We start from the raw sequence: 41,326 nt of genomic DNA on the forward strand, positions 1-41,326 counted from the left end.
GTGCGAGACCGCTCTTCAGGCTCGCACCGGTCGCCACGGCGTCTGGAATTACCGCTGACGACCAACGGCAAACTTACGCGCTAACTGCACTTATTTAATTATTCCTAGGCGCGGCTAAAATTTCGGCAGTCGTGGCGAGTTCGGTGAATTGGGGTAATATTTGGGCTTGGACCGCGGCGGATTTAGCGACAGTCGCATCGGTCACGACCGTGGTATCGAAGCCGTTGATTTCGGCGTCGGCCACCGTTTTGGCGACGCCATTATTCGTCGTAAAGCCCGTCATAATTAATTTTTCAACGCCCAGTTCATGTAGCTTAGTCATGAAGGTCGGTTGCGAAAAAGCGCTTGGACTCGTCTTAGCCACATAGTGCACGTGTTTCAATCCCGCAGTCATGAGTAACGACTTGGCGAAGCGCTGATTCACAAACGCCGGGAAGACTTTCGGATGGACCGTCACGATAAAGATGGGCCAATTCCGATGTTCAAAGTTCGCCACTAATTGTTGGTTGTGTTGCACGACCGTCGTGAAGTAGTCGGCATCGGCATGATAGACATGCCGATTCAAAAATTGAGCACCGGCTTGCACATCAATAATGACTAAGGCCGCTTTTTCTAGTTTCATAATTTTCCTAGCCTTTCGTTAATGGCGAGGCCGCTAAAATTTTGCGCACGTCGTCGGTTGATTTAGTATCCATCATTGCGTTCCGTAAATCGGTCGCACCTAGTTCCGGGCGGGCATAAATCTTGAAGAATCGCTTGAGTGATTGGAACCGCGGCACATCATAGCGGGTCGCAAAATCGTCAAATAAATCTAATTGATCATTTAATAAACCTAACAATTCCGATAACGGATGGGTTTGCGGCTGTTTTTCAAAAGCAAACGGACTGGCAAAGACACCGCGGCCAATCATGATGCCATCCAAACCGGGATGTTTTTTGGCCAACGCTACGCCGGCTTGGTAATCCAAAATATCACCGTTGATTTGTAGTAACGTGTCCGGCGCAATCGCATCGCGCATTTTGATTAAGTCGTCAATGACTTCAAAGTGCGCGGGGACTTTGCTCATTTCTTGTTTCGTGCGGAGATGTACCGTCAAAACGGCGACCTGTTGGCGTAACAAGGTCGGAATCCATTCCTTGAATTCATCAACTTTGCTATAACCGAGCCGCGTTTTAGCACTGACCGCTAAGCCCGATGTTTTGGCGGCGGCAATCACATCCACCGCCCACTGGGGGTTGCGAATCAAATCACTGCCACCGTGATTTTTGATGACCGTCCCATCTGGACAACCCATATTAATGTCAACGGCGGCAAAACCCATGTCGCGAACCGCCGCCGCGCCGCTAGCAAAGTCCGCGGCTTCATTGCCCCACAGTTGGACGACCGGTCGTTTCGCTTCCGCCGGTGCCACGTATAGGCGGCCATGCACTGGAAATTTCGTATGCGGATTCGTAATGCCTTTTGCATAGACGAATTCACTGAAAAAAACATCCGGGGCCGCCGCTTTAGCAATGACTTGCCGAAAAATCGTGTTACTAACGGCTTCCATCGGTGCCATGGTAAAAAACGGCCGCTGTTCGGCCCGGGCCGTCGCTGCAATCTGCGACCAAAAAGTTGATTCTGTCACGTCTGTTACGCTCCCTTAACTGTTATAAATGGTATTCATTTTAGCATGATTAGCCAACTTTTTCAGCGGTGATGGTCGCCAATTAAGACGACACTCCTTAGCCTCATCATCAAAAAGAGGTCATAACTAATGACCTAGTTATAACCTCTGCTAATTACTTAAGTGTTATCAATGGTACTATTTTGCTAATTTACTAGTCGGCGCAGCAGCGCCCAACTGTTGCCAAGGGGTCGCGTAGGCGCTCCCCTGCGCCCACTGTTCAACTTGTTGTTGGTCGAGTTGTGTCCAATCAGCAGTGTCCAACTGGGCCCGCAATTGCATGGGGTCTGTCACCGCGACTGGGGTAGCTGCCAACCATGTCAATAAGGCTGGCACCGCCGTTAAATCTTGATTTAGTAAATCATAGGTAGCCATTGTCGTTTTGACCACTAAATTCAACGTATACTGGGTACTAATTGGGGTGATGGCCCCTAAGTCGCCAACCACGGTTTGATAAATGCCGACGGTCACTCCCGTAACGTCCGCCACTGGCACAGTTAATAGCGGTGCCCCAAATTCGTCTGCCAACGCTAATGCCGTTTGCGTGAACGTCACTTTCCCCATTGGATACGCAACAGTGGTTAACTTTTTAGCGAGCAACTGTTTAGGAATCAGTTGATTCGCGTAAACGTGTTTGTCTAATTCGAACGCCATAAAGGTCGGCTGATTCGTTAGATGCGCCGCAATATTGGCCATTGTGACTGATTTTGATACTGACATTTTTGAAAGCCTCCTCCAAATATTAGTAACATAATAATTATATCACGATAAACGGAAGCGCATACAAATCTGATTAGCGTTAGTAGCAATGACACAAATTGCCATTAAGACGTGCATCTGAAACACAAAATAGACGTAAAGCCGGCCTGCACTTTACGTCTATTTTTATACACCAGTCATTTTAGCAATGATAACTGATTCAATTTCCGGAAAACCATCGCGTGGCTTGTTCTTATCTAAGCTAAATCTTCACCATTTGAGGCAATCACTTTTTGATACCAAGCAAAGGAATCCTTGCGACTCCGTTTCAACGTGCCGTTACCCTCATCATCTTGGTCAACGTAGATGAAACCATAGCGTTTGGACATTTCAGAAGTTGATGCACTAATCAGATCAATTGGTCCCCACATCGTATAACCCATCAAATCAACGCCATCTTTGACGGCTTCTTTCATTTGTTGAATATGTTGCCGCAAATAGTCAATCCGATAGTCATCGTGAATCTTGCCATCCGCACTAACTTCATCCAAGGCGCCTAAGCCGTTTTCAACGATAAAGAGTGGCACCCGATAACGATCCCAGAATTCATTCAACGTAATCCGTAAACCAGTCGGGTCAATTTGCCAACCCCAATCACTCGTTTCCAAATAAGGGTTCTTACCGCCAAAGTTCAAGTTACCACTGGCCTTTTCAACATTGTCATCAGCGGCAGTGACGGTCGACATGTAGTAACTAAAGCCCAAGTAGTCAACCTTACCTTCCTGCAATAAGGCTTCATCGCCTGATTCCATTTGTAAGGTCACCCCGTTCTCAGCAAAGAACCGGTTCATATATTCAGGATATTCACCACGAACTTGCACGTCCGTAAAGAATAAATTCAATTGATCTTGTAATTGCGCTGCCCGAACATCGGCGGGATTGGGCGTATTGGCATAAGTTTGCATCCGGGCAAGCATACAACCAATTTTGGCCGCTGGGTCAATTTCATGGCATTGTTTAACCGCAATCGCACTGGCAACAAATTCATGATGCAAAGCTTGGTACCGTAGTTGCGTTTGACCTGGAACATCCAAATCACTGTCTAACGCTCCAGTCCCCATAAAGCCCCAAGTGGAGGCATTAATTTCATTAAAGGTCATCCAATATTTGACAATGCCCTTGTAGCGCTTGAATAGGACTTCCGTATAGCGGGTAAAATCAGCGATAGTCGCCCGACTAGCCCAACCATTATTAGTCAACGTTAAGTTTAATGGCATTTCATAATGTGAAATGGTCACTACCGGTTCGATACCATATTTATGACATTCGGCAAAGACATCATCGTAAAACTTCAAGCCGGCTTCGTTCGGCGTTGTTTCGTCACCTTTAGGAAAAATGCGGGCCCAAGCGATAGATAATCGGAATGCTTTAAAACCCATTTCCGCAAACAGCTTGATATCTTCTTTGTAATGATGGTAAAAGTCGATGCCGCGCCGCTTAGGATATAAGTCATCGGTAGTATCTGCAATCGCCGTTGCCACCGTTTCCTTGGAGATCACGTTCATATTTTCAATATTTTGCCGGTCTTGAGCTTTTTGAACGACCTCAGCCGTTGTCAGACCTTTACCGTCAATATTCCAAGCCCCTTCAATTTGATTGGCAGCCGTCGCGCCACCCCATAAAAAGCCTTTCGGGAAACCAGTTGGAATTGTTTTTGAATACATTAGAATTCGCTCCTTTAATTGATAAACTAGTCAAGTGTCAACAATGGGTCATTAGTTTGGACCGTCTTAGTATTAGCTTTAGTTAACTTGATATCATGATAATTTTTAGAATTGGTGACGACAATTGGTGTCGTTACTGAATAACCAGCATCTTTGATGGTTTGCACATCAAACTTCACTAACGGTTGACCCGCTTTAACCGTGTCGCCTTTTTTGACCAACGTTTCAAAGCCTTTACCGTCAAGTTCAACCGTATCCATCCCAATGTGCATTAATAATTCCGCACCAGCTGCCGTATTTAGACCAACGGCATGACCTGTTGGGAAAACTAATGCCACAGTACCATCAGCCGGTGCCACTAACACCCCATCATGCGGTTCTATGGCAATCCCTTTACCCATCGCACCGGAAGAGAAAACCTCATCTTTAACTTCACTTAATGGTAAAACGACACCACTAACGGGACTGGTTAACTTCGTAGCTTGATTGTAAGTTACGGTTGGTTCAATTTTGGTTGCACCGCCAGTTGCCATTTGCATATCCACACCTGCCGTTACCGGTTCCGCGGCATTAACCGCAACTTTAGCGGGTTTGTCATTGGCATCAACACTCTTACGCCCAAACATCATTTGTAAAGCAAAGCCTAAGACCGTCGCCACGGCCATGGCAATCAACAATCCATATACCGAAGCATCAATCCCATTTTTAGCATTGACGGTACCAGGAATACTGAAGATCCCCATACCACCCATCATCCAAAGTTTAGTACCGGCAAGACCAATGATTCCACCACCGACTGCCGAAGCAATACAGCTTAAAATGAAGGGCCGTTTACGTGGTAACGTTAACCCATAAATGGCGGGTTCCGTGACCCCGAAGATACCAGAAATGAAGGCCGGTAAAGCAATGCCACGGGTCTTAGGATTCTTAGTTTGTAATAAGATGCCTAAAACAACCCCAGTTTGCGCAAATGAAGCGGCTAATGATAAGACTACGATGGGGTCATAACCTTTAGATGCCAAGTTAGCCATGGCCACCGCTACAAAGCCCCAATGAACCCCAAAGATAACGAAGACTTGCCAGAAGGCACCCATGATGACTCCCGCTAAAATCGGACTGACATCATAGAGGGCCACACAGGCTGTTGATAAACCATCGCTAATCCAAGTCGCAATCGGGCCAATGATGATAAACGTTACTGGTACCGCTATCAAAAGTGTGATGAATGGTACTAAGAAAGTTTTAACAACCGTTGGGACAATCTTTTTGGCCCATTTTTGTACTTTTGAAGCAAACCATACCGCTAAAATAATTGGAATCACCGACGACGTATAACTCATCATCACGACTGGAATGCCTAAGAAAGTAGCATGAATCTGTGATTCGAAAAAGCTGCCAGTAAATAATGTCGTGAGCACCGTTTTACTACTGTTCAACGCCACAATGTCTGGGTAGCAGAGCGCCATCCCAATTGCCATCCCCACATATTTGTCGAGATGAAATTTACTAGCTGCCGTCATCCCCAAGACGACCGGCAAGAAGTAGAAGAAGCCATCACCGATCGCATAAAGAATTTTGTAAGTACCAGAATCAGCCGTTAACCAGCCAAACGCTAAGAACATGGCATCGAAACCTTTAATCATACCAGCAGCACATAACGCGCCTAAGATTGGGCTGAAAATACCAGAGATTAAATCAATAAAACGGTCAAAGATGCTCATGTTTTCATCTTCGCCAAAATCATCTGGCACACTACCACCATCGGCAAAACCGCCAACCTTAATCAAGGTATCATAGACGTCGGCAACTTCATTACCGATAACGACTTGGTATTGACCGCCAGATTGCACCACGGTAATAACCCCGTCAGTATCTTTCAATACATCCGTTTTCGCAATACTTTCATCCTTTAATTTGAACCGTAAGCGGGTCGTACAATGAACCACACTATTCACATTATCTTTACCACCGACACCGGCGATGATTTTTTTGCTTAAATCTTCATAAGCCATGTGAGTTTCCTCCTATCAATTAAACCTAGAGTAAACAAAAACCCAAACGTCTTTACTTCAGAAAACGTCACTAGGCGCCTAGTCACGGAAATCTCAAGTAAAGATGTTTGGGTTAATGCCTGCTTACCAGTAACACACCTACTAAATCTTCATTATTCTGTTTGTTGCCGATGAGTCACGCGCCAAATATGCAAGACAAGATAAACCTTGTCATCTGGCGTTAATTGCCAATCGGTCTTATTTTGTAAAAAGGTATCAATTCGCTCGACGGTTGCGTATGCATGCGAGTACTTCACTTGCATCAGTTGGAGTAGCGAATTATCTAAGTCAGCCCCCGTGGTGCAAGTATGGCTCGTCTTTTGAACCATTAAGGCTCGCAAATGGGCGACAAATCGATTGTAATTGAATGATTCTGGATCTAGGGTCATATGATACTGGTATTGCACAATATCAATAATGCCCCCGATAAACTTGGTGATTTTGATGGTTTCTTGGAGCTTAGAACCATCGGACGCTGCGTTCACAAAGTGATAAGTCATAAAGACACTCTCACTTTTAGGTAATGTGATGCCAGCTTCTTGATTGATTAAGTCCACGGCTTGACTAGCAGCCTTAAACTCTTTACTAAAGAGCTTCTTAACTTCCCAGCGTACCGTTCCATTGTCCACATCGATACCGTCTTTCGCGCGTTTTAAGGCAAAATCAATGTGATCGGCTAATACAAAATATTGATAATCGCTAAAACTAATCCCTAACAATGGTTCCACTAAATGGATAACTTTGGTTGTCATTAATAAGGCTTGGGGCCGAATGTCTTTGAAACTGTCCACATCCATGTTGCCTTTCAGCGTGGCAATAAAGCGCCGGTCAATTTTTGATTCGTCAACCAAATCACCCGGCTTTTTGCCAAACCCAATGCCCTTGCCAATCACAACCCATTCAATACTTGCATCATCTTCTACCAGGGCAGCATTATTATTAAAATTCTTGAGAAATTTCATATGGTGCCTCCTGGAAGTCAAATAAAAAAGAGTCTACCCCAAGCCTATACCAATCCCCTTAGAAGGAAAAGGTCATCCTAGTATTGTAGACTCATGCCTGATCGAATCAGTAACACGTTTTTATTTATGTTGTTATACTAGCAATTTGTGAAAACGTTGTCAACAGGGGATTGTTAATTTTAATAACTGTTTCTATAAAACATATACCAATTTCAAAAAACACCTATACAGGTTTCTCAATACCATTTCATTAATAAAACGGCATTGCGCGTCAATCTGCTTACTAGTTAATTTCCACCCAATTCCGAGGTATAATTCATTTAATGGGGGGATATAGCATGCGTAAACGTTGGTGGTTATTAGGATTACTCGTAGTTATTTTGGGGCTAGGCTGGTTAGGTTATGATCACATTTATTTGGAATCCGATAATCATGCCACACAAATGATTGATACTCAACTGAACACTGCCGTAAAGAGCAGTCATCACACTGATTTATTGAAATTGGCTAAAGACACCAAAACTGAACAATTCATTCGAAAAATCCCGAAGAATGCCCAATTTTCTGAAACTTCGGGGTTTCAGGGCGGTTCTAAACACGATGGCCTCTACGTGACGGCCATTGACCATCACACCATTGATTTAGACGTTGAACAGACTGGCCGAACGACTTGGCGCGTGACTAAAATTAGCGTGCGGTCATAGCTTCGGTTACTTGGTAACTCAAGCTAATGACTATTTTCCCGGCCGTTAAAGTAATATTTTTGATTAATTTATTCATACCAGCGCCTTCATCACAAGTAACCTCACCGAAAGTTATCACGAATGAATCGCTGACCAGACCAAAGATGGACGAAAAAGTTGCGTGACCAACTTTTTCGTCCATTTTTGGCATATTATTTTCCGACTGGGGCTGCGGCTCCTAACATTTGATACGGGTTCGCATATGGGGTGCCTTTTGCCCACTGTTCAACTTGGTGCCAATCCAGTTTCGCCCAGTCAGTCGTAGTCAACTGCGTTTGTAACTGTAGCGGATCCGTTACCGCCAATTTATTGGCCGTCGACCACGCCCATAATGCCGGTATGACCGTTAAATCTTGATTCAACAAATCGTAAGTCTCCGCGGCCGTCGTGATGACCAGATTCAGGGTTAATTGCGTTTTGAACTGCAACGGCGCCCCCCAATCACGAATTTTTGACTGGTAAATACCGACTTGCACAGCGGTAACTTCAGCCAACGGGAGCGTTAAAAAGTCGTGACCTTGTTCATCTGCGAATATTAAGTCGGTATCCGTCAACGTTAACTTGCCAAGCGCATACGGCGTTGACGTTAAACGTTTCCCCAGCCACGCTTTGGGGGCCGGTTTACTTGGATACGTTTGACCGTTGATGACGACCTTCATAAAGCTCGCTTGGTCACTAATATGTTGTGCAATGGCGCGCATAGTTACAGTTTTAAAACTTGCCATTAACTCACCTCCCCTAAGTCATTATAACGATAACCGTTATTGATTTTTTTGTGTCGGTGCGGCCGCCCCAATCATTTGATTTGGAATTTCATAGGCCGTCCCTTGCGCCAGCTTTTCAATGTCTGCCCACTTGACGTTAGCCCAGTCCGTCGTAGACATAATGGCTTGTAACTTCATTGGGTCTTCAATCGTAATTGCTTGTTCTTGTAACCAAGCGACTAAGACTGGTAAAACGTTCAAATCAGTATTCAATAAATCATAAGTATCATGTTCAGTCGTGATGACCAGATTAAGCGTCAATTGATTTTCAAAGGGCACGACCATGCCCCAACTCCGCACCATCGTCTGATAAATTCCCAGCTGCACCTTTTTAATGGCACTCGTCGCCAAGGTCAAAAATGGATGCGCGGCTTCATCGGCCATGACAATTTGGCCGGCATTTAATGCCAGACTGCCCATCGCATACGGTGTGTACGTCATCACTTTATCAAGCACATTTTCATGTTCAGGCTTAGCAGCCGGATAGCGGGTACCGCCAAGGTCGATGGCCATATAAGTTGGATGCGTCGTGATATTGCCCGCAATATTTTCAAAAGTGACACTAATTTGATTGGTTTCCATGATAAAATCCCCTTGTATTATATTTAATTATTGCATTGGTGCGGTGGCGGATAACATGCCGTATGGTGCGGCATAGCGCGTATCAGCGGCCCAGTCTTCAACAGCTTGTAACGTTACTTTTGACCAGTCCACATCAACACGTTGCTGGAGTTTGAGCGGATCGCTCAAACTGATATTATTTGCTTTGACCCACGCTAAGATTGCCGGCACTAACTGTAAATCAGTGTTCAACAAATCGTAAGTCGCAGTCGGTGTCGTTAGCACCACATTGACGGTTAATTGCGCTTCAAATGGCAACATGCCTTTAATGCCAGCTAACGAATGGTAAATCCCTACTTCAACCTGTGTGACCTCCGCTACCGGAACTTCGGCAAAAACCGCTTGCTTTTCATCCGCAAAAGTCATTGACGTTCCAATTGTTAACGTCCCACTGACAAATGACGAATACATCAACACTTTTCCTAACGCATTCGCTTGGGGTTGCGCCTTCGGATAGCGGGTACCCTTTAGTTCAATCGCCATAAAAGTTGGATGCGTCGTCAGATTTGCCGCAATATTTTTCATCGTAATCGTTTTTTGTTCCGTCATAATACTGTCCCCCCCAAAAAAACTTCTGACTATAACTGCTTGATTAACTGATAAACGGCCCCAATCATCCCGGCATTATTCCGCAAGGCCGCTGGCACGATTTTCGGTAACGTTAAGTCACAAATACTGCCATGATTGGCCTGCAATTGAGTAATTGTCGCGTTCAAGTCATACATGAACGTATCGTTGGCACTGATGCCACCACCAATTACGACTAAGGCCGGATCAAACGCCACAATTAAGTTAATAATGCCCTTGGCTAAACTGTAATAGTAGCTCCGCAAGACTTGATGAGCGAGCGTTTCACCAGCATTCGCACGGTTAAAAATCACGCGGGCATCACTGACGGGTTCATCACTAAATTGGTTATAGCGGCGAATCAAGCCAATCACAGTGGCGCCACGATAATTCAAGGACCCCATTTCAACATCAATATCATCATCGTCAACGACCATCCAGCCAAATTCACCAGAACGGGCATGGGCGCCGCGATAAATTTCGTTATTAATCACTAACGCGCCCCCGACACCGGTGCCTAAAACTAGGCTCACATAATCGGTCACATTTTGGGCCGCACCCAGCCACTGTTCGGCCACGGCAGCTGCATTGGCGTCATTTTCAATCACGACGGGTAAACCAGTTAATTCGTGAAGTTCATCCCGCAAATTAATACCGTAAAATGGGCGCACCGCCCCCGCAGTCGTTAAAAAGCCATCCGCTTGTACGACCCCGGGCATGCTAACGCCAATCCCTGCAACCGGCCCCGCTGTTTGTAAATCGGCGACCATGGCTTTTAAATCCGCCATAATTGCATCTTTAGTTTGGGCTGTGGGCCGGGTTGTTTTGCGACTAATTTCACCACTATCATCGACGAGGCCGCATTTAATCGAAGTCCCCCCAATATCAATCCCAATATAATTTGTCATTTCTCATCACTTCTCATCTAAAAGTATTTTTATATTATGACCGTTATAATGATCAGCACTACCCTGAACAAAAAACCAGCGCAATCGCAATCAAACATTACGACCGGCTGGTTAAACGAATCCTATTCAGCAGTTACGCCGCCTTCTTCGACAGCAGCTTGTTGTTCTTTTGCTAAGGCTTCTTTTTCTTGTTTGTATAAGATATTGTCTTGCTTACGTGCGAATGGCATGTAAACGAAGAACGAACTAAAGATCATGAAGGCTTGCCAAAGCGCCGTCCGCCAGTCACCAACTAATAAACCTGAAATAATTGGCGGCGTGGTCCAAGGCACCATTGGTCCACGGAAGTATGGGATCAACCCAAACTTAATGGCTAAATAAGTGGCACCCATCGAAATAGCTGGCATTAAAATGAATGGTGCGGCTAAGATGGGGTTCATAACGATTGGTGTCCCGAACAAAACGGGTTCGTTAATGTTGAAAATCCCAGTCCCAATGCCTAAACGACCGATTGATTTCATTTGTTGTGACTTAGCAAAGAAAGTCATGAAGACAACTAACCCAAAGGTCATCCCAGAACCAGTCACTGTCCCAAATTGGTCCAGTAATGATTGGGTGACAATATGACCACCAGTTGCGGCGGAAGCAACATGCCCAGCCGCCGTAATTTTAGCGTTGGCGAGTGAGTTGGCTTGCAATAATGGTCCCATGATACCGCCAATAATAACGGCACCGTGAACCCCAAAGAACCAGAATAATGGAATCAGTAAGGCGATGATTAACATCCCACCGAACGTATCCGTTAACCCTTGTAGTGGCGTTTGAACAACTTTGTAGATAAATTCAACTAAGGTCGTGTGACCGAAAACATCGAACAAACCATAAACGACTAACCAACCCACGGTAATCGCCGTGGCTGGAATCAAGGCCGTAAATGAACCGGAAACGGCTGCTGGAACTTGTTCTGGTAACTTAATCCGAATATCGCGTTTTAAGAACCATGAGTAAATCCAACCAGTGACTAACCCGATTAAAATCGCGGCAATCATCCCTTGGCCCCCGAGCCAAGTCCGGTCAATCATTGAAACTTGCGTTACTTTAGCTGCTGAAACCAACACCTTGCCATCAATCGTAATTGGCGTGGTTGGACGTTGAATAATAAAGAAGCTAACAAGTGCAGTTAACCCAGCAGGCAATGGATCGAAACCATCATCTTTAACCCAAGTATAGGCAATCCCAACGACGGCGAAAATTGACATCACACCAAATGACGCGTTATAAATTTGTAGACAAATTGCGGACAACCCAGTCTTCGTCATCCAAGCAGCCCATGAAGCGACTGGCAAGGAAGCTAAGATTAGGAAGACAGAACCAATCATAATGAATGGTAATGTGAACAACATCCCGTTTTTTAACGCGGTAATTGCTTTGGTGTTGACGAATTTCATGATTGGCGGTAATACTTTGTTATTCATGAAGTTCCCCATTTTGAACACCCCTTAAACTAGAATAATTTATCAAATCTCTTAGAGTAAGCACATCGTAATTCATTGGCCAATGATTATTGTTTGTGCATCCGCTTACATATTTGACTATAACCTATGCTAAGGGTTTTGGGAACCGCTTTCAGTTCTAAAAAAACAAGTGCTAGATAAATAATTTGTCACAATTATGTGACTTGTTACATTGACCGACAAACGCCGGTATTACTGGAGTTTCTGGACCGCGTGCATTATTTCTTCTAAAATCAATACGACCGGAACTTGGGTCGTTAAGTCAACATCGCCATTTAACACTTCATGCACGTTGTACGCCAAGTTCACGTCCGCTAAACTCGCTAACGGTGATAGGCCATTATTCGTTAAGCCGACCACTTTGGCCCCGAGTTCGCGATAAATCTGCGCTTGTTTAATGACTTGTTCACGTTCCCCCGAAACGGAGACATCCACTAACACAATTTTTGCTTGGCCGGCCAACATTTTCGGCTGTGGTTGGAATGGGTCGGTAATCGTCAACGTATAAAAGCCTAAGTTAGCCAATAACCGCGCGCCGTAACGCGCAAAGCTCCCACTAGTGCCAATGCCGAAAAACAAAATCAAGTCGGCTTTCATCATTAATTGTGCGGCCTCATCAATGGATGCTTGAAATGATGGATCTTTAAACCGCGTCAAAAATTCATTCACGGAATCAACGACGTTACGCATTTGCGGTTCAGCCACCGCGGGCGCTAAACGTTGTTTCAAAGCATATTTCAATTCTGAAAAGCCATCCAAACCAACTTTGTTACAAAAACGCAAGACGGTCGTCGTCGATACATGACACGCTTCGGCTAACTCACGAATCGTCATTTTCGTAATCGCCTTTTTATGACTAATAATATAATCATAAACCGTTAACTCCAGCTGATTTAATTGTTGAATTTGTTCATAGCTAAACATCACGGTTCCCCCTCGTTTATAAAAGCTCTAACCGTTCCAATCATACCATGACTTATCCCTACGAATGGTATCGTTTACATTACAAAATAATTTATTTTACGCTTATCCCCCACTAGCAGCTAACGCTTATGAACATTACCAACCATATCCACTGCAAAACCTGATTAATCACAATCAGCACACTTGCTTAATTGCGCAATTGAAACACAAATAAACTCCGCCACAATTTTGTAGCGGAGCCATTTTATCAAAATATCAATTTAGTTGGACGTCATGCGTTAACGGCAATTTCCCGCTATAACGTTAGTAGTAACTGACGCCAGTCCATCATTTTCCAACGCCAATTTAGCTGTCGGCCGACCGTCATGGAAGCCGCCATGCGGGTGGCGTTAACGGGATGGTTTGTATCCCGTTTACACCACGGACGTCTTTTGAGACTCGCTTCTTAGGCTCAAAAGCGAGGTCCAAGACCGCTTCTCAGGCTTGGACCGGTCCCCATGGCGGCTGGAATTACGGTCAGCCGACAGCGGTAAATCAGCGTAACGACTTATTTTTCAAAATAGTTAATCCCAATGGCAGCTTGCATTTCATGCCAAGTTTGGTCAGCGACCACGTTAGCTTTGGCCGTCCCGTCTTGTAAGATTTGCATCACTTGGGCTGGATCAGCTTCATAAATCGCGCGCCGTTCCCGGATTGGACGTAAGACGCCATCCAAAACTTCCATTAAGTAACGTTTGATTTTGACGTCACCTAAACCACCATGTTGATATTGGGCTTTTAAGTCCGCAATCTTAGCGGTATCTTCACCGAAGATGTCTAAGTAAGTAAAGACGGTGTTGCCTTCGACCTTACCTGGGTCTTCAACGTGAATATGGTCAGGGTCGGTATACATCGACATAACTTTCTTTTGGACCGTATCGGCATCGTCAGCTAAATAAATGGCGTTCCCTAATGACTTACTCATCTTAGCGTTACCATCTAAACCAGGAATCCGGCCTAACCCTTTTGGTGGGAAATAGCCTTCTGGTTCAACTAACACGTCTTGTTGATAAGTCTTGTTGAAACTCCGCACAATTTCACGCGTTTGTTCCAACATTGGTTCTTGGTCATCACCAACGGGCACCGTCGTCGCTTTGAACGCAGTAATATCAGCGGCTTGGCTAACGGGATAAACGAAGAAGCCAGCGGGCACACTTTCGCCAAACGCTTTTTGTTTGATTTCAGTCTTAACAGTTGGGTTCCGGTTCAAACGAGAAACGGTCACCAAATTTAAGAATTGGTTCATCATATCCGTTAAAGCTGGGATTTGTGATTGCACTAAAATCGTTGACTTTTCTGGATCAATCCCTACAGCTAAATAGTCCATCGCAACTTGTAATAAGCTCTTACGAATCTTTTCAGGGTCATGAGCGTTATCCGTTAAAGCTTGGTTATCCGCAATCATAATATATGACTCATAATCGCCGGAGTTTTGTAACGCCACCCGGTTCCGTAATGAACCCACGTAATGGCCAATATGCAATTGACCGGTTGGCCGGTCACCTGTTAAAATCACTTTTTTCGTCATGTTTTGACATCCTTTCAAGAAACCTTGTTATTGTTTTTTAGTAGCTGGCTTCCGGCTCAAAATATTTTCATTTTAACCTAGGAACCATGCAGTATTCGATAACTGACTTTTCCACTTTTCTGAATTAGCTGTGCGCAACTTGGATTTGTTTTAGAAAAGTTATCCACTGTGGAAAACTTTTCTGAAATTTTGTTATGAACAAGTGGATAACCTTATCAACGATTTTCATCCACAAATCCACAGTTGGTGCTGTGCATTAGCCCGGCATGCTTAGCAATGATACAGCCACTCCATTTTTTAACAAAGAACCAATTTAGTTGGGCGTCAGCAATAATGGAAGCCGCCGTGCAAGTGCCGTTAGTTCGGCGTGAATTTGGCCGAGCTTACGGCACCGACATCTTTGAAGATTGGCGGACTTTGCCGAGCTTCAAAGTGAGGTTCGAGACCGCTTTTTGGCTCGAACCGTTCGCCACGGCAGCTGGAATTATCGCTGACGGCCAACGGCAACCACAAAAAAAGCGTCCTAATCAACTAATCGAATAGTTAATTAGGACGCATTACCGTGGTACCACCTAAATTGCCGCAACGCGTGCGGCCACTCATTGTCCGATAAGGGCAGGTCCCCGGTTTGCACCGAATCTCCAAAAAGCCAATTCATTTGTCCGTCTTAGCTTGCAGCAATCGCTAAGTCTCTGTTGGGTGGACGCCTTACTGTTCTTTTCTTCAATGATTATTTAGCTCTAGTGTAAGGGTTAACGCGCCCGGTGTCAAAACAAATTCAATTCGCCGACGCGTTGCACCGCTTCGACTAACCGGTCTTTAGAAACTAACAATCCGATGCGCACATAGCCTTCACCATGCGGGCCGAAACCATTACATGGCGCCACTGCAACACTGGCCTTATCCAATAACAAATCCGCAAACTGCTCACTCGTATACCCCGCCGGAACTTTCATTAAGGCGTAAAAGGCCCCACCCGGCTTGTAAGCCGGCCAATTAATCTTAGCCGCCGCTGCTAATAAGGCATCACGCCGAGCTTCATAGCGAGCACTAATTTCATGGGCCGCCGCTTGATCACTTTGCAACGCTGCCATCCCGGCACGTTGAATCGCTGGAAAGACACTGACGAATAAGTGGTCTTGAATCAAATTGATGGCTTCAATCATGTCCGCATTGCCGGCCGCAAACCCTAAGCGCCAGCCCGCCATATTATAGGTTTTAGAAAACGAATAAAATTCCACGCCCACGTCTTTGGCACCAGCACTTTGTAAGAAGCTGACTGGCCGTTTACCATCAAAACCAATCGCCCCATAGGCAAAATCACTGACGATTCCGATTTGATGTTGCCGCGCATACGCCACCGTTTCATCGTAAAATTCTGGCGTTGCCACCGCCCCCGTCGGATTATTTGGATAATTTAAATACATCAACTTCGCTGCTTGGGCGACAGCGGGGTCAATTTTAGCATAGTCCGGTAAGAAGTCATTGGCTTCTAACAATGGATAAGTCGCTAACTTGACTTGCGCTAACGCTACGCCCGAAAAGTAATCCGGATAACCCGGGTCCGGCATTAAAATGGTGTCGCCCGGATTCATTAAAGCAAACGGTAATTCCACAAGCCCAATTTTAGACCCGCCGAGCACGGCAATCTCTTTTTCCGGGTCCAATTTGACCCCATATTCCCGTTCATAAAAGTCCGCACAAGCTTGTTTGAATGCGGGTTGCCCACGGAATTGGGCATATTTATGCGTCGCCGGGTCTTGCGCGGCTTGCGCTAACGCCTGCACGATAAAATCAGGGGTTGGTTGGTCGGGATTGCCTTGACCAACATTAATCACATCGGCGCCACTGGCAATCTTGGCATTGACACGTTGAACTAAACTCGCAAAAAACTGTTTCGGTAAATGTTGTAAAATTTCAGATTCTGGAAATTCCATGAAGCCACCACTTTCTATTAATACAGTTCCGGTTGACGGTCGGCAAAAACTGGCATGCTGCCACGGACTGCTGCAACTTGGTCAAAATCTAAGGTCGCCGTTGTTATTTCAGCGTGGTCGGAACCGTGCGCTAAAATCGTCCCCAGCGGATCAATGACGAGCGACTGCCCACCAAAGGCATTGTCCGGATCACTTCCCACCCGGTTGACCGCCACCACAAAGGCTTGATTTTCAATGGCGCGCGCCTGTAACAAGATTTTCCATTGTGGCAGGCGCACAGTCGGCCACTCAGCACTGACAAAAATGACTTGTGGGCCTTGTGCCGCTTGTTTGCGCAGCCATTCTGGGAAGCGAATATCATAACAAATGACCCCCATGGCTGGCACCGCATCAAGCGTGAACCGATTTTCAGTCCGACCCGCCGTAATATAGCGGTCTTCCGCCATCAACCCGAACCGATGCACTTTGTCATAACGACTCAATAACTGACCAGCTCGGTCGAAAACGAGCATCTCATTATAGAAGTCATCTTCGCGAGCCACCGCGACAGAACCGCCAACAATATTCACATGAAATTGCTGTGCTAACTGGCTGAGCACTTTAATCGTCCGCGCCCCATTATCATCCGCTAACACGTTGAGCCGCGTGAGCGCATAGCCCGTGTTCCACATTTCTGGTAACACAATGACATCGACGGCTTGTTGGGCCGCTTGGGTAATCGCGGTCGTCACTTGGCGATAGTTTTCATCGGGATTACCGTACTGAATATTCAGTTGAATTAATGCAACACGCATACTTAGCCTACTTTCAATTAGAATTATTAAAATCATCTTAGAATAATATAACAACAGTTGCAAGTAAGTGTTCAAAAAAGCAAAGCTCGTCGTCGCTGAACTAAACCAAGGACCCCATTAATCAGGTCCCGCTAACTATCAACGAAGCAACAATTAACCGAATTTGTCACTATTCGGCTGATGTAATGGCACACTTTGCATCATATTTTAGTTACCACTTTGACTTGTAACCAGGTTACCAATTAGTACGAATTTTCTCGATTACACAAAAACAGTGCCACAATTTCTCATTGCATAATCAATTCAGTTGCGAGTCAGTAGCAATGGAAGTTGCCGTGCCAGTGGCGTTAGTTCGGCTGTTTTTTGGCCGGACTTACGGCACCGACATCTTTGAAGATTGGTGGGTCTAGCCGAGCTTCAAAGTGAGGTTCGAGACCGCTTTTTGGCTCGAACCGGTCGCCACGGCTACTGGAATTGCTACTGACTCACAACGGCAATTCCAGACCCACAAGTGCTTAGGAAAGCTCAATTAGTGGCACGTTACAAATTATCCAGGCGCATTGATTGACACCACTGCAAAATCCGCCTAAAATTGTTCAAGCTATTTAGACGATTGAATACGGAGGGTGTTAAATTTTGGCGACATCAAAAGAAGAACAACAACAAGAACAAACCCGCGTGGACGCCGTAATCGAGCAAATTAAAGCTCGGTCCAAACAGACCGATGACTTGCTGGACAAAGCCCACCGCGAAACCGACGTCATTCAGAAAAACTACGGTGATAACAACTCGGTCAACACGTTTGAAGTCGATGACCGTATTGAAACTAACGCCGAATTGCAACAACAAAAACAAATGGTGGAACGAGCCGTTGAATCGGAAGCCATTTTGAAGCGCCAAGTCGGGGTTCTAAAAGACTTGCGTAACTCACCTTACTTTGGTCGCATCGATATTCAAGACCCCGATGAACCCGATGCGGAACGCCTATACATCGGGACTGCTTCCTTTGTCGACGATGAACAAAACTTCTTAGTTTACGACTGGCGCGCCCCGATTTCATCCGTTTATTACAACGGGACGTTAGGCGATGTGAACTATCAAACACCCGCTGGTGAACAGACGACGGAACTCCTGAAAAAGCGCCAATTTCAAATTGAACACGGCGAAATTAAAAACATGTTCGATACGAACGAAACAGTCGGCGATGAAATTTTGCAATCCGTCTTAGGTGAACAAAACGACGCCTACATGCAAAACATCGTCGCGACCATTCAAAAAGAACAAAATGATATTATTCGTGATACTTACAGCGATTTGCTCGTTGTTCAAGGGGTCGCGGGTTCTGGGAAAACCTCGGCTATCCTACAACGAATTGCCTTTTTGCTATACCATTCACGGGCATCCTTAGAAGCTGATCAGATGGTCTTGTTCTCACCGAACCGGTTGTTCAGTCACTATATTTCGGAAGTATTGCCGAGTCTCGGTGAACGCAATATGCGGCAAGTGACGCTGGCGGAATTTTTGAGCGCCCGCTTCCAAGGCCTAACTGTCGAAAGTTTATTCGAACGCTACGAAAGTGACCGCCACGACCCGCAAACGACCCCCGCCATTCGTGATTTCCAAGAAGGCGCCGACTTTATGCAACAAGTTGACCACTACTGTCACGACTTACCGGCGGAAGATTTACGCTTCACTAACATTGTCTTCAATGGTGAAACGTTCTTCTCCCGCGATGAGATTACTGCGATTGCGATGGCGTTACCCGCGGCAATGCAACCGGCCGACCGCTTTTTATCAATTAAAAACACGTTGATTAAACGCTTGAAACGCCGTATTGACCACGAAGCGCAAGCCGATTGGGTCAACGACATTATTGACCAATTAAATGATGAAGCTTATCACGACTTGCTCGGTGACAAACGCCGCGGCGACTTCCAATCATTGGATGATGAAGTCTTTTATATTGGTAAACAAATCGTTACGAAACGCTTGCGGCAAGTTTACGATGCGATTTACAACGGTTATTTCTTAGATACTTATGAACAATATAATGACTTTTTGGGCCAAGTCGACCGGCCAGATACCATTGAACCCGCAGCTTGGCGCGGCCGGATGCGTGCTTTCCGGACCGGCATCGAATACCACAACGTTGCCTTAATCGACTGCGCACCACTATTGTTACTACGCGATATTTTGACCGGTAGTGGCGAAAACCGCCGGATGCAATATATCTTCGTCGATGAAATGCAAGATTATTCGTTAGCCCAATTGCTGTACATTAAGCACGCCTTTCCATTAGCCAAGTTCACCTTGCTTGGTGACAGTGAACAAGCCTTGTTCAAGGGCATCGAGTTACCTAAACAACTGTTAGAACGGTTGCGGGACGCCTTCAATGTACGGCGGGCTAATCTGATTACCTTGAATAAGAGTTATCGTTCAACGATGCAAATCACGAATTTTGCCAAAGCGTTATTGCCAGATGGCGACCAGATTCAAGCCTTCACCCGTGAAGGCGCGTTACCTAAAGTGATGATGCGCTACGACGATGAGCAAGCGCTACAAGGCTTATTGACCGAAGTTAATCATCAATTAACGAACACGAAAACCGTCGCGGTCTTAACTAAAGACTTGGCAACTAGCAAACACGTTTATCAATATTTGAAACACCACACGGTCGCCACGTTGATGGCCGACAGTGACCGCACGATGCCCCAAGGCGTTATCGTGATGCCAATTTATTTGGCTAAGGGTCTCGAGTTCGACGCCGTCATTGCCTATGACGTTTCCGCCACGGCATACCCCGATGAACAATCAGTCGGCTTACTCTACACGATTGCCTCACGCGCGATGCACCACTTAACGTTATTAAGTATTGGTGACGTTTCGCCATTGATTTTGAAACTTGATCCGACGTTATTTTCGATTGAACATCAAGTTCGCGTTTAACTGAACAGCTAAAAATAATCCGGGATGGTTTGATGTTCAAACCGTCCCGGATTTGTTATAGTTGCGCTGATTAATGTCGCAATTGGCAATTCAAGAGGTGCGCGGATGACTGGCGAAACACGTGAATTTTATAATGATGAACTGGCCGCCGATGGTATTTATACTGCGGTAACTAAATGGGAAACCACCCAAGTTCGCAAATTAACCGACCTGGTCGTCAAACACCATTACTGGCGTGATCAAGCTGGTCAACTATGGCTGAATTTCGATGACATGATGGAAAATCCACGGGCGGACTTTATTGCTTATCGTAAGCGTAAAGGTTACTTAACACCTGAACAGCTCCAACATTACCGCCAAGCCCGGCACCTTACCAAAGCCGCCCTAGCTGACCAACTCGATATTAAGGCGCAAGCCATCACCCAGTTAGAAACCAATTTGCGCGTTCAGACTGACGAACAGGAAGTGGAATTGCGACGAATTTTAGGATGCTGATTCCTTTTTAAGCGTTATGTTTCAGCCGTTTATCGCACAACTGAGAATATTATTTTAATACTACCAAAAATAGGATTTCCGCCCAAAAAGTACGGAAGTCCTATTTTTCTCATATCGCATGGTATGTCTACTCTCAGCTGAACTGATATCACCACTATTTTGGTGACTCTTGCTTAAGGTTAACTATACCAGCAAAATTTCAATCATCATTTATGAACAGCCACAAATATGGTCGTCACACCACACTATCCAAAAATCAATTTAGTTGGGCGGCAGTGGTAATGGAAGTCATCGTGAAAGTGGCGTTAGTTCGGCATGCATTTGGCCGAGCTTACGCCACCGACATCTTTGAAGATTGGTGTTTTTTGCCAAGCTTCAAAGTGAGGTGTGAGACCGCTTCTCAGGCTCACACCGGTCGCCACGGTGGCTGGAATTACCGCTGCCGCTCAACGCTTCTACTAACCAGCTCATAAATTATGTGTTATTTTTCAAAACATCATACTATGTGTTGCCACCTACTCAGTCGCGGTGGCGGGTTCACGACGAATGGCGTCTTTTAAGACAAAGGGCGCAATCATCGTGACTAAAATAATGACTAAGATAATATCTGAATAATAATCGTTTGATAGCAATTTAGCTGAAAAACCAATCTGAGCCGTAATCAAGGCCATTTCACCCCGGGAAATCATCCCCGCGCCCACTAAATAGTTACTATGACCACTAAAACCATTCAACTTGGCGCCCAAACCACAACCGAGTAACTTGGTCACTACGCCTAGAACAGTCATTACGATAATAAACGGCAACGATTGCCAGACGCCCTTAAACGTCATGTTCAAACCCACGCTGACAAAAAATAACGGAATAAAGGTCGTATAGCCGACCGGTTCGATAGTGATATCAACTTGATGTTGATAGTCGGTTTGCGCGATGGCGACACCAGCAAAAAACGCGCCAATCGCCCCGCTTAACCCAACTAAATCCGCCAACCAAGCCATCGCTAAACAAATAATAATGGCGACAATGGTTGGCGCCGCCGCCATTAATAGATGGTCGCTCAAGCGCATCAAGTACGGCGCACCCCACTTGATCAAGGCGAACGCCCCGATGAAAAAGGCGACTTGTTCCAATAATACAACGCCTAAATTCGTTTGGCTGACGCCACTGCCGCTACCCATCATTGAAATCATAATACTGAGTAGCACCACGCCAATAATATCGTCCGCGACCGCGGCACCTAAAATCGTGGCGCCTTCTTTGGTATCCAGAGCTTTGAACTCTTTTAACACTTCCACCGAAATTGACACCGAGGTGGCGGAGAAAATCACGCCGATAAATAGCGATTCAAACCATGAAAATTGAAATAATCGACTAGCGATGCCCATAATCACGACCGGGAAAATCACCCCAATCACGGCAACGACAATCGCTGGTTTTAAATATTTTTTTAACAAGGCTAGATTGCTCTCTAAACCACCGATAAACATCAACACGACGACACCAATATCCGAAAATGTTTGAACTAATGTCGTTAAATGCACGACGTTTAAGATGGCGGGGCCTAATATGACCCCCACTAAAATTTCACCAATGACCGCGGGAATCCCCGCCCGGTGTGCAAAATGTCCGGCTAAGGTCGTGGCGAAGACTAACAAACATAAAATGCCTAAAAAATCCATACCGCCCACCTATCTAAAAATTAAATACCCCTCTATCATACACCTTAATTTTCATCCATTTTGTACGTCCGGGCTAACCACGTGCGCTTAATTCCATACCAACTGAGCCCAATCAACAAGCCGGTGAGCGCCGGGGCGACCCAATCCATGCCCAGTGCCGCCCATGGTAAATATTTCGTATCCCAGGCGAGGAGTGCTTGGACCCAACTTTGTTGCGCAATCAACGCGGGTGCTGACCGCAGCGCATCCAACAAGGCGGGAATCAAGGTCAGCCCAGTCGTCCAACGATAAACAGCGGCATCGCGATGGAATAGTGGCGAGGCAATCGATAAAATAATGAGCGTAATTGCTAAGGGGTATAAGAACATTAGCATTGGTGTCGACCAAGCAATAATTTGGTCTAAGCCGATGTTGGCAATTAAAAATGACGCGCCACAGGCCAAGCGATTCCAAGCTAAATAACTGATTTTAGGAAACTTGGCATGTAAAGCTTCGGCAAATGACGACGCTAAGCCTACCGCCGTCGTTAAGCAAGTCAAAGTCGCCATCATGGCTAAGATAATCTCGCCGGGAACCCCTAAAAAGGCGTTGGCAATTTGTGAAAAAGCAATCCCGCCATCTGCGGAGAGTTTGAATTGGGTTAACGACGTCGCACCTAACCAGATCAGGCCAAGATAAATTAACGCTTCTAGCGAAATACTCAACAAACTCGATTTAGCAGCCGTTTTCGCAATCGCGGCGGGGTGGCGTTGACCAAGGCCGCGAATCGCCGTAACAACCGCAATCCCAAACAATAACGCTGCGAGCGCATCCATCGTGTTGTAGCCTTGTAAGAAACCATTGAGAAACGCGCTATGCTGATAAGCACTCGTCGTCGCCGCTGTTTTGGCCGCTCCCAGTGGCCGGGTAAAGGCAATCCCAAAAATCAATGCTAATAAAATCAAAAAGATGGGATTCAACAATTTGCCAATCGTATCAACAATCGCGGTTGGTTTCCGGGATGCCCAATAAGTGATGCTAAAGAAAATCAGCGAATAAATTAATAAGTAAAGCGGCGCCTGACTCGCGCTTACGTGACTTGCAATCCCGATTTGAAACGGGGTCGTGGCCGTCCGGGGCGTGGCGAACAGCGGTCCTAAAGTGGCACATGTCAGCACCATAAACGCCGTGGCATAGCGGCGGCCAATTGGTCGGGCCAACTCATAAATGCCGTTGCTGTGCGTTACACTGATGGCAATAATGCCCAACAGTGGTAACAACGTCCCCGTCAATAAGAACCCGAGTCCCGCTGTCAGCCATTGATGGCCGGCTAATTGTCCTAAATGAATTGGGAAAATTAAATTGCCGGCGCCAAAAAACATGCCAAATAGCATCGAGCCAATAATTAAGTAGTGTTTAAATGTTAAATTACGATTTTGCATCATCCAAGTGACCTCCTTAAAACTAAACCAACATCCGACTTAGTTTCCGTGGCACTCGGACGAGGCCGCCATGACTAGATAACATTGACCAACGCCCCTTTCCTGAGATAAAAAAAGCGTCCTTAGAAACTCGTTTGAGTTTCCAAGGACGCTTACGCGTGGTACCACCTTTGGCTTGTGATGGACTTGCGCCACATCAGCTTAATACGTACAGCATTGGCGCCGGTCCTAGGCAATGCTCAAAAACTACCTGGTGCTCCGACCACTCTGCGATACGTTGGTACAATAATGGGTACCAAACCAGCCAACACTCGTTACCTCGCATTAGCAGTTCCCAGGTTACTTTCACAAACTGCGCGCTGCCATTTTGCACCACCCAATGGCTCGCTTGAAACGGTTCGTTCGCTACTTTCCTGATCATCACGTTTTATCTCATTCATTTTTAATGATTGCAATCATAAACTCATTTTCAGCAAAAGTCAAGCTTATTTCAACGCGTATTTTTCAATCGCCGCCGCTAAGCCACCTTCATCATTAGTGCCGGTCACATAGTTGGCATGCGCCTTAGCTTCATCGCTCCCATTGCCCATGGCTACCGCGGTGCCGACAAAATCAAACATTGGTAAATCATTTTTTTCGTCGCCACAAGCCATCACTTCACTGGCATCTAATTTCAAAATCTTGGCTAAGTCTTTGAGCGCTTGGCCCTTATTAACAACCGGATTCATCAATTCCAAGAAGTATTCACCAGCACGAATGACGTATAAATGGTCGCCAAATGTTTTTTCAACTAAGGGTTCCACGGCATCCAATTGTTTGGGGTCACCAACGAACAACCCTTTCGTAATTTGAAAGTCTGCCGGCAATTCTTCGGGATCACGAATCAACAGGCCCGCTTTATTTTCCCAACCTTGCACGACCGTCACCCAGTTCACATCGCGGTCCGCCGTATAAATATTGCTATCTTCATCCAACACGTTGAATGGCACATGATGTTCTTGACCAAACGCCGTCATTTTACGGTAATCCGCGTTATCAACTAAGTGCTTGGAAACCACCCAACCCGCAACCGATTCAATTACCGCGCCATTATACGTGATGACGTATTGGTCATCGCCATCAATATGGAGCGCTTTCAAATAAGGGGCCACGCCGGCTAATGGGCGCCCAGTACAGAGGACCACTTTGATACCTTGAGCGACGGCTTTTTCGACCGCGGTAATCGTGCTCGCCAGTAATTTTCCCTCAGAGTTTAATAAAGTGTCATCAATATCTAGTGCAATTAAACGAATTGTCATAGTATTATTCCTTTCCCTCACGAATACGGTTACAATTAAATGAAGTGCAACCGTTCGTCTTTTAGCTTTACTAACAATATAGCATGTCACCCGCACTTAAAGGGTGATTTTTGAAAGCGGATTAGCACATTTTTAACAATAATAAATTTATCAATAATATTAGAAGGCTTATTAACCATGAAAATTTTACACGAAACGGTCCAAACGATCCCCCGGCTGCCGTTTAAATACTTTGAACACGATCCCTTGACGACAATCGACGTTGCGCCCCACTGGCATCAAGGTTTGGAGCTCAACTACTTAGCCGCGGGTAAAAATTTAAAATTCGTCACGGACGGCCATACCAGCCAATATCACCCGGGCGACTTATGGTCGGTTGACCGACGCGTCGTGCACAGCGCCACCGGTGACGACCAAGCGGACTGGGATGAGTTCGGCATTATTATCGACGACGAGTTTTTGCAAAAGCAAGTGCCGACGAGTATCAACTGGCAACTCACGTTAAACGGCCCGATTGCGGCGGCCAAGGAACCCCGCGCCTACGCGGCTATTCGCGACCATTTAATTGCAATTCACGACTTATTGGATGCCGGTACCACCGAGATTTCCCGGCTCGCCATTTTGAGTCACTTTTACGGCATTTTAGCCGCATTAGGCGCGCATTTCATGTTGCCGAGTGAAAATCCCGAAGTTAATCCTAATTTGAACTTAATTGATACGGTCATGAACGCCATCAATGAACGCTATGCCGAACCAATCAACGGCAATACGTTAGCCGCGCAATATCACGTGTCCTTAACGACCTTGAACCAACAGTTCAACACGAACGTGCAAATGTCCGTTAACCGTTACTTGCGCTTAATTCGGTTGATGAATGCGCGCCGCTTATTGCTTGAAACCGACCGCAAGATTGACTATATCGCCACGAGTTGTGGGTTTGCCAATAGCAAGACTTTCAACCGCAACTTTAAGGCGTGGAAAGGGCAAACGCCGACTGAATATCGGCATGCCTTTACTAAATATCATCGAATTGATACTAGTTGCCTCTAAAAATGTCCCTTAAGGTTGGCAACATCATGCTAAGCTACTAGCAAATAGCCGATAAGGGAGTTTTTTGAATATGATTAAATTAATTGCAACTGATATGGATGGGACCTTTTTACGCAACGATATGACTTACGACGCCGCCAAATTCCAAGCGTTACACGCTAAAATGCAGGCCCAACAACGCCAGTTTGTCGTAGCCAGTGGGAATCAATACTTTCAACTAACGTCATTTTTCCCCGCCTATCCAGACTTGATTTACGTCGCGGAAAACGGTGCGTTGATTCGCGATGCCCAGCAAGTTTACGCTTGCCACGCTTTCGACCCCGACGTTGTTCAAACGATTTTAGCGAAGATCAATGCCATTCCGGATTTAAAACTACTCGTGTGTGGCGCGGAAAGTGCCTACGCGTTAACGACTTTAGACCCACAACACGTCACCCACATGCGTCGTTACTACCATCATTTAGCGGTCGTTGATGACTTTGCAAGCGTCGACGACCAAATCTTAAAATTCGCGATCAGTTGTCCACCGGAAAAGACGACCGCCATCGTTGACCAACTGCGGACCGATTTAGCGGGCTTGGCAGAACCAACTAGTAGCGGTCACGGCGATATTGATGTCATTCAACTCGGCCGCAACAAAGCGACCGGCTTGGCGGAACTCGGAAACATTTTAGGGATTGAGTTAAGTGGAATGGCCGCCTTTGGTGACGGTGGAAATGACTTGGAGATGTTGCGCGAAGTGGGGTTAGGCGTGGCAATGGCCAATGCCCAACCGGATGTGTTAGCCGTCGCCAATGACCAAACGATTACCAATCAAAAACAAGGCGTTTTAACTTACCTCGACCGCTTATTGGAGGACTAGCCGATGGCACAACCACGACCACTAACGACGCTTAGTATTTTAAGCTTATCCACGGTCAGTGCGATTTCGACCGTCATTACCGGGGTGATTCCGGCGTTAAAGACCGCCTTTCCAACCGTGGCAACCACCTGGATTGAACTGGTAGTGACCATCGCTAACTTTAGTGCCCTGGCCACCTTATTGGCAAATCCTCGCCTGACTGCTCGTTTCGGGATTCGCAAAGTCGTCATCAGTGGCTTACTATTAAGCGCCATCGCGGGTTGTGGGCCGTTGTTGGACCTCTCATTTGCCTGGTTAATGGTGAGCCGCTTACTCTTAGGTCTCGGGATTGGTTTATTTTCCCCGCACGCCATTAGTTTAATTGCCCACACGTATCACGGTGAGCAGCGGGCCCGCTTGCTCGGTTATCAAACGGGGTTATCGGCATTGGGCAACGCGGTCTTACTCAGTTTAGCCGGCATCCTCATCGGTAGTAGTTGGCACCACGTCTTTTGGTTGTACGCCGTGCTGGCCGTCATTGCTGGGCTCGTCTGGTGGACAGTTCCAGAACCGGCCGTGCCAACAACGACGGTGAGCGCCCATGCCCAGTTGCCCCGTTATCAGTGGGGCTTAATCGGTTTGACGTTTGTGACGTACTTGCTCATTTACGGGGTGCAATTAAAATTACCGAGCCTCTTTACGGAACGACAGCTCGGTTCCAGCCAAGTGTTAAATTTGACGCTGGCCGCCATGAATATCGGTGGCTTTGTCGCCGGAATGACGTTTGGCCAGTTGCATCGGCATTTACACCGGTTCACGTTGACGTTGGGCTACGCCGGCGCGGCGCTATCCGGCGGCATCCTCTTGGTGACCAAAAGTGCGCCGTTAGCCATTGCAGCCGCCATTTTCTTCAATTTTATTTACTCATATACCGGACCATACTTAGTATTTACGAGTAATCAAGGCTTGGCGAGCGCTCAAATCAACACTTTGAGCAGCTACTTAACGGTGGCGACCATTATTAGTGCCTTCGCCGCCCCGCTCGTCTGGAACGCGCTCGGACAAATTGGTCCGGCGACTTTGACGAACAACGTCTTAGCTTGGACGACCGGCTGTTTAACGTTAATCGCCATTATCACTTTATTCATGAAAGGAAAACCTGCTGATGTCCACTAATCCAGAATTACATGACGGTCGCCTGTATTTACCCAATGATGCGGCCTTAGAAAAACAACAATTTCAATATCTCGACCAGTTATACGATTTCAACCAAACGCGCCCCAGTGAATTAACGAAGCGTCAAATCTTATTGACACAGATGTTCGCTGAAATCGGGTCGAACTGTTACATCGAACCGCCCTTGCATTCGAACTGGGGCGGCCATCATGTACACTTTGGCGCGGGCGTTTACGCGAATTTCAACTTAACTTTAGTCGATGATACGCACATCTATGTCGGCGACCACACGATGTTCGGTCCAAACGTCACTTTAGCCACGGCCGGGCATCCGCTATTACCGGAACTCCGCGAACAAGGCTATCAATATAATGCCCCGATTCACATCGGCAAAAATTGCTGGTTCGGGGCCGGTGTAATTGTCGTGCCCGGTATTACGATTGGCGACAACGTGGTCATTGGCGCCGGGAGCGTCGTCACGAAAGACTTGCCGGACAACGTCATTGCCGTGGGCGATCCCGCTAAAGTTTTACGGTCAATCAATGACCATGACCGGCAATATTACTTTAAAGACCGGCAGATTGACCCTGAGTTACTCAAAAGAGTGTGACAAAAGGCGGTTAGTTTGCGAGCATTAACGTGGCATCGACAATTATGCCCGGGCTTTGGGCATGGTTACCGATGCCGGGTTAAGCGGAACAAACTGCCTTTTGTCACACGTTTCGGAAAAAATAGTAAGATACTGAATGGGCACCTGCTGAAATTCTAACTTCATCAGGTGTCCATTTTTGAATCAATCTTAGTATATTTTGTCCCAATTACCAATTTAACTGGCACCGGCAATTCATTTTATCTAAACCCAGTGGTGATACCAGTACCAAGCACCGTAACTCAACGCGATGGGCATCGCAAACACCATTAACAGGCCACGCCAGAACCAAAAGACGGCCAGGTTCATCAGATCATCTTGCAATGCCAATTTTCCGGCGAGCCGCGAACCAGTGAGATAGGCATTATGGGACCGCTGTTGAGCATCATAAGAGTGGACGACCAGTCGATTTTTGCGCCAATGGGGATACCAGGACATGACGAATGGATAAACGGCGAGATAGCTGATGATTAGCCAGCTATTCACGCCAGTTAGATGAACGATCAGCTTCCCATCTGGTTCGGCCGTGATGAAATAAAACGTGATAATAAACACCGGCAAAGCCGCCAAATAATCTTTAATCAATTGCCAAAATTGTCGCATCCCGCTCACCTACCCGCATTTTTTGCTTTATTATCCATTCACAGACAGTAAAACAGCAAACCCACAAATTTGAAAGCTTATTTGAAGAACTAACGTAAGACTCGTTGATTTAACGTCGCGATAAGTGTGTATTTTGGCAAACGAAAAAGCTCACCACAACAATATATGGTGAGCCACCCTAGTATACTGACACTATTTGTCAGTTTTGAATTTTCCACTTCATCGATGTTTTTTATATACATCATTTCGTTTTGCAGCCTTAACGACAACAACTTCAAGAACACGGTCATTAATTTGGGTAACAAGTCGATAATTGCCAATTCGATAACGCCAAAAGGTCCCTAAGTCACCTTCAAGCACTTTTCCCCAAATTCTTGGATTACTGGCACCTTCAATATGACTATCTAACCACTTTACTATTCTTTTTTGAACTTGAATATCTAGTTTTTCAAAGTCTTTTTCAGCTTTTTTACTAAAATCCCAAGTATATACTGCCATTACATACCTAAACGCCGTTTGATTTCTGACCGACTAACCGTCTCACCATGGCTTTCACGAAGATTTACAAGCGCATCATGATAATCTTGCTCATCTTCCAATCGTTCTAAAATCGTTTGGCGCATAAAAGTTGGTACAGTGACACCATTAAATTCAGCTAGCTTTTTGATTGCTTCATACTGATCATCTTTAAAACGCAGTGCAGTTACAGTCATAGTTAAAGCCTCCTTTTCGCAATTATAGCACGGAAGGCGATTGTTTAATGCCTAAAATGTCTGAAAATTTCAATTCGAAAATAAATGGGAGTCGGCGATCATACATCACCAAACTTTGGCTAATCTTCAACGTAGACTTGACTCAGTCACCGCAGCAGCTGAAATTATTGCTAATACAAATACTGCAAATCACTAGCGGGCGTTGGATAAGCCAATACTAACTTCTGCAACGCCGGTAACGTAATCTTTTGTTGAATCAATAGCGTTAAATAGTTAATCATTTCATCAGCAATATCACTCAAGACACTGGCGCCAACGACTAAACCGGTGGCCTTTTCAACCATGACTTTGGCTAATGCTTGCGGCGCCTGAACCCGATAATAACTGAACCATGCCGTCATATCCAAATCATTAATCGTATACCGGTCCGGCTGTTGTGCCGCCAACTCAGCGCTTAACCCAACTTGGGCTAATTTCGGGGCCGCGTACACTTGGGTCGGCACTACCGGATAACTGATTGCCGCACTCGAATCAGTCAACTCATCGACTAAGTAGCGGGCTTCATAACCCGCAACTGGCGTGAGCTTCGGGACGGGGGTATCACTGACGTCACCAATCGCATAAATATGCGGATTAGCCGTTTGCAAGTGGCCATTGACTTGTACGCCATGACGATTGAACGTCACCCCGACGTTTTCCAAGCCTAAGTGATCGGCGTTAGGGAGTCGGCCAGCAGCACTAATGACCAAATCCGTCGTTAGGTCAAAGTCAGGCGCTTGCAAATGTAAGCCGTCCGCTGCTTTGGTGATGGCGGTCAAGTCGACGCCTAAGTCAAAGACGACCCCTTGCGCCGTCAAATTGGCCATCAACGCCTGAACCATTTTGGCATCAAACGCCTTGAGCGGCCGGTCATTATGATGAATCAAGTGGACTTCAGCGCCTGCCGCTCGGACAATGGTTGCCAGTTCAAAGCCTGCGTAGCCACCACCAACGAAAGTGACCCGTTTAGGCATGGTATCCAAATCTAAAAAGTCGGTACTCGTTTGGAAATATTCATGACCTTTGATGGGTAAAATGGCCGGGCGTTGACCCGTGGCAATCACATAATCAGTTGCGGTCACGACTTCGCCATCAACCGTCAGCTGACCATCCGCTTGAAAATAAGCTTCACCATGCAACGTGTCGATACCAGCACCCGTTAAGCCATGTAAGGTGCCATCGTTGATACCGTCCGTATAACCGCGTTTAGTCGCCATCAAGGCTGGCCAATCAACAGTTGGGACCCCGGTTAACCCGTGGCCTTGTAAATGCGCACTAGCTTGTTTAGCTTCGACGGCACTCAACAAGATCTTCTTAGGATCACAGCCGCGGTTCGGACAAGTTCCGCCCCACAAATCTGCTTCAATAATCACGACTGCTTTGCCTTTAGCGACCAAGCCATACGCCATGGCCGTTCCGGCAGGGCCCCCACCAATTACTGCGACATCATATTGTTTAACCATGCAATCGTCCCCTTTCAACTAAACTTCTTCGTGTTCACTCAAATAACCCATAATCTTTTGGCGGTCCAAGTAGCCTTGCACCTCATCATCTTCCGTTACGGCCACATAATCATGCGTGGTCAACGCTTCAAACGCCGTCCGGAGTGTCGCTTGCGTATCGAGCGTTTGAATCTTACCCGCGGCCACACTAGGTTGATCGGCCAGATAACCTTGGACTAAGCCAACGCGGCCAATATAAACGTCATACACATTTTTAGCCCGACTTGCCCCAAAGAAATCGCGGACAAAATCATTCACGGGATGCTGGGCAATCGCACTCGGGATGTCGACTTGCAGCAATTCACCGTGGCGCATAATGCCGATGCGGTGGCCTAACTTCAACGCTTCACTCATATCATGGGTCACAAAGACGATGGTATTGTGATAACGCTCGTGTAACGACAACACTAAATCTTGTAACTGTTGGCGTGACAACGGGTCGAGCGCACTAAAGGGTTCATCCATCAAAACGGTGGCCGGCTTGGAAGCTAACGCCCGTAAAATGCCAATCCGTTGTTGTTCCCCACCGGATAATTCACTAGGCATCCGGTCGCGATACACGGCTGGATCTAAGCCGACTTCCGTTAATAAATCATCAATCGTTTGCGCGATTTCTTTTTTTGGCGTGCCTTTCATTTCCGGAATGACGGCAATATTTTGGGCCACCGTCATCGTCGGAAACAACGCGATTTGTTGGAGCACATAGCCCATGTCCCAGCGCAATTCGCGCACCGGCACGGTCGTCGTATCTTGGCCGTTCACTAAAATCTTGCCCTGGGTAAGCGGTTCGAGCCGGTTAATCATTTTCAAAGAAGTGGTTTTACCACTCCCGGAGGTGCCCACTAAGACAAACAACTCGCCTTGTTGAATCGTTAAGTTCAAGTCAGGAATCACCGTCTGACCATTAAAATCTTTTTGCACATGTTGAAACTCAATTGCGCTAGTCATCTAGTTTCCCTCCTTTAACAAACCGTGTTTGACTAAATAATTATGGGCAACCGTGGCCGCCGACTTATTTTGCACATTAACTTCGTAGTTCATTTCTTGCATATCAGTTTCTGAGATATGCCCCGCCAACTTGTTTAAAGCTTGGACAACTTTAGGATGCTTGTTGGCAAAACTCTGCTTCATCAATGGCGCGCCTTGATACGTTGGGAAGAAATGCTTATCATCCTTCAAAATCGCTAAGTTATATTGCCGTAACTCACTGTCCGTCGAGTAAGCATCCACCAAGTTGATCCGACCTTTACTGATAGCTTCATAGCGCAAGGCTGGTTCCATCGACTTAGCGGTCACATCTAACCCATAGGCCTTCTTCAACCCTTTTAACCCGTCGTTACGGTCAATAAATTCTAGCGTCATCCCCGGTTTCAAAATAGATTCGACCCCGTTCAAATCACTGATATTTTCTAAATGATGAGCTTTTTTAAACTTCTTCGTCACCGCCAACGCGTACGTATTGTTATATTTCATCGGTTGTAACAAGTCCATCTGATCTTGTTTCGCGAGGCGTTGTTTGGCCAGGCGGTACGTTTCAGCGGCCGTCATACTTTTCGGATTATTCCCTTTAACTAACGTTTCCAACACCGACCCCGTAAATTCTGGATAGATGTCGATTTGGTCATGTTGTAACGCACTAAATAGGAACGTCGTTTTACCGAAATTCGGTTTCAACGTGACTTTCACATGGGAATCATTAGCTTCAATCAAATCTTTATACATATTGATGAGGATTTCAGGTTCGGACCCTAATTTCCCGGCAATCGTAATCGTTTCCGTCCGGTTAGCGTAAACACTGTACGCGCCCCCGCCACCAAGTAAGACGATAATGGCCGCAAACACGGTCAACGCTTGTTTCGGCTTGGCCGTTTGGAACCAACGCACGAGCGCACTCAATAAGATGGCGAGTAACGCTGACGAAATTGCCCCAATCAATAATAGTGACGTATCATTACGGTCAATCCCAAGCATGATAAACGTCCCCAGACCCCCGGCCCCAATCAAAGCAGCCAACGTGGCCGTCCCAATAATGAGCACTAACGCAGTCCGAATCCCAGAAATAATTTGCGGCATCGCAATCGGTAATTCGACTTTGAATAGCTTGCGTAACCGCGACATCCCAAAGGCATCGGCAGCTTCTTCAATGGAGGCGTCGATTTCTGAGATTCCGAGATACGTATTTTGAAAAATCGGCAATAACGCGTAAATGACTAACGCGATGACGGCCGGGACCGTCCCAATCCCGACCAGCGGAATCAATAACCCCAAAAGTGCCAGCGACGGGATAGTTTGCAAGACACTCGTCAATTGCAATAATCCTTCCGCCCACTTTGGTCGCCGGACGGCCCAAATGGCTAACGGAATCGCAATCATCATCGCGATAACTAAAGCGGCAATGGAGATGCCTAAGTGTTGCCACAGTGCGGTTAATAAATCCCCGCGCCGCTCCATAAATGTCTGTATTAAAGTGTTCATTACAGCCTGCTATGCAAAACATGGATAAATGCAGAAAAACGTTCCGTTCTTCCACATTCAGAAAGATTGCATATTTCCTTTCTTTGTTTTGGCTTGCTCCCGTCATAACATTGGTGTTCTGACGATACCAGACTTGGTAAGGCACATTGACCAACTAGGTGAGTTTAAGGGCCTAGCCAGCCCCGTTGTTTCGTTATTTAGCGAGTGCTAATAAATTGGCTACGGCATTACCGTCGCGGTTCAACTTAGCACCACATTGATAACATTCATATTGATCGTGTCTAGTACCATGAAGTGCATTACCACGCAAAGTTATTTTTTCCAGTCCTTGTTTGACGTAACCACACTGCGAACAACGTTGCGTGGAAGGATAGGACTGTTCAGCCAACACCAATTTTTTACCATACCAATCGCATTTATAAGTTAACAGTCGCCGAAAATAACCAAACATTGAGCGATGCAACCCTTTTGAGGCCACATGCGTCATTTGCATTTTCTTAACCGCTAAATCTTCAATTACGATCGTATCAAAATTGATAACCAATTTAGTGGTGAACTTTTGCATTAGGTCATGCTGGATATTGGTAGCTTTCCGATAAGCTTGTTGCAACTTGGCTCTCATTACTCGATAACTTATCGTACTTGTTGCTTTTTTTCCATTCACGACACGTTTATGTGCAAGTTTACGTTGATAATACTTAATTTGTTCGTATAATCTTTTTAGTCGCTTGGGAATAACTCTGACAACGCCTTCAGTATAATTAAAATGGCCAACGTTAACGTCGACTGCGGTAATTTGCTTAGTCTTGCATTTGCGTTCAACGGTAATCTCAAAGTTCAAGCAAGCCCAGAACACGCCATTTTCACAGTAGATACTCACGGTCTTGAGAGTACCCGCTAAGTCAACATGCTTATTGAAACGAATATCATACCAATTGGCGACACCATGTGGCTTGTCAAGTCTCAATTTTCCCTTTACCAATTTAGCACGATCAGTTTTAAAGCCCTGTCGTGGTGCACGTTTAGACTTGAATCTAGGTTTACCCCAATCAGGTAACTCCTCATTAAAAAAGTCATCCCATGCAACTCCTAAATCGGTAATTGCCAACTGCAATGTGCGTGATGATAGCCCATATTGCCATTCTGACTTATTAGCAACTAACTCATCGCGAACACGCAATTTATTCGGTCTACGGTTATCTATTTTATTCACACAATAAGCATCATACATGTTATTCCAAGTTTCTAAAGCCTGATTCCAACAGTAACGTCGATAATCACATAGAGCGAGCAATGCTTGCCTCATGTGACTATTGGGATAAAGTTTAACTTTTTGTGTCCGAATCATTTTTTCTCACCACTCGATATATTGGATTGTAATGAATACGACTGATTCATTACGCTTCTAATATACTCCACTAGTTCGAACAAATGTTCTCGTTTACAAAAATAATATAAACTTTACCAATAACATACAAAAAACGAACTCCGACAACTTTCACGATACTAGATGAATTAGCCATAACTTATCTCCTTGTTATTTTTCTAAAGTTATGACTATTTTCCTACATTTTAAGGAACAATTACTCTCTCTCCGAATCTTTCCTTAATGATTTCAAGCGTAGCATAACCAATTAAAAAACCGCAGTAAAACGCTCTCGATTTTCACAAGAAATGTAACTACAAAAGTTCTATGTAACTAGCGTACCGTATTTGCTAAAACCTGTTAATATTAAAAAGAAAGTCTTATGGCTGAAATACTTTAAAAAACTAGGTGTTCACATGCTCGATAATACTGACAAACAAATTTTAAAACAGCTTAACCGCGATGCCCGCATCAAGATGACGACCCTCGCCAAGCAAGTTCATTTGACCGCCCCAGCAGTCACTGCGCGTGTCGACCGGCTCCAAGCAACGGGCGTCATTCAACGCTATACGATTGAAACCAATCTGGAAAAGCTTGGTTACGACCGGCAAGTGTTCATTCAGGCTGCCGTCCGTGCTGAAAAATATCCCGCTTACTTACGTTTCATTAAACACTACCGTAACAACCTGCGCCATCATTACCGCACGGCTGGTGAGATGAACTATTTAATTGAAGCAGCCTTTACTAGTCGGGCCACCCTAAACCCATTTTTGACTGCTTTAAACGCAGTGGCGGCCTACCAAGTCATCGATGTCTTAGCTGAGTTAGACTGACGGTTTATTCACTAAGAAAACGTTTCCTTTTTGATTGACACTAGGGTTAAATGTTCGTATGCTTAACTTTGAAACTGGGCCATTTAATGGGGGGATTGACCATGCCAAAAATATTTCAAGTGGAACGTATTTTTAAGAATACTGATTTAACACCGGCGGAAAAAAAGCTTTTGACTGACATTTTAGAAGATCCAAACGCCGTCCAACAAAACGGGATTCGGACCTTAGCTAAGCGCCACTTCACCTCGCCGTCCGCGATTGAACGCTTGGCCAAACGACTCGGATTTAGCGGCTACAGTGAGATGATTTATCACGCCAAAAAGCAAGATACTGAAACTAGTGTGATCAATGAAACGACGTTATCGCATTTAAGTAACGTCAATCACACGATTTTGCGTTCGCGCTTGCAAAAATATTTAGCACCGGAAACGTGCATTTACTTATATGGGGAAGGTTTCAACACGTTTATTTCCGGCTACTTTTATCGCAAATTACTCGTTAACCACTACGACGCCACTCAATTAAACGGGCTCGACATCCCCTTCGTCTATACCGGCGAACGCCCCTTGACCTTAATCGTCTTGTCGCGTTCCGGTGAAAACTTCGCCTGCTTACAAAAAATCGACCAAGCTAAACAAGCCAACGGCCACGTGATTTCATTTACCGCTAACATCAGCAGCACCGTAGCGAAACGGTCCGACTTACCGATTGAAATCCGCGACGGCCGCCCCGACGATAGCGCTAACGTTGAATACACTACCTTTTATGGCGATACCTTAAATGCCTTTGAACAATTAATCGTTTTAGCCAACCGTGTTCAGAGTGAAGCTTAGCGTATCTTGCGGGTTGTAATGACCATGATTGCTGACCATCGACTAAGACAATTAAACAGACTAAACATAGAAAAATGGGTACCTGATAAGATTGAAATCATCAGGTACCATTCATTTTTTACTGTTTTTGTGGCCAAAACGTGCGCCAAATGATGCCGCACTCGACCAGTTGATATCCCAACACGCGAACCCGTTAGCTGGCTAGCAAACGCCATTTGCAGGCTCTTGTTCGTTTATTTCAAGTCCGGGTACGGCGCTAAAAGTGTCGTTTTCTCGCTGCCCAACTACTAATGTCTATTATTGTGTCGTGATTGTTGATAGCGTGCAAAACTAATCACGCCAATCAAAATCACTAGTACCGTAAGGCCAAACCACTTGAGCCAATTAGCTTTAACCTCATTCGTCTGTGGCAATGTTTTCGAGTGGACAGCTTGCTTAGTAAATGGTCCGTGAAGCACGCGACTAAGCGATTGGTTCGTGGCACTTGTCCGATGATTGCCACTATTGGGGTGACTACTCGTGACGGCGTTCATGGCAAGTGTATCTGTTAATGCCCCACTATTCACTGAACTTGCATTTGAACTACTGGCAGATCCATTAGGGTCCGTAGTTGAACTATTCGAGGATTCACTGGAATTTGAACTCTCGCTCGAACTGTTTGAAGATTCACTGGAACTTGAACTTTCACTCGAGTTGTTCGAAGATTCACTGGAATTTGAACTTTCACTCGAACTGTTTGATGATTCACTGGAGTCTGAACTTTCACTTGAACTGTTCGAAGATTCACTGGAATTTGAACTTTCGCTCGAACTGTTCGAAGATTCACTGGAACTTGAACTTTCACTTGAGCTGTTTGAAGATTCACTGGAGTCTGAACTTTCACTTGAACTGTTCGAAGATTCACTAGAACTTGAACTTTCACTTGAACTGTTAGAAGATTCACCGGAACTTGAACTTTCACTTGAACTGTTCGAAGATTCACTAGAACTTGAACTTTCACTCGAACTGCTTGAAGATTCACTAGAACCGGAACTCTCACTTGAACTGCTTGAAGATTCACTAGAACTGGAACTCTCACTTGAACTACTTGAAGATTCACTAGAATTAGAACTCTCACTCGAACTTGTCGAAGATTCACTGGAACTTTCGCCCGGGTTACCACCGCTCGTATCGTTGAGTGAAATCCACGTCGTCGCTTGCGCCTTGCCAAGCTTGAATATCACTTGATAGATATTGTCTTGCGCGGTGTCAGTTGGCAAATCGGCTAACGAAGCATAAGTTTTGGTGCCATCAGCTGATTGAATAGTGACTGTTAACTCGCCATCGGCATACAACTTTTGAAAATCATCCGGGGCTGTACTACTTTTCCGGCTGAGGTGACAATCAGTTGCAAATAACTTAACGGATCATCTTTAATCGTTTCACCGACCGGATAAGTCATCTTTGGTTTGGCAACGATGGCTGCGTGAGCCGAATTGCTATAACCACTCCCGTATTGCATCACATTGGCCCCGTCCACGTTTTGATTCGTGAGCAAAATACCATTGGGGGCTAAAATCCGACCCGTTATTTTAGTCGTATTGTTGATTTTAGTGGCCGTTGGGAAATTCCAAATAATTTGGCCACCATTCGCTGTAAAGCCGCCGCTCAACGTGACGGTATCGCTTTTACTGACATCGTTATAAATCAACACATCATTGTCATCAAAGCCCGTCGTTTGCAAATTAGGTAAGTGACTCGCATCGATATTCACAATGTAATAATGCTTGCCGTCAGCCACCCCGGCGTCTAACGTACCCGCTTGACCAATCATCGTTTTATTAAAATTACCGTAGGCTCCCGCCACATCAAACGCCGTCTGACCGGCAATCATCCCATTATAATAATCGGCAATGGCCTGCATCGCTTGTTGAATCGCAATGGGACTTAACGTTTCCGCCTGAGTCTGCTGACCAGTTTCCAGCCCGTCAATCGCCCCATTACCAGTCGGCCGCGGATTTTGATAATCCATGGCTTGATTTTCCAAAAGCTGGTCGGTCAATAAATTCACTTGGTCAAAAATCAGATGGTTATTCTCAATCGCAACGCCACCATTAATAATTGACCCCCAAGTTGAATCGGTCCCATTTTGAATCGTGGCCCGCCCATTGGTGGAAGTGAGGCCGCCACTAAAGGTCGCCACGCTCCCAGTAAATTCCGTGTTTAATAAATTAATCCCCGTCAAGGCCATCAGGCGATAGGTCTGTAACCAGGCTTGCGTCATCGCTACCGTGGCGGCTGGCCCGTGCTGTTGACTGTAAGTTGCTAAGTAATCCGCTGTATTAAGCTTAATTGCGGTGTCGATAAATTGTGACTGATCGGCAACAGTCATCGTTGTCGTATTGGCACTACTAATTGCGGTCGCGTGTCCTGGCACTGGTTGGTTAATCACAATGCCGAAAAAGCAAGCCATAAAAATCAGCATAAGCCACCGAAAAACGTTCTTCATCTTACCGGTCCTCCTAAAATAATCGATTCAAAAAAACACCCGTGCTCCCATCAGACGCCAATTATACGTGTCTGCTGAAATTACGAATGTTTTTTAGGATTTATTTCGATTAAATTAGCCTAATTTATCACAATGTTTATTGATACTCTTTACGGTAAGCCATTGGTGACATTCCAATTTTGCGTTTAAACCGTTTTGAAAAATCATTTAAATCATAGAAGTTCAATTTTTTAGCAATATCTTTAATGGCATCATCAGTTTTTACTAGCAATCGTTGCGCTTCTTGCATCCGTTGAACCGTAATAAAATCACTGATTGACATCTTCATTTCATGACTAAAATCGCGCTGGGCTTTGGCCGGATTGCAATACTGACTGGCATGTTGTAACACATCTTTGACGGTGAGTTTCTCATACAAATGCGCGTTAATATAATAAATGATATCCAGAGTAGACTCTAATCGGTTGCTAAACGATAACCCATCAACGGTCATCAACTGACCAAAGTCATGCACAATTGTCCGCACCCATAGCTGGTAATCGACCATCGTAGCCGCTCTTAATTGGGCATGATAGCGTTGTTGTAGCGCCATAAACGGATAGATTTCAACGTGATTTTGAATTCCTTCATGTGCCAAATCATCCACAAAACTGTGTAACTGCGCAATCATTTGCTCTTGAGTCAACGTTTTTAATAAGTGACGGTTATGTTGAATATTACTATCAATAAAGGTGATTCCCGCATCAAACTCAGCATGGCGATAATACTGAATAAAGTCACGCTGAATGTAACCTAGTAAAATCAGGGCCTTCTTGTTAGGTGCCTGATGGGCATAGTTATTTAGTTGACCTAAATAACGCGTATAAAGCAGCTTATTCATCATGTTAATTTGCCTCCGCTAGTTTCATCTGTGATGGGTGCACGAATGCCAATGAAATTAACTGGGGTTATTTTATCAGAATAATTATGCTAGTTCGACTTTTTAGCTCAACCAATGCCGACCCAACTGATTCGTCAACTGTATGTCAATCTAAATCAGCCATAGCTTGTATTATAACAGGATATAAACTCATCGTAGCAGTTTTTATCCTATTAAAACTATCGGATATTAACCAACTCAAAAATCAAGCCGGCTGATGATTTAGTATACCGAGTGGTCAACAATTAACATCCTACTGAACGGTTATGCGTCCGGCTGCGAATCACAATAAATACTATCCGTTTAATACTCGGTGCACCGAAATCATCCAGTTTTTCCAAATCTCGGTTTGCTCGTATTCATTTTCCCGCATAAAAGTAGTTCGCCAAATATCACGAGTCAACTTTCGACCAAAATCCGTATGCAAAGCATTGTCTGGTATCATAACTTGCATAAATTGACTTACAACCGCCAATGCTTGAAACAGACTGATTTTTTTTGCTTTTTTGGTAGATTGTAAAATTAATCCGAACGCTGTTCGGACAAAAAAGATCAGCT

At 45.5% G+C, this 41,326-nt stretch carries 40 protein-coding genes, 1 pseudogene and 1 other annotated feature; of the genes and pseudogenes, 12 read left to right on the forward strand and 29 right to left on the reverse strand.

The window, feature by feature from the left end; translation table 11 throughout:
• Nucleotides 1–94: 94 nt before the first annotated feature.
• From DY78_RS12950 to DY78_RS12975, 6 genes are all read right to left on the reverse strand, one after another.
• A complete protein-coding gene (locus DY78_RS12950; protein WP_024623964.1) occupies nt 95–622 on the reverse strand; it encodes a cysteine hydrolase family protein in 528 nt (175 codons plus the stop codon).
• A gap of 7 nt (nt 623–629) precedes the next feature.
• Nucleotides 630–1,628, reverse strand: coding sequence for a tRNA dihydrouridine synthase (locus DY78_RS12955; protein WP_024623965.1), 999 nt, complete (start codon nt 1,626–1,628; stop codon nt 630–632).
• Between the two features lie 177 nt (nt 1,629–1,805).
• Nucleotides 1,806–2,387 carry a hypothetical protein gene (locus DY78_RS12960; protein ID WP_024623966.1) on the reverse strand — a complete coding sequence of 194 codons (582 nt, stop codon included), beginning with the start codon at nt 2,385–2,387 and terminating at the stop codon, nt 1,806–1,808.
• A gap of 236 nt (nt 2,388–2,623) precedes the next feature.
• Complete coding sequence (locus tag DY78_RS12965) at nt 2,624–4,090, reverse strand: glycoside hydrolase family 1 protein (RefSeq protein WP_033613592.1); 1,467 nt, start codon at nt 4,088–4,090, stop codon at nt 2,624–2,626.
• Between the two features lie 26 nt (nt 4,091–4,116).
• Nucleotides 4,117–6,102: a beta-glucoside-specific PTS transporter subunit IIABC gene (locus DY78_RS12970; protein WP_033613591.1), complete on the reverse strand. Its 1,986-nt coding sequence runs from the start codon at nt 6,100–6,102 to the stop codon at nt 4,117–4,119.
• Between the two features lie 152 nt (nt 6,103–6,254).
• Nucleotides 6,255–7,103 carry a PRD domain-containing protein gene (locus DY78_RS12975; protein WP_024623970.1) on the reverse strand — a complete coding sequence of 283 codons (849 nt, stop codon included), beginning with the start codon at nt 7,101–7,103 and terminating at the stop codon, nt 6,255–6,257.
• A gap of 338 nt (nt 7,104–7,441) precedes the next feature.
• On the opposite strand from DY78_RS12975, the gene DY78_RS12980 reads away from it, so the two are divergent.
• The gene (locus DY78_RS12980) at nt 7,442–7,807 is read left to right on the forward strand and encodes a hypothetical protein (protein ID WP_024623971.1); all 366 of its coding nucleotides are present in this window, start codon (nt 7,442–7,444) and stop codon (nt 7,805–7,807) included.
• A gap of 191 nt (nt 7,808–7,998) precedes the next feature.
• Here the strand turns inward: DY78_RS12980 and DY78_RS12990 are convergent, their stop codons facing one another.
• From DY78_RS12990 to trpS, 7 genes are all read right to left on the reverse strand, one after another.
• Nucleotides 7,999–8,571, reverse strand: coding sequence for a hypothetical protein (locus tag DY78_RS12990; RefSeq protein ID WP_024623973.1), 573 nt, complete (start codon nt 8,569–8,571; stop codon nt 7,999–8,001).
• Between the two features lie 36 nt (nt 8,572–8,607).
• Nucleotides 8,608–9,192: a hypothetical protein gene (locus DY78_RS12995; RefSeq protein ID WP_024623974.1), complete on the reverse strand. Its 585-nt coding sequence runs from the start codon at nt 9,190–9,192 to the stop codon at nt 8,608–8,610.
• A gap of 27 nt (nt 9,193–9,219) precedes the next feature.
• Complete coding sequence (locus DY78_RS13000) at nt 9,220–9,780, reverse strand: hypothetical protein (RefSeq protein WP_024623975.1); 561 nt, start codon at nt 9,778–9,780, stop codon at nt 9,220–9,222.
• A gap of 29 nt (nt 9,781–9,809) precedes the next feature.
• The gene (locus DY78_RS13005; RefSeq protein ID WP_024623976.1) at nt 9,810–10,706 is read right to left on the reverse strand and encodes an ROK family protein; all 897 of its coding nucleotides are present in this window, start codon (nt 10,704–10,706) and stop codon (nt 9,810–9,812) included.
• Between the two features lie 122 nt (nt 10,707–10,828).
• Nucleotides 10,829–12,193 carry a PTS sugar transporter subunit IIC gene (locus tag DY78_RS13010; RefSeq protein ID WP_024623977.1) on the reverse strand — a complete coding sequence of 455 codons (1,365 nt, stop codon included), beginning with the start codon at nt 12,191–12,193 and terminating at the stop codon, nt 10,829–10,831.
• 219 nt (nt 12,194–12,412) lie between these two features.
• Complete coding sequence (locus tag DY78_RS13015) at nt 12,413–13,144, reverse strand: MurR/RpiR family transcriptional regulator (protein ID WP_024623978.1); 732 nt, start codon at nt 13,142–13,144, stop codon at nt 12,413–12,415.
• A 547-nt stretch (nt 13,145–13,691) separates the two neighbouring features.
• Complete coding sequence (trpS, locus tag DY78_RS13020) at nt 13,692–14,711, reverse strand: tryptophan--tRNA ligase (protein WP_024623979.1); 1,020 nt, start codon at nt 14,709–14,711, stop codon at nt 13,692–13,694.
• A 333-nt stretch (nt 14,712–15,044) separates the two neighbouring features.
• On the opposite strand from trpS, the gene DY78_RS13025 reads away from it, so the two are divergent.
• Nucleotides 15,045–15,254 carry a hypothetical protein gene (locus DY78_RS13025; RefSeq protein ID WP_033613589.1) on the forward strand — a complete coding sequence of 70 codons (210 nt, stop codon included), beginning with the start codon at nt 15,045–15,047 and terminating at the stop codon, nt 15,252–15,254.
• 224 nt (nt 15,255–15,478) lie between these two features.
• On the opposite strand, the gene DY78_RS13030 is transcribed toward DY78_RS13025, so the two are convergent.
• Together DY78_RS13030 and DY78_RS13035 are read right to left on the reverse strand one after the other, a co-directional pair.
• Entirely contained in the window at nt 15,479–16,648 is a 1,170-nt protein-coding gene (locus DY78_RS13030) for a pyridoxal phosphate-dependent aminotransferase (RefSeq protein WP_024623980.1), read from the reverse strand.
• A gap of 17 nt (nt 16,649–16,665) precedes the next feature.
• On the reverse strand, nt 16,666–17,442 hold the full coding sequence (locus tag DY78_RS13035; RefSeq protein ID WP_024623981.1) for a carbon-nitrogen family hydrolase: 777 nt from the start codon (nt 17,440–17,442) through the stop codon (nt 16,666–16,668).
• 636 nt (nt 17,443–18,078) lie between these two features.
• Between DY78_RS13035 and helD the strand changes: the two genes are divergently transcribed.
• The 3 genes from helD (at nt 18,079) to DY78_RS16220 (ending at nt 21,356) form a co-directional block, all read left to right on the forward strand.
• Nucleotides 18,079–20,388 (forward strand): RNA polymerase recycling motor HelD, encoded by a 2,310-nt coding sequence (gene helD / locus DY78_RS13040; RefSeq protein WP_024623982.1) that lies wholly within the window; start codon nt 18,079–18,081, stop codon nt 20,386–20,388.
• A gap of 105 nt (nt 20,389–20,493) precedes the next feature.
• Nucleotides 20,494–20,883 carry a helix-turn-helix domain-containing protein gene (locus tag DY78_RS13045; protein ID WP_024623983.1) on the forward strand — a complete coding sequence of 130 codons (390 nt, stop codon included), beginning with the start codon at nt 20,494–20,496 and terminating at the stop codon, nt 20,881–20,883.
• A gap of 281 nt (nt 20,884–21,164) precedes the next feature.
• Complete coding sequence (locus tag DY78_RS16220) at nt 21,165–21,356, forward strand: hypothetical protein (protein WP_156404132.1); 192 nt, start codon at nt 21,165–21,167, stop codon at nt 21,354–21,356.
• Nucleotides 21,357–21,398: 42 nt separating this feature from the next.
• On the opposite strand, the gene DY78_RS13050 is transcribed toward DY78_RS16220, so the two are convergent.
• From DY78_RS13050 to DY78_RS13065, 3 genes are all read right to left on the reverse strand, one after another.
• Nucleotides 21,399–22,562, reverse strand: a complete 1,164-nt coding sequence (locus DY78_RS13050) for a cation:proton antiporter (protein ID WP_029778801.1) — start codon at nt 22,560–22,562, stop codon at nt 21,399–21,401.
• Between the two features lie 44 nt (nt 22,563–22,606).
• Nucleotides 22,607–23,986: a branched-chain amino acid transport system II carrier protein gene (brnQ, locus tag DY78_RS13055; RefSeq protein WP_024623984.1), complete on the reverse strand. Its 1,380-nt coding sequence runs from the start codon at nt 23,984–23,986 to the stop codon at nt 22,607–22,609.
• A gap of 138 nt (nt 23,987–24,124) precedes the next feature.
• Nucleotides 24,125–24,413, reverse strand: a binding site (T-box leader).
• 55 nt (nt 24,414–24,468) lie between these two features.
• The gene (locus tag DY78_RS13065) at nt 24,469–25,281 is read right to left on the reverse strand and encodes a Cof-type HAD-IIB family hydrolase (protein WP_024623986.1); all 813 of its coding nucleotides are present in this window, start codon (nt 25,279–25,281) and stop codon (nt 24,469–24,471) included.
• A 177-nt stretch (nt 25,282–25,458) separates the two neighbouring features.
• Between DY78_RS13065 and DY78_RS13070 the strand changes: the two genes are divergently transcribed.
• The 4 genes from DY78_RS13070 (at nt 25,459) to DY78_RS13085 (ending at nt 28,958) form a co-directional block, all read left to right on the forward strand.
• Nucleotides 25,459–26,331, forward strand: a complete 873-nt coding sequence (locus tag DY78_RS13070) for a helix-turn-helix domain-containing protein (RefSeq protein ID WP_024623987.1) — start codon at nt 25,459–25,461, stop codon at nt 26,329–26,331.
• Between the two features lie 70 nt (nt 26,332–26,401).
• On the forward strand, nt 26,402–27,193 hold the full coding sequence (locus DY78_RS13075) for a Cof-type HAD-IIB family hydrolase (RefSeq protein WP_024623988.1): 792 nt from the start codon (nt 26,402–26,404) through the stop codon (nt 27,191–27,193).
• Nucleotides 27,194–27,196: 3 nt separating this feature from the next.
• Nucleotides 27,197–28,348: an MFS transporter gene (locus DY78_RS13080; protein WP_024623989.1), complete on the forward strand. Its 1,152-nt coding sequence runs from the start codon at nt 27,197–27,199 to the stop codon at nt 28,346–28,348.
• Nucleotides 28,338–28,958 carry a sugar O-acetyltransferase gene (locus DY78_RS13085; protein ID WP_029778803.1) on the forward strand — a complete coding sequence of 207 codons (621 nt, stop codon included), beginning with the start codon at nt 28,338–28,340 and terminating at the stop codon, nt 28,956–28,958. The genes DY78_RS13080 and DY78_RS13085 overlap by 11 nt, the downstream gene beginning before the upstream one ends.
• A gap of 243 nt (nt 28,959–29,201) precedes the next feature.
• On the opposite strand, the gene DY78_RS13090 is transcribed toward DY78_RS13085, so the two are convergent.
• From DY78_RS13090 to DY78_RS13120, 7 genes are all read right to left on the reverse strand, one after another.
• The gene (locus tag DY78_RS13090; RefSeq protein WP_024623991.1) at nt 29,202–29,600 is read right to left on the reverse strand and encodes a hypothetical protein; all 399 of its coding nucleotides are present in this window, start codon (nt 29,598–29,600) and stop codon (nt 29,202–29,204) included.
• Between the two features lie 219 nt (nt 29,601–29,819).
• A complete protein-coding gene (locus DY78_RS13095) occupies nt 29,820–30,098 on the reverse strand; it encodes a type II toxin-antitoxin system RelE family toxin (protein ID WP_024623992.1) in 279 nt (92 codons plus the stop codon).
• On the reverse strand, nt 30,098–30,313 hold the full coding sequence (relB, locus tag DY78_RS13100) for a type II toxin-antitoxin system RelB family antitoxin (protein ID WP_024623993.1): 216 nt from the start codon (nt 30,311–30,313) through the stop codon (nt 30,098–30,100). The genes DY78_RS13095 and relB overlap by 1 nt, the downstream gene beginning before the upstream one ends.
• Nucleotides 30,314–30,483: 170 nt before the next feature.
• Nucleotides 30,484–31,815, reverse strand: coding sequence for a dihydrolipoyl dehydrogenase family protein (locus DY78_RS13105; protein ID WP_024623994.1), 1,332 nt, complete (start codon nt 31,813–31,815; stop codon nt 30,484–30,486).
• Nucleotides 31,816–31,833: 18 nt separating this feature from the next.
• Entirely contained in the window at nt 31,834–32,802 is a 969-nt protein-coding gene (locus DY78_RS13110; protein ID WP_024623995.1) for an ABC transporter ATP-binding protein, read from the reverse strand.
• A complete protein-coding gene (locus tag DY78_RS13115; RefSeq protein WP_024623996.1) occupies nt 32,803–34,329 on the reverse strand; it encodes an ABC transporter permease/substrate-binding protein in 1,527 nt (508 codons plus the stop codon).
• 193 nt (nt 34,330–34,522) lie between these two features.
• Nucleotides 34,523–35,677, reverse strand: a complete 1,155-nt coding sequence (locus DY78_RS13120) for an RNA-guided endonuclease InsQ/TnpB family protein (RefSeq protein WP_024623997.1) — start codon at nt 35,675–35,677, stop codon at nt 34,523–34,525.
• 434 nt (nt 35,678–36,111) lie between these two features.
• Between DY78_RS13120 and DY78_RS13125 the strand changes: the two genes are divergently transcribed.
• Entirely contained in the window at nt 36,112–36,528 is a 417-nt protein-coding gene (locus DY78_RS13125) for an Lrp/AsnC family transcriptional regulator (protein WP_024623998.1), read from the forward strand.
• Between the two features lie 101 nt (nt 36,529–36,629).
• The gene (locus DY78_RS13130) at nt 36,630–37,361 is read left to right on the forward strand and encodes a MurR/RpiR family transcriptional regulator (RefSeq protein WP_024623999.1); all 732 of its coding nucleotides are present in this window, start codon (nt 36,630–36,632) and stop codon (nt 37,359–37,361) included.
• Between the two features lie 287 nt (nt 37,362–37,648).
• On the opposite strand, the gene DY78_RS16895 is transcribed toward DY78_RS13130, so the two are convergent.
• Entirely contained in the window at nt 37,649–37,894 is a 246-nt protein-coding gene (locus DY78_RS16895; protein WP_156404133.1) for an LPXTG cell wall anchor domain-containing protein, read from the reverse strand.
• Here DY78_RS16895 and DY78_RS13135 point away from each other — a divergent pair.
• Nucleotides 37,881–38,588 carry a hypothetical protein gene (locus DY78_RS13135; protein ID WP_056993530.1) on the forward strand — a complete coding sequence of 236 codons (708 nt, stop codon included), beginning with the start codon at nt 37,881–37,883 and terminating at the stop codon, nt 38,586–38,588. The genes DY78_RS16895 and DY78_RS13135 overlap by 14 nt on opposite strands.
• 85 nt (nt 38,589–38,673) lie before the next feature.
• On the opposite strand, the gene DY78_RS13140 is transcribed toward DY78_RS13135, so the two are convergent.
• From DY78_RS13140 to DY78_RS16665, 3 genes and pseudogenes are all read right to left on the reverse strand, one after another.
• Nucleotides 38,674–39,849: a choice-of-anchor A family protein gene (locus DY78_RS13140; protein WP_024624001.1), complete on the reverse strand. Its 1,176-nt coding sequence runs from the start codon at nt 39,847–39,849 to the stop codon at nt 38,674–38,676.
• A 136-nt stretch (nt 39,850–39,985) separates the two neighbouring features.
• The gene (locus DY78_RS13145; RefSeq protein WP_024624002.1) at nt 39,986–40,732 is read right to left on the reverse strand and encodes a helix-turn-helix transcriptional regulator; all 747 of its coding nucleotides are present in this window, start codon (nt 40,730–40,732) and stop codon (nt 39,986–39,988) included.
• A gap of 331 nt (nt 40,733–41,063) precedes the next feature.
• Nucleotides 41,064–41,326, reverse strand: a pseudogene (locus tag DY78_RS16665) (hypothetical protein); the annotation flags it as partial.

Source organism: Lactiplantibacillus fabifermentans DSM 21115, assembly GCF_000498955.2.
Classification (GTDB): Bacteria; Bacillota; Bacilli; order Lactobacillales; family Lactobacillaceae; genus Lactiplantibacillus; species Lactiplantibacillus fabifermentans.

Bases quoted from the DNA above. Each gene is read 5' to 3' on its own strand.
- DY78_RS13075 (WP_024623988.1), top strand. From the start codon at position 26,402: ATGATTAAATTAATTGCAACTGATATGGATGGGACCTTTTTACGCAAC.
- DY78_RS13030 (WP_024623980.1), bottom strand. From the start codon at position 16,648: ATGGAATTTCCAGAATCTGAAATTTTACAACATTTACCGAAACAGTTT.
- DY78_RS12970 (WP_033613591.1), bottom strand. From the start codon at position 6,102: ATGGCTTATGAAGATTTAAGCAAAAAAATCATCGCCGGTGTCGGTGGT.
- DY78_RS13105 (WP_024623994.1), bottom strand. From the start codon at position 31,815: ATGGTTAAACAATATGATGTCGCAGTAATTGGTGGGGGCCCTGCCGGA.
- DY78_RS12975 (WP_024623970.1), bottom strand. From the start codon at position 7,103: ATGAAATTTCTCAAGAATTTTAATAATAATGCTGCCCTGGTAGAAGAT.
- DY78_RS13015 (WP_024623978.1), bottom strand. From the start codon at position 13,144: ATGTTTAGCTATGAACAAATTCAACAATTAAATCAGCTGGAGTTAACG.
- DY78_RS13140 (WP_024624001.1), bottom strand. From the start codon at position 39,849: ATGAAGAACGTTTTTCGGTGGCTTATGCTGATTTTTATGGCTTGCTTT.
- DY78_RS12980 (WP_024623971.1), top strand. From the start codon at position 7,442: ATGCGTAAACGTTGGTGGTTATTAGGATTACTCGTAGTTATTTTGGGG.
- DY78_RS13065 (WP_024623986.1), bottom strand. From the start codon at position 25,281: ATGACAATTCGTTTAATTGCACTAGATATTGATGACACTTTATTAAAC.
- trpS (WP_024623979.1), bottom strand. From the start codon at position 14,711: ATGACGAAAAAAGTGATTTTAACAGGTGACCGGCCAACCGGTCAATTG.
- DY78_RS13130 (WP_024623999.1), top strand. From the start codon at position 36,630: ATGCCAAAAATATTTCAAGTGGAACGTATTTTTAAGAATACTGATTTA.
- DY78_RS13125 (WP_024623998.1), top strand. From the start codon at position 36,112: ATGCTCGATAATACTGACAAACAAATTTTAAAACAGCTTAACCGCGAT.
- DY78_RS13010 (WP_024623977.1), bottom strand. From the start codon at position 12,193: ATGGGGAACTTCATGAATAACAAAGTATTACCGCCAATCATGAAATTC.
- DY78_RS13050 (WP_029778801.1), bottom strand. From the start codon at position 22,562: ATGGATTTTTTAGGCATTTTATGTTTGTTAGTCTTCGCCACGACCTTA.
- DY78_RS13000 (WP_024623975.1), bottom strand. From the start codon at position 9,780: ATGACGGAACAAAAAACGATTACGATGAAAAATATTGCGGCAAATCTG.
- DY78_RS16220 (WP_156404132.1), top strand. From the start codon at position 21,165: ATGGAAGTCATCGTGAAAGTGGCGTTAGTTCGGCATGCATTTGGCCGA.
- DY78_RS12990 (WP_024623973.1), bottom strand. From the start codon at position 8,571: ATGGCAAGTTTTAAAACTGTAACTATGCGCGCCATTGCACAACATATT.
- brnQ (WP_024623984.1), bottom strand. From the start codon at position 23,986: ATGATGCAAAATCGTAATTTAACATTTAAACACTACTTAATTATTGGC.
- DY78_RS13005 (WP_024623976.1), bottom strand. From the start codon at position 10,706: ATGACAAATTATATTGGGATTGATATTGGGGGGACTTCGATTAAATGC.
- DY78_RS13025 (WP_033613589.1), top strand. From the start codon at position 15,045: ATGGAAGCCGCCGTGCAAGTGCCGTTAGTTCGGCGTGAATTTGGCCGA.
- DY78_RS16895 (WP_156404133.1), bottom strand. From the start codon at position 37,894: ATGAACGCCGTCACGAGTAGTCACCCCAATAGTGGCAATCATCGGACA.
- DY78_RS12950 (WP_024623964.1), bottom strand. From the start codon at position 622: ATGAAACTAGAAAAAGCGGCCTTAGTCATTATTGATGTGCAAGCCGGT.
- DY78_RS12960 (WP_024623966.1), bottom strand. From the start codon at position 2,387: ATGTCAGTATCAAAATCAGTCACAATGGCCAATATTGCGGCGCATCTA.
- DY78_RS13045 (WP_024623983.1), top strand. From the start codon at position 20,494: ATGACTGGCGAAACACGTGAATTTTATAATGATGAACTGGCCGCCGAT.
- DY78_RS13110 (WP_024623995.1), bottom strand. From the start codon at position 32,802: ATGACTAGCGCAATTGAGTTTCAACATGTGCAAAAAGATTTTAATGGT.
- DY78_RS13090 (WP_024623991.1), bottom strand. From the start codon at position 29,600: ATGCGACAATTTTGGCAATTGATTAAAGATTATTTGGCGGCTTTGCCG.
- DY78_RS13145 (WP_024624002.1), bottom strand. From the start codon at position 40,732: ATGATGAATAAGCTGCTTTATACGCGTTATTTAGGTCAACTAAATAAC.
- DY78_RS13035 (WP_024623981.1), bottom strand. From the start codon at position 17,442: ATGCGTGTTGCATTAATTCAACTGAATATTCAGTACGGTAATCCCGAT.
- DY78_RS13080 (WP_024623989.1), top strand. From the start codon at position 27,197: ATGGCACAACCACGACCACTAACGACGCTTAGTATTTTAAGCTTATCC.
- DY78_RS13115 (WP_024623996.1), bottom strand. From the start codon at position 34,329: ATGAACACTTTAATACAGACATTTATGGAGCGGCGCGGGGATTTATTA.
- DY78_RS12995 (WP_024623974.1), bottom strand. From the start codon at position 9,192: ATGGAAACCAATCAAATTAGTGTCACTTTTGAAAATATTGCGGGCAAT.
- DY78_RS13070 (WP_024623987.1), top strand. From the start codon at position 25,459: ATGAAAATTTTACACGAAACGGTCCAAACGATCCCCCGGCTGCCGTTT.
- DY78_RS13085 (WP_029778803.1), top strand. From the start codon at position 28,338: ATGTCCACTAATCCAGAATTACATGACGGTCGCCTGTATTTACCCAAT.
- DY78_RS13120 (WP_024623997.1), bottom strand. From the start codon at position 35,677: ATGATTCGGACACAAAAAGTTAAACTTTATCCCAATAGTCACATGAGG.
- DY78_RS12965 (WP_033613592.1), bottom strand. From the start codon at position 4,090: ATGTATTCAAAAACAATTCCAACTGGTTTCCCGAAAGGCTTTTTATGG.
- relB (WP_024623993.1), bottom strand. From the start codon at position 30,313: ATGACTGTAACTGCACTGCGTTTTAAAGATGATCAGTATGAAGCAATC.
- DY78_RS13095 (WP_024623992.1), bottom strand. From the start codon at position 30,098: ATGGCAGTATATACTTGGGATTTTAGTAAAAAAGCTGAAAAAGACTTT.